Below are 57,671 nucleotides of genomic sequence, written 5' to 3'. Positions count from 1 at the left end.
GGCGTCATTTACTAATTGGCAGGGTATTTTCTGGGTAGCAAGTATTTTTCTGGCGATTTTAGCTATCACTTTATGGCGCTGTTTACCTACTTATAAAAGTGAAACAGACTTAAATTATTTTCAATTGCTAGGTTCTATTTTCAAATTATTTGCAACAACTCCTGTCTTAAGAACTCGCTCATTAGTTGGTGCACTTATTTTTGCTCACTTTGGTTTATTGTGGACCTCAATGGCTTTTTTATTGGCTTCTGATCCTTTTAATTATTCTGACGCTGTTATTGGTTTATTTGGTCTTGTGGGTGCCGCAGGTGCATTAATGGCGGGTAAAGCTGGCGTATTAGTGGATAAAGGAAAAGGCAAGAAAACCACCACTGTAGGATTAATCATCCTCTTTCTTTCTTGGGGTTTTATCATTATTGCGCCTTATTATCACTGGATTGGACTCATCAGCTTTATTATTGGCGTTGTCCTGCTAGACTTAGCTGTTCAGGGTGTTCATGTCACCAATCAGAGCACCATATACCGTATTTTACCTGATGCTAGAAACCGCCTAACTGCCGCTTATATGACAAGCTATTTTATTGGTGGTGCATTAGGATCTTTACTATCAGGCTATGCTTATCATCAATATGGATGGACTGGTGTTTCCATCGCTGGATTAGTCATCGGCGTTATCGGTCTTATTGTTTGGTTTTTAGGTTATAAAAATGATCCAATAATCCACGCTGAATAATTTTTAGACCCAAGGATGGGTTACATTATTTCTTCAATCCCACTCTAATCAGAATAAAATGTGAATGTTTTAACAGCGTGATTACTATTAATGTATATCATCATCCCATTCTTTATTAAGAAAATTATATCAATCTCACCAATAAAGCACTATATAGATAATTTCACTTCGGTATTATCCACATAACAACCATTGGTAGTGATAATAAATTTATTACGTGTTTTATCGTAAAAAATGATCCCTTTTTTCGCAAATAGACTACTATTCATTGTCAGATAAGTGATAAATTGATTTTATTAACTTATTGCAAAGAGATAAGTACCTATCCTTTTTTTTGTGTTATCATTCAAAAAATTTATGAATCAGGTAACATAATCAAAAAAACATAGTGACTATAAATAATAAAAATTGCTAAATTGTGTGTTTAATATACCATTTAACATGTTGATAACAGCATTATCCTAATTTTCGAAACTAACAAGGTGTCTAAAAATGGAAAGCTCATTTACGCCAACAGAAGAATTACTAAACACTCGCGCTACACAACAGAAATCGCTTAACAAAGATATTCCTTATCAAGAAATTTTGTTAACTCGCCTTTCTATGCATGTTCAAAGCAAACTTCTTGAAAGTCGTAATAATATGTTGAAGTCTCAGGGTATTAACGAGACATTATTTATGGCACTAATGATTTTAGATACGACAGAAAATCGTAGTATTCAACCATCAGAATTAAGTGCAGCTTTAGGCTCTTCAAGAACAAACGCAACACGTATTGCTGATGAGCTTGAAAAGCAAGGTTGGATTGAACGTCGTGAAAGTCATAATGACCGCCGTTGTTTACATCTCCATTTAACTGATGCAGGTGAAGAGTTTTTAAATAGCTTATTACCACCGCAACATCAGTGTTTAAAACAAATCTGGTCTGTATTAGATCAATCAGAACAAAGACAGCTTGAAACGCTAATGCGTAAGTTATTATTACAATTAGATACTTTGGCTGAAAAAGGTTGTGAATAAGTAGCATAATAAATAGTTTTATTGATCTAATCCTATTTACGCCATAAATCGGCAAACATACTTACCCATTAGCATTTATAATTTACCTTCACGCTAATAATTATTCTAAGATTGACTTTATAATTATGTTTCCAGTTTTAATACTGGAAACATATCTAATGATGTTTTTCTGGTTTTATGGAGATCTTCTAAATGAGTGTTAATGAGGAAACTACCCCCCCTCAGGCTCCCATTCGCAATAAAAAACGAACTCGCCGAAACGTTCTACTGTTGCTAACTATCCTATTTATTGTTGCTGGTGCAGCTTACACAGCTTATTGGTTTATGGTGTTAAGACATCATGAAACAACAGATAACGCTTATGTGACTGGCAATCAAATCATGGTGATGCCACAGATTTCTGGTTCTGTTACCACTGTTTATGTGGATAACACCGATTTTGTAAAAGCAGGTGAACCCTTAGTTTTATTAGATTCAAGTGATGAAAAACTCGCATTAGAAAAAGCAAAAACAGCATTAGCTAATAGTGTTCGTCAAATGCATCAGCAAATCATCAATGGTCGTCAATTAAAAGCAAACATCGTTTTACGCGAAACTGAGCTCACTAAATTACAAAATGATCTTCGCCGCCGTGAAGTTTTAGGTGAACGCAATGTCATTGGTAAAGAAGAACTTCAACACGCCAGAGAAGCTGTTTCTACCGCAAGAGCGGCTTTAGAAGTTGCAAGAGAGCAATATAATGCTAATCAAGCCATTATCTTAAATACACCAATTGCAAAACAACCTTCTGTCTTACAAGCATCAACTGATGTTCGTAATGCATGGCTTGCCTTAGAACGTACTAAAATTTTAAGCCCAACAGATGGCTATGTTTCACGTCGTAGCGTTCAAGTTGGTGCACAAGTCTCACCGGGTAAACCTTTAATGGCCGTTGTTCCTGTAACAGGTATGTGGATTGATGCCAACTTTAAAGAAACCCAACTCGCGAATATGCGAATTGGTCAACCTGCAAAGATAACAACTGACTTTTACGGTAAAAAGGTCATTTATCACGGCACCGTGTTAGGTTTAGATATGGGAACAGGTAGTGCTTTCTCATTATTACCTGCGCAAAATGCCAGTGGTAACTGGATAAAAGTGGTTCAACGCTTACCCGTTCGTATTTCATTAGATGAAAAAGAGTTAGCAGAAAAACCTCTGCGTATTGGTCTTTCTTCTGAAGTGACTGTCGATACGATTAACCTTGATGGAAAAGTATTATCACACAGCGAACGCCAAGCACCTGCTTATCATACTGATGCTTTAACAATTGATATGTCAGAGATTAATAAACTGATCAATGAAATCATTGAACAAAATGCAGGACAATAAAGGCGAGGTGTAAAGGTGATCAAAGAGCCATTACAAGGAGGAAGACTTGCCTTAATGACCATCGCCCTTGCGTTGGCAACCTTTATGCAAGTTCTCGATTCTACAATCGCTAACGTAGCCATTCCAACTATTGCAGGAAACTTAGGTGCCTCTAACTCACAGGGGACTTGGGTTATTACCTCATTTGGTGTGGCTAATGCTATTTCTATCCCAATTACAGGTTGGTTAGCAAAACGCATTGGTGAAGTTCGACTCTTTATGTGGTCAACAGCGCTTTTTGCGTTAACGTCCTGGCTTTGTGGTATTTCACAAAGCCTTGAAATGCTTATTTTCTTTCGTGTGCTTCAAGGTTTAGTTGCAGGACCACTAATTCCTTTATCACAAAGTTTGTTATTGAATAACTATCCACCTGCCAAACGAAATATGGCGCTTGCGCTATGGTCAGTAACCATTGTTGTAGCACCTATTTTAGGACCGATTTTGGGTGGCTACATCAGCGATAACTATCATTGGGGATGGATATTCTTTATTAACGTTCCATTTGGTGTGTTGATTATTATGTGTATATCAAACACCTTAGCTGGACGCGAAACAAAAACTGAAATTAAACCAATAGATACTATCGGCCTTGTTTTACTTGTCGTGGGTATTGGTGCGTTACAAATCATGCTCGATCAGGGTAAAGAGCTCGATTGGTTTAATTCGACAGAAATTATAGTCCTCACTATTGTTGCCGTAGTTGCGCTTAGCTTCTTAATTGTTTGGGAGTTAACGGACGATCATCCAGTGATAGACCTTTCTCTCTTTAAGAGTCGAAACTTTACCATTGGTTGTGTCACGCTCAGCCTCGCTTATATGATCTATTTTGGCACCATTGTTTTACTACCACTGCTTTTACAAGAAGTCTTTGGTTATACAGCAACATGGGCTGGATTAGCATCAGCGTCAGTAGGTTTATTACCTTTAATTATCACACCGATTATAGGTAAGTTTGGTGGTAAAGTGGATTTACGCTATATCATCAGCTTTAGCTTTATTATGTTTTCTGTGTGTTTTTATTGGCGAGCTTATACCTTCGAGCCAGGAATGGATTTTGCCACTGTGGCATGGCCTCAATTCTGGCAAGGTTTAGCGGTTGCGTGTTTCTTTATGCCATTAACGACAATGACATTATCTGGATTACCCCCAGAAAAAATGGCATCAGCCTCAAGTCTTTCAAACTTTTTAAGAACATTGGCAGGGGCAATTGGTGCATCGTTAACCACAACAATTTGGACACAAAGAGAATCACTTCACCATGAAACCTTTGTAGAAAAAATTAATCCACTCGATCCTGATTCGCAAATGGCGTACCAACAAATGAATGATCTTGGTTTTTCAAATGAACAAGCGTCTGCATATTTAGCGAAAACTATTACAGAACAAGGATTAATTATTTCAGCCAATGAGATTTTTTGGTTAGCAGCCGGTATTTTCCTTATCATGATGATCGTGGTTTGGTTTGCTAAACCGCCTTTCTCACCAGGAAAATAATACAATTAGCATAGAGCGTATAAATAAAAATCCCGCTTAAATCACAATGATTAAGCGGGATTTTTACTATTCTTAAAAAATAAAGTGTTCTTTAAAAAATAAAGTATTCTTTAAAACAATAAAGCGATTAGCCTTGGTGCTGACGCCACCATTCTGCTAATAACACACCAGAAGCCACAGAGACGTTTAAGCTTTCAACGTGACCAGTACCACCGATGTAAATGCTCATATCACCTTGATTTAAAGTACTTTCACTTAAGCCATCTTTCTCTTGACCTAAGATAAGAACCATTTTTGCCGGTAATTGTGCTTTTGATAATGGCACACTGCCTTTATGGCTTGATGTTGCCACCAGCGTATAACCCGCTTTTTTAAATTTATCTAAAGTTTCAGCAAAATTATCAGCATCAATACCTTGGATATATTCTGCACCACCTTCTGCGGTACGAACAGCAGCACCAGATTCTAATACAGCAGAATCAGGAGAAATAACCCCTTTCACACCAAAGTGCGCACAGCTACGCATAATTGCACCTACGTTATGTGGATTACCCACATCTTCAAGTGCTAATACGCAATCATGTTCAGGTGCATCTTTCAGATAAGTTTCTGCGTCATGACCCATACGTTTTTTAATTAAGAAGCACACGCCACCGTGGTGATCGGTACGAGCGGCTTTCACCATCTCTTCTTCTTCAACAACGTGATAAGCTTTACGGTTTGCTGCCATCCATTTCAATGCATCACGAAAACGTGGTGTCACATCTTGTAAAAACCAAGCACGAACAATCGCATCAGGACGATTTTTAAACATTGCTTGGCAGGCATTTTCACCATAAATACGCGTTTCTTCTAAACGCTGGCGACGTAGCTGTTCAGGATCGATTTGGCTCTTCCCTGTAATGCCATCGTGCTCTTTAATTGCCTCTTCACCAGCAGGGCGAGAAACCATTTTCCATGGAGAAAAACTTCCGCCTTCGCTATCGCGAGAAGGTTTTGATTCATTACGTGATGCGCCACGCCCTGAAGGCTTACCTGCACCGCGGTCATCACGACGAGAAAATTTGTTATCACCACGTCTGTTATCGCGATTTTTATCATCGCGGTTGTCACCACGTCTATTATCACGATTTTTGTCGTCACGGTTGTCACCGCGTTTGTTATCACGGCTATCACCACGACCATTTTCAGGACGGCGGGATGGTTTTTTAGGTTTATTATCGGCATTGTCCTCACTACGGACATACATCACTTTTACTTTGCCGTTTTTACCTTCATAAGAATCGTTCATTTGTCTCTCCAACTGCAATAGGGGCGCAGATTACATGATAGTTTAGCAACTGTCACCGAGAGAATCACGCACAGGAATCGATAAACTAATCAGGATCAATTGATAATTAACTTCATCTCATAGATAGCTAATATATCAGTATGATTTTTATGATAAAAACACACTGAATAGTTTGTTTGTTTTGAACATGATAATATTCGATTCTTTTTTATGAGTATTGGTCAATCTGTTATGCATGACAATGCAGTCTCTCGACTTCGTCAATATCGACTTTCGATTTCAACTCGCCCTTTTAAAGCGCGTGGTTTTCGTACAAAACGTTGCTCTTTTTGCTTATTACCTGAAAAACAGTGCCTTTGTGACACGATTATCAATCAACCAGCAAAAAGCCAATTTTGTTTATTGATGTATGATACTGAAGTGATGAAGCCAAGTAATACAGGAAAATTAATTGCCGATGTATTACCAGATACGCAGGCATTTTTATGGTCTAGAACCGAGCCTGAACAGGCTTTGCTTGATCTAATCAATACACCTGATAGACAAGCTTATGTTGTCTTCCCTGAAAGCTATGCATCAAATGAACGTGTTGTATACAACCAACTTCCAACCAATAGCAAACCGCCTTTGTTTATCCTCCTCGATGGTACTTGGAGTGAAGCTCGCAAGATGTTTCGCAAAAGCCCTTATCTCGATTCATTGCCTCTTTTTTCTTTAAATGAAGCAATTAAATGTGAGTATGTGCTTCGCCAAGCAGCAAGAGAAGACCAACATTGTACCGCAGAAGTTGCGGCTTCTATTTTAGAAAATGTCGGCGATATTCAAGCCTCACAACAACTTTTTTCTCATTTTAGTTACTTTCGTCAACAATATTTACTTGGAAAACCAGACCGGAGTCAGGCAAAAGAAGATCAAATCAGCTACATTGAATAGCAGTTGATAATGAAACTCTGGAGTGGATATGAGCCAACGAGGTCTTGAAGCACTATTACGTCCTAAATCTATTGCGGTGATTGGTGCCTCTGAAAAATTAGGTCGAGCAGGAACCACCATGATGAAAAATTTGCTCAGTGGTGGATTTAATGGTCCAGTGTTTCCGATTAATCCCGCTCGTGGCTCTGTCTCTGGTGTTTTTACTTATCCCTCTATTGATAAATTACCTCAAGTACCTGATCTCGCGATTATTTGTACACACCATCGTCGCAACCTTGAACTACTGAAACAATTAGGTGAGTCTGGCTGCAAAGCCGTAATTGTACTTTCTGCACAACCTGAACAATTTCAGCCAATAAAATTACTTTGCCAGCAATATCACATCCGTTTACTTGGCCCAAATAGTTTGGGGCTTTTAGCACCATGGCAAGGTTTAAATGCCAGCTTTTCACCTCTTCCAGTTAAAAAAGGAAAGCTCGCTTTTATTTCGCAATCAGCGGCTGTCGCCAATACGATTTTAGATTGGGCTTATTATCGCAATATTGGCTTTTCCTATTTTATTGCGTTAGGTGACAATCAAGATATCCAAGTCGATGATTTATTGGATTTTCTAGCAAGAGACAGTAAAACCAGTGCAATTTTATTGCATCTTGAGCATATAAAAGATGCTCGGCGTTTTATGTCAGCATCTCGTAGTGCTTCGCGCAACAAACCGATTCTGGTGATAAAAAGTGGTCGTACCCAAAAAGCTCAACTGCTATTGGGAGATACACCGAGTTATGACGTAGCCTATGATGCAGCTTTTCAACGTGCAGGTTTATTACGAGTACAAGATACCCATGAAATGTTTTCTGCCGTTGAAACACTTAGCTATATGACGCCTTTAAAAGGCGAAAGATTGATGATTATAAGTAATGGCTCGGCACCTGCTGCAATGGCCGTTGATGAGCTATTTTTGCATTCAGGAAAGCTTGCACAACTTACGGATGAAACAAAACAAAAGCTACAAAGTATTATTCAAGAAGAAAATGCCATTCGTAATCCGCTAAATTTAGGTGATGATACAACGGTTGATCGTTATATTTTGGCATTGAATTGTTTGTTAGATAGCCATGATCATGATGCATTACTTCTTATTCACACACCTAGTGCCATAGCCCCTAGCATTGAAACGGCACAACAAGTCATAGAAGCCATCAATAAACACCCTCGACGTAAATGGCTTACCGTTTTCACTAACTGGGGCGGAGAATATTCATCTCAACAATCGCGTAAATTATTTAGTGAAGCTGGAATTCCAACCTATCGAACACCTGAAGGTGCTGTCACCGCATTTATGCATATGGTGGAATATCGTCGAAATCAGAAACAGCTAAAAGAAACACCAGCATTGCCTTTAGATGTCAAAATGAATACGCAACAAGCGCACCATTGCATTGAAGAGGCATTAAAAAATAAGCAATATCGATTAGACACACACCAAGTTCAGCCAATTATGGAAGCTTACGGTTTTAATACACTTCCTACTTGGATTGCTCATAATGCACAAGAAGCTGTCAATATTGCTGAAAAGATTGGTTATCCTGTTGCACTAAAATTGCGTTCTCCTGATATCCCTCATAAGTCCGAAGTACAAGGTGTTATGCTTTATCTTCGAGACAGCACAGAAGTATCATCAGCAGCACATGCCATTATAGAGCGCGTTACAGAACTCTACCCTCAAGCACAAATTCAGGGTTTATTGGTACAAAGTATGGCAAATCGCGCTGGCTCTCAAGAACTACGCGTCGCCATAGAGCAAGATCCTATTTTTGGCCCATTAATTGTGTTGGGTGAAGGGGGGGTTGAGTGGCAAATAGAAACTAAAGCCGCAGTTGCTTTGCCACCTCTAAATATGGCGCTTGCCCGTTATCTGGTTATTAATGCGATAAAAAGCGGAAAGATACAACCAAGAAGCGCTTTACAGCCTCTAAATATATTAAGTCTAAGTCATTTTTTGGTGCAGGTTTCTCACTTACTTTTAGATTGTCCACAAATTGTCAGATTAGATATTCATCCCCTATTAGCTTCAGGTAATGATTTTACATTACTCGATGTCGCGATGGAGTTAGCGCCACTACAAGGCGATCCTCATCAGAGACTCTCTATTCGCCCTTATCCCAATGAATTAGAAGAAACCTTTTTCCTAAGAGATAACAATCCTTGCTTTATCCGCCCTATTTTGCCGGAAGATGAACCGTTACTGAAAACGTTTATAAACCAAGTAACAAAAGAAGATCTTTATTATCGCTATTTTAGTGAGATCAGTGAGTTTACACATGACGATCTCGCGAATATGACGCAAATTGACTACGATCGAGAAATGGCTTTTGTCGCGATCCGAAATCGAGAAGAAAGGTCTGAAATCATTGGTGTTGCCCGTGCAATGGCAGATCCCGATAATCAGCATGCAGAATTTGCTATTCTTGTGCGTTCTGATTTAAAAGGAAATACTCTAGGTCATCAACTTATGACTAAACTTATCAACTATACTAGAGAACATGGCATTAAACGTTTAACCGCGATTACAATGCCTGAAAATCGCAACATGATAAGTTTAGCGAAAAAACTGGGATTTTCTGTTGAAGTACAATTTGATGAAGGAATAGTCAATCTTGATTTACAGCTTGGACCTTCAAAAGATAACCCAACGCTATAATCATTAGAGAAAGTTTCTTTATGTGATTGTTCACGCATCCTTTGATAAATTAGCTATATATGATGATTTTATGCGTACATCCCATATAACTAATGTTATGATCAGAAGATCGGTTAAAGAAAATCTACATGGACGATGGCTCCATCTGCCATCATAAACAAGAGAATTAAGCACTGTGATGTTGTCTAAACTAAAACTTGCTAAGCATCAACAACACCTTGCACAACTGCCTAAATTAGCTCAGTCAGTTGCTGATGTTGAAACGCTTTATCAGACGTCCGCGTTTCGCAGCACCTTATTGAAATATATTGCTCAAGCAAAGAAAGAGATCTTTATTACAGCTCTTTACCTAGAGCACGATGAGGCTGGTGAAGAGATCCTTGATGCGCTTTACACCGCAAAACAACAACGTCCTGAATTATCCATTACCGTTATTGTTGACTGGCACCGTGCTCAACGTGGGCGTATTGGTGTCTCTGCTGATGCAACAAATGCAGATTGGTACTACCATGTTGCACAGCAACACCCTGATATCGAGATCCCTATTTACGGTATTCCCGTAAACACTCGCGAAGCATTAGGTGTATTACACCTTAAAGGCTTTATCTTTGATGATACGATTATCTATAGTGGTGCAAGTATTAATAATGTTTATTTGCACAAGCTTGATAAGTATCGTTATGACAGATATCACATTATCCAAAATAGCGAATTAGCTTCCACAATGAAGCAATTTATCGTGTCTGATCTTTTGCAATCAGAAGCGATTCAACGACTGGATATTAAAGATAGAGTTCGTTGTGCCGAAATTAAAAACTGTATTCGCCAATTTCGTTTCAATTTACGCACTCGTGATGGCTATGATATTAAAGCCAATGCTTCTAATAACGAGCTGGCAGTAACACCTTTAATGGGTTTAGGTAAGAAAAATATCTTAAATAAGACAATTTCTCACCTTATGGCTTCTACTGAAGAAAAACTTGTTATTTGTACACCTTATTTTAATTTACCTGCGATCCTTGTACGCCAAATCAGTCATTTATTAAGAAATGGCAAGCAAGTCGAAATTATTATTGGTGATAAAACAGCAAATGACTTCTATATTCCACCAGAAGAGCCATTTAAAATTATTGGTGCTTTGCCTTATCTCTATGAAATGAACTTGCGTAAATTTACCCAACGTTTCCAACGATTTATTGATAGCAACCAATTAACCGTAAGACTTTGGAAAGATAGCGATAATACATATCACTTAAAAGGTATGTGGGTAGATGATAGCTGGCAATTAATTACGGGTAATAATCTTAATCCACGTGCATGGGGATTAGATTTAGAAAATGCCATATTAATTCATGATCCTAAACATGAATTACATGAGCAACGACACAAAGAGTTAGAGTGTATTCGCCAACATACTATTGTCGTGAAACACTACCAAGATCTAGAAAGTATTAAGCTTTATCCTCTAAAAGTGAAGAAATTAATTAAACGCTTACGACGTATTCGTGTTGATAGATTAATCAGCCGCATACTTTAATTGATACTTCATTTGATAAGCCTTGCTAAATTACAGCAAGGCTTTTTTGTTTAAAAAATTGTTTAATAAAATTCTTTTCTCAAATCATCCCTTATCTTTAATAATCTTCTATATTAAAAACATTGTTATCAGTGAAAAGGCTTTTATTTTTATGAAACTAAAGCTCAAATGTCGTTCTCTGATTATTTTATTATCAATAATAACTTTAAATGGTTGCCAGTCATTTCATTTTGCAAATGATAATTGGAAAGGCAAAGATAAAGCTCAGCATTTCTTATTTTCAATGGCAGCATCTGCAGGTGCAAATGCATATGCAGATCATCAAAATTATGGTCATAGAGAGGGATTATTAATAGGGCTATCGTTTTCGATTAGCTTAGGTGCAGCAAAAGAGCTTTATGATAGTCGTCCAGAAGGTACTGGTTGGAGCTGGCATGATTTTGCTTACGATGTTGCAGGAGCAGCGGCGGGTTCATTACTTTATCAGCAATTAAAATAGTTTTTTATTCAGAGTACTTAAAACCCCAAACGCAAAAAAGCCAACCCAGTGGGTTGGCTTTCTCGTCTTATTTAATGCCTGGCAGTTCCCTACTCTCACATGGGGAGACCCCACACTACCATCGGCGCTACAACGTTTCACTTCTGAGTTCGGCATGGATTCAGGTGGGTCCGCTGCGCTATGGCCGCCAAGCAAATTCGGTTTTATTACCCGTTACATCGATTTCTCGTCATAACCAGCAATATTCAATCTTAAACAAGCCTACTTCATCTACTGTTTGTCTCTCAGACAAAACACCTTCGGTGTTGTCAGGTTAAGCCTCACGGTTCATTAGTACTGGTTAGCTCAACGTATCGCTACGCTTACACACCCAGCCTATCAACGTCTTAGTCTTAAACGTTCCTTTAGGTCACTCAAGGTGACAGGGAAGACTCATCTCGAGGCAAGTTTCCCGCTTAGATGCTTTCAGCGGTTATCTCTTCCGCACTTAGCTACCGGGCAATGCCATTGGCATGACAACCCGAACACCAGTGGTGCGTTCACTCCGGTCCTCTCGTACTAGGAGCAACCCCTCTCAATCTTCCAACGCCCACGGCAGATAGGGACCGAACTGTCTCACGACGTTCTAAACCCAGCTCGCGTACCACTTTAAATGGCGAACAGCCATACCCTTGGGACCTACTTCAGCCCCAGGATGTGATGAGCCGACATCGAGGTGCCAAACACCGCCGTCGATATGAACTCTTGGGCGGTATCAGCCTGTTATCCCCGGAGTACCTTTTATCCGTTGAGCGATGGCCCTTCCATTCAGAACCACCGGATCACTAAGACCTACTTTCGTACCTGCTCGAGCCGTCACTCTCACAGTCAAGCTGGCTTATGCCTTTGCACTAACCGCATGATGTCCGACCATGCTTAGCCAACCTTCGTGCTCCTCCGTTACTCTTTAGGAGGAGACCGCCCCAGTCAAACTACCCACCAGACACGGTCCCCGATCCAGATTATGGACCTAGGTTAGAACATCAAACGTTAAAGGGTGGTATTTCAAGGTTGACTCCATGCAGACTGGCGTCCACACTTCATAGTCTCCCACCTATCCTACACATCAAGGCTCAATGTTCAGTGTCAAGCTATAGTAAAGGTTCACGGGGTCTTTCCGTCTTGCCGCGGGTACACTGCATCTTCACAGCGAGTTCAATTTCACTGAGTCTCGGGTGGAGACAGCCTGGCCATCATTACGCCATTCGTGCAGGTCGGAACTTACCCGACAAGGAATTTCGCTACCTTAGGACCGTTATAGTTACGGCCGCCGTTTACTGGGGCTTCGATCAAGAGCTTCTCCTTACGGATAACCCCATCAATTAACCTTCCAGCACCGGGCAGGCGTCACACCGTATACGTCCACTTTCGTGTTTGCACAGTGCTGTGTTTTTAATAAACAGTTGCAGCCAGCTGGTATCTTCGACTGGCTTCGGCTCCGTCCGCAAGGGACTTCACTTACCGCCAGCGTGCCTTCTCCCGAAGTTACGGCACCATTTTGCCTAGTTCCTTCACCCGAGTTCTCTCAAGCGCCTGAGTATTCTCTACCTGACCACCTGTGTCGGTTTGGGGTACGATTGTTGGTAACCTGAAGCTTAGAGGCTTTTCCTGGAAGCAGGGCATCAATTGCTTCACCACCTTAGTGGCTCGTCATCACACCTCAGCATTAAGTGACCGGATTTGCCTAATCACTCTGCCTACATGCTTGAACCGGGACGACCGTCGCCCGGACAACCTAGCCTTCTCCGTTCCCCCATCGCAGTTACCACCAGTACGGGAATATTAACCCGTTTCCCATCGACTACGCTTTTCAGCCTCGCCTTAGGGGTCGACTCACCCTGCCCCGATTAACGTTGGACAGGAACCCTTGGTCTTCCGGCGTGCGGGTTTTTCACCCGCATTATCGTTACTTATGTCAGCATTCGCACTTCTGATACCTCCAGCATACCTCACAGTACACCTTCGCAGGCTTACAGAACGCTCCCCTACCCAACAACACATAGTGTCGCTGCCGCAGCTTCGGTGCATGGTTTAGCCCCGTTACATCTTCCGCGCGGGCCGACTCGACCAGTGAGCTATTACGCTTTCTTTAAATGATGGCTGCTTCTAAGCCAACATCCTGGCTGTCTGAGCCTTCCCACTTCGTTTCCCACTTAACCATGACTTTGGGACCTTAGCTGGCGGTCTGGGTTGTTTCCCTCTTCACGACGGACGTTAGCACCCGCCGTGTGTCTCCCGTGATAACATTCTTCGGTATTCGCAGTTTGCATCGAGTTGGTAAGTCGGGATGACCCCCTAGTCGAAACAGTGCTCTACCCCCGAAGATGAGTTCACGAGGCGCTACCTAAATAGCTTTCGGGGAGAACCAGCTATCTCCCGGTTTGATTGGCCTTTCACCCCCATCCACAAGTCATCCGCTAATTTTTCAACATTAGTCGGTTCGGTCCTCCAGTTAGTGTTACCCAACCTTCAACCTGCCCATGGATAGATCACCGGGTTTCGGGTCTATACCCTGCAACTCATTCGCCCAGTTAAGACTCGGTTTCCCTACGGCTCCCCTATACGGTTAACCTTGCTACAGAATATAAGTCGCTGACCCATTATACAAAAGGTACGCAGTCACCCCATAAAGAGGCTCCTACTGCTTGTACGTACACGGTTTCAGGTTCTTTTTCACTCCCCTCGCCGGGGTTCTTTTCGCCTTTCCCTCACGGTACTGGTTCACTATCGGTCAATCAGGAGTATTTAGCCTTGGAGGATGGTCCCCCCATATTCAGACAGGATAACACGTGTCCCGCCCTACTCGTCGAGTTCACAATAACAGCATCTTCGGATACGGGGCTATCACCCTTTACTGCCGGACTTTCCAGACCGTTCTCCTGATGCTGCTATTGATTAAGACTCTGGGCTGTTCCCCGTTCGCTCGCCGCTACTAGGGGAATCTCGGTTGATTTCTTTTCCTCGGGGTACTGAGATGTTTCAGTTCTCCCGGTTCGCTTCATGACGCTATGTATTCACGTCATGATAATATCCATTGGATATTGGGTTTCCCCATTCGGAAATCGTCGGGTATAACGGTTCATATCACCTTACCGACGCTTATCGCAGATTAGCACGTCCTTCATCGCCTCTGATTGCCTAGGCATCCACCGTGTACGCTTATTCGCTTAACCTCACAACCCGAAGATGTTTCTCTCGAAGACCAATGTCTTGAGTTCACACTTCAAGGTCTGAGATTTTGAGAGACTCATCAATATACCTCGGTGATATATTGATTTGTTTTCAATTTTTCAGCTTGTTCCAGATTGTTAAAGAGCAAAATAATTCGCAGTATACTATTGCTAATATACTCTGAATTATTATTTTATATTCAAGAGATTATGGTGGAGCTAAGCGGGATCGAACCGCTGACCTCCTGCGTGCAAGGCAGGCGCTCTCCCAGCTGAGCTATAGCCCCATAATGCATTCTTTAATACCGTTTTTGTTTCTCAGGTTTCTTTATTATTGGAAAGTTTCCTTTAATTAAGAATTGAGCCAATCGCAGTGAGACAAGGCGTGGAGTCACGAAGTTTACAATAAGTAAACGAGTGAATTCACAACGCAGTATCAATACGATTTGGTAGGCCTGAGTGGACTTGAACCACCGACCTCACCCTTATCAGGGGTGCGCTCTAACCACCTGAGCTACAAGCCTATACCGGTATTTCTGCTCGTTCTTCATCAGACAATCTGTGTGAGCACTGCACATAACACGTATCTCTTAGGTAAGGAGGTGATCCAACCGCAGGTTCCCCTACGGTTACCTTGTTACGACTTCACCCCAGTCATGAATCACAAAGTGGTAAGCGCCCTCCCGAAGGTTAAGCTACCTACTTCTTTTGCAACCCACTCCCATGGTGTGACGGGCGGTGTGTACAAGGCCCGGGAACGTATTCACCGTAGCATTCTGATCTACGATTACTAGCGATTCCGACTTCATGGAGTCGAGTTGCAGACTCCAATCCGGACTACGACAGACTTTATGAGTTCCGCTTGCTCTCGCGAGGTCGCTTCTCTTTGTATCTGCCATTGTAGCACGTGTGTAGCCCTACTCGTAAGGGCCATGATGACTTGACGTCATCCCCACCTTCCTCCGGTTTATCACCGGCAGTCTCCTTTGAGTTCCCGCCATCACGCGCTGGCAACAAAGGATAAGGGTTGCGCTCGTTGCGGGACTTAACCCAACATTTCACAACACGAGCTGACGACAGCCATGCAGCACCTGTCTCAGAGTTCCCGAAGGCACTCCTCTATCTCTAAAGGATTCTCTGGATGTCAAGAGTAGGTAAGGTTCTTCGCGTTGCATCGAATTAAACCACATGCTCCACCGCTTGTGCGGGCCCCCGTCAATTCATTTGAGTTTTAACCTTGCGGCCGTACTCCCCAGGCGGTCGATTTAACGCGTTAGCTCCAGAAGCCACGGTTCAAGACCACAACCTCTAAATCGACATCGTTTACAGCGTGGACTACCAGGGTATCTAATCCTGTTTGCTCCCCACGCTTTCGCACCTGAGCGTCAGTCTTTGTCCAGGGGGCCGCCTTCGCCACCGGTATTCCTCCACATCTCTACGCATTTCACCGCTACACGTGGAATTCTACCCCCCTCTACAAGACTCTAGCCAACCAGTTTCAGATGCAATTCCCAAGTTAAGCTCGGGGCTTTCACATCTGACTTAATTGACCGCCTGCGTGCGCTTTACGCCCAGTAATTCCGATTAACGCTTGCACCCTCCGTATTACCGCGGCTGCTGGCACGGAGTTAGCCGGTGCTTCTTCTGCGGGTAACGTCAATTGCTAAGAGTATTAATCTTAACACCTTCCTCCCCGCTGAAAGTACTTTACAACCCTAAGGCCTTCTTCATACACGCGGCATGGCTGCATCAGGCTTGCGCCCATTGTGCAATATTCCCCACTGCTGCCTCCCGTAGGAGTCTGGGCCGTGTCTCAGTCCCAGTGTGGCTGATCATCCTCTCAGACCAGCTAGAGATCGTCGCCTAGGTGAGCCATTACCTCACCTACTAGCTAATCCCATATGGGTTCATCCGATAGCGCAAGGTCCGAAGAGCCCCTGCTTTGGTCCGTAGACGTCATGCGGTATTAGCCACCGTTTCCAGTAGTTATCCCCCTCTATCGGGCAGATCCCCATACATTACTCACCCGTCCGCCGCTCGTCAGCAAGAAAGCAAGCTTTCCCCTGTTACCGCTCGACTTGCATGTGTTAGGCCTGCCGCCAGCGTTCAATCTGAGCCATGATCAAACTCTTCAATTAAAAGTGTTTGATGCTCAAAGAAATCGAAAACTTAGCTATTCATAAATGAATTTACTTTTGTTGTTCACTCTTCAAGACTTGATACATCTAATATTTTAGAAGATATCGTCTCTGCGAGTGCCCACACAGATTGTCTGATAATTTGTTAAAGAGCAGTGCAACTATCGCTGCCGTTTCCGGTCTTCTGCGTTGTTGCGAGGAGGTGCATTCTACATCTTCCTCATTCAGTGTCAAGCGTTTATTTTCAAGGCTTTTCACTTTTTTTCTTTGTTCTCTTGGCTAACTCACTTAGCGTGGTTTGCCGTGACAACGAGGGCGCATTATAGGGAGTTTTCTGAGTGTGACAAGTATTATTTTAAAAAAACTTTCCGACAGCGCACTTAATAATCAAATTGGTGTTTTTGGTGTAAATAATAGACAATCTCTGTCTAAAAAAGTTTCAAATATAAAAAAATACTATTTGTAGATTATCTTTATTCTCCCCCATTAAGACATAAACCATAAAAAAAGAGGCTTATATAAGCCTCTTTTTCAATTTATTGGCATCTCTTCTTTATCATAATCAATACAGAAAAGGCTCTATTACTGTTTTGCAATTATCTTATTGTCATCTAAATCTAAGATAATCTCTTTACCCGGTAATAATTTGCCAGACAAGATATCTTGAGCTAATGGGTTTTCAACCTCTTGCTGGATAGCTCGTTTCAATGGTCGAGCACCATAAATTGGGTCGAATCCAACTTCGCTCAATTTCTCTAATGCAGCGCCTGTGATCGTAACGTGATAACCACGCTCTTCTAAACGCTGGTATAAACGACGCAACTGAATTTGTGCAATCGCTGCAATGTTTTCTTTACCTAATGGGTGGAATACCACAACTTCATCAATACGGTTGATAAACTCTGGTCTGAAATGATGGCCAACAACATCCATCACAATGTTCTTCATTTCAGGGTAATCAATTGTCCCGAAACGTTCTTGAATTAAATCAGACCCTAAGTTCGATGTCATAATCACAACTGTATTACGAAAATCGACGGTTCTGCCTTGTCCATCTGTTAAACGACCATCATCCAATACTTGTAATAAGATATTGAATACATCTGGGTGCGCTTTTTCAACTTCATCTAATAAGATAACTGAATAAGGACGACGGCGAACGGCTTCTGTTAAATATCCACCTTCTTCGTAACCAACATATCCTGGAGGCGCACCCACTAAACGAGAAACGGAGTGTTTTTCCATAAATTCAGACATATCGATACGAACCATTGCATCATCACTATCAAACAAGAAGTTCGCTAGTGCTTTACACAATTCAGTCTTACCAACCCCCGTTGGTCCTAAGAATAAGAACGAACCAATTGGGCGGTTAGGATCAGATAATCCAGCACGACTACGACGGATAGCATTAGATACTGCACTTACAGCTTCAGCCTGACCAATTACACGTCTATGTAATTCTTGTTCCATTCTTAGCAGTTTTTCACGTTCCCCTTCTAGCATTCTAGATACAGGAATACCTGTCCAACGCGCTAAGATCTCAGCAATTTCAGCATCAGTGACTTTATTACGTAACAGCTTCATATGCTTATCTTCAGCTTTATTAGCTTCAGCAAGCTGTTTTTCTAGTGTCGGAATTTGCCCATATTGGATTTCTGACATTTTCGCCAAATCACCACTACGGCGAGCTTGCTCTAATGCGATACGCGCTTGCTCTAATTCAGACTTAATATGCTGAGTACCTGTAAGCTCTGCTTTTTCTGCTTTCCACTCTTCTTCTAAAACAGAATATTCTTTCTCTTTTTCAGCAAGTTCTTCATTTAGCATTTCTAAACGTTTTTTACTTGCGTCATCAGACTCTTTTTGCAGTGCCTGTTGTTCAAGCTTAAGCTGAATAATACGTCTATCAAGTCTATCTAATGCCTCTGGTTTTGAATCCATTTGCATACGTAGGCTTGCACCCGCTTCATCAATCAAGTCAATCGCTTTATCTGGCAGCATACGGTCAGAAATATAGCGATGAGATAAAGTCGCCGCGGCAACAATCGCGGGATCAGTAATTTGAACATGATGATGGAGTTCATAACGTTCTTTCAGGCCACGCAAAATAGCGATCGTGTCTTCTACTGTTGGCTCTGCCACATACACTTTTTGGAAACGACGTTCTAATGCCGCATCTTTTTCAATATATTGACGATATTCATCAAGTGTTGTTGCACCTACGCAGTGTAATTCACCACGAGCCAATGCAGGTTTTAACATATTACCTGCATCCATAGCACCGTCGGCTTTACCTGCGCCAACCATTGTGTGCAATTCATCAATAAACAGAATGACGCTACCTTCCTGTTTAGATAAATCATTTAAAACGGCTTTTAAACGTTCTTCAAATTCACCACGATATTTAGCACCAGCTAATAACGAGCCCATATCCAAAGAAAGTACACGTTTATTTTTTAAACCTTCAGGAACTTCACCATTAACAATACGTTGAGCTAAACCTTCAACTATTGCCGTTTTACCTACACCCGGTTCACCAATAAGTACCGGGTTATTTTTAGTACGGCGTTGTAGAACTTGAATGGTTCTTCTTATTTCTTCATCACGACCAATGACAGGATCGAGTTTGCCTTGTTCTGCTCTTTCCGTTAAATCCACAGTATATTTTTTCAATGCCTGACGTTGGTCTTCTGCATTTTGATCGTTCACTGTTTCTCCACCACGTATTTTTTCAATCGCTATCTCAAGACTTGCTTTATTCGCTCCAGCTGCTTTTAGCATGTCAGCAACTTGACCACCGGTTTCCATAGCAGCTAAAAGAAAGAGCTCTGATGAAATAAATTCATCACCTTTTTTCTGTGCCAATTTATCGCACAAGTTAAGGTGCTTAATTAAATCATTTGAGGGATGAACCTCTCCACCAGCACCTTCGACTTTAGGTAATCGAGACAAAGCATCATTAATTCGCTCATTAAATTGCGATGCATTAACACCTACAGATGTTAATAGAGGGCGAATTGAGCCACCTTGTTGATTAAATAACGCACTCAGTAAATGTATGGGTTCTATAAATTGATTATCGTTCCCAAGTGCCAATGACTGGGCGTCTGCGAGAGCTTGCTGGAATTTATTGGTTAATTTATCCAGACGCATAACACCTCCAAGTAAAATTTAAAGTAAAATTCGTAACTGGAGAATAGATGAGGTCATTTTGACAATATTCAAGCTCAAAATAAAAATTTTGAGCAAAAATATTTATCAATATTTGAGATAAGTGAGAAAAAATGCTGAGAGGAAGTTTATTTAATCCAGATTAATGATGCCATTCGCCCTGTTGTATGCTCTCGTCTATAAGAGAAAAAGCGTGATGGATCAGTTACAGTACAAAAATCACCACCATAAATCTGAGTTACTCCACTTTCCTGTAAGATTATTCTCGCTAACATATAAATATTAGCTAAGTATTTACCATTATGGGGAATAAATGCAGGCTCAAAGGCAATATTTTTTTCGATAAATGCCAACCGAACTTCTGCACCGACCTCAAAAGCGGTTGGTCCAATTGCGGGTCCTAACCATGCCATAATTTGATCTTTAGGTGCTTTAAAATGCGCAAGTGTATTTTGTAATACACCGTGGCAAAGCCCTCGCCATCCACCATGAGCTGCGCCAACTTCTGTTCCATCAACCGTTGTAAAAAGGACAGGCAAACAATCTGCCGTCATAATTGCGCAAACTTTTTTCTCAGTAGAGGTGTAAAGGGCATCACCTTGTAATTCATTATTTTTCTCAGTATTTAGTGTAACAACATGAGTGCCATGAACTTGCTCAAGCCATAATGGCATTTCAGGCAATTGAGCTTGTTGACAAAGTCTGCGTCTATTTTCTTCGACATCAGACAATTTATCACCAACATGAGTACCTAAGTTGAGGCTATTATAAGGTGGCAGACTAATCCCCCCTTCTCTCAAGGTACTGCAAGACCCAATATTTTCAGGTTGTGGCCAATCTGGAAAAATTAATGAAGTCATTTACCAATCCATTTCATCTTTAAACTGTTCAACGTCAGCTTTTAGCACATCGATAAGCTTAACCATATCATCAGGTAATGGTGCATGCCATTCCATTTCAATACCCGTTATTGGATGATAAAGGCGTAGCATCGTTGCGTGCAGAGCTTGTCTATCAAATAAACGTAACGTTTCACGTAATTCATCTGAAGCCCCTTTTAAAGGACGAGGTCTTCCTGCATAAAGCTGGTCACCAATTAACGCATGGTGAATATGAGCCATATGAACACGAATTTGGTGAGTACGACCAGTTTCTAAACGCAAACGCAAACGTGTATGAGCACGGAAATGCTCCATAACACGATAATGTGTTACTGCTGGTTTACCCATTGGGTGCACAGCCATATGAGTACGTTTAGTTGGATGTCGAGAAATAGGTTCATTCACTAATCCACCTGCCGTCATTCTTCCTGTTGCAACCGCTTCATACTCACGGGTGATTTCACGACGTTGTAAAGCTTCTACTAAATGCGTTTGTGCAGGAACTGTTTTTGCAACAACCATTAAACCTGTTGTATCTTTATCCAATCGGTGGACAATACCCGCACGAGGTACATTAGCAATCTCTGGATAGCGATAAAGTAATGCGTTTAGTACGGTGCCATCTGGGTTACCCGCACCAGGATGTACAACGAGATCTCTTGGTTTATTGATAACTAAAATATCATCATCTTCATAGACGATATTTAACGGAATATTCTGAGGCTCCCAGCGAACTTCCTCTTCAATTAAGGCATCGACTTCAATTTTTTCACCGCCAAGCATTTTTTCTTTTGGCTTATTGATGATTTTATCGTTAACCTGCACTCTATTGTCTAAGATCCACTCTTTTATACGAGATCTTGAATAATCAGGGAACATTTCGGCCAAAGCCTGATCTAAGCGTTGACCCAGCTGTGAATCTGCGACTGTAGCATTAAGTCGTATTTGTTGAGACATAAATAATTTTCTATTAATTAAGTTAGTGTTTTGACGGCACAGCCGTTTCATTTAAAATGAGTTATAGTGTAACCGATTTCAGGGGAGCTTCACGGAGAGACTCCCCAAACCTATTCAGAGGATAATCAATACGTGATGAGACGCATTAAATACCTGGTGGCAGCGGCCACTGTAAGCCTGTTACTTGCTGGCTGTTCGAGTTCAGACAAAGACGCTACTGCCGATATGTCGCCTTCTGAGCTTTACTCAACCAGTCAGGAAAAATTGCTAGATGGCAATTATGGAGCGGCTATCAAACAATTAGAGTCTCTCGATAATCGCTATCCTTTTGGCCCTTACTCGCAACAAGTTCAACTCGATCTGATTTATGCTTATTATAAATCAGCAGAACTACCAATGGCGATTTCTGCAATCGACCGTTTTATGCGATTAAATCCAACCCATCCTAATATCGACTATGTTCTTTATATGCGTGGCTTAACAGCTCAAGCATTAGATGATAGTGCATTACAAGGATTCTTTGGTATTGATCGTTCAGACCGTGATCCTCAACATGCAATCGTGGCATTTAAAGATTTTAGTCAATTAGTTCGTTACTATCCAGACAGTCTTTATGTCGCCGATGCAACCAAACGCCTAGTCTTTCTTAAAAACCGTTTAGCGAAGTATGAGCTTTCTGTTGCGAAATTCTATACTAAACGAGGGGCTTATGTCGCGGTTATTAATAGAGTAGAGCAAATGATGCGTGATTATCCTGATACACAAGCCACTCGTGATGCGCTTGTTTACATGGAAAACGCTTATAAAGAATTAGGTCTGACACTAGAAGCTGAAAAAGTGGCTTCATTGATTGCAGCAAATCCAGCCTAACTAAAACATTACCATCAAAAACAGCAGCTTATCGCTGCTGTTTTTTTATTCTTTTCTAGCTAAATTGTCTTTACTTTTCATCAGCCCAACCTTCCTAATATGACTGAATAAATGCAACTTAACAAGCGGTCTTTTTCAGCTATTTATCATTTGTCACGTTTCTATTACTAGTTACACATACATCTAACAAAAAGTGATTTTGATCATGTTTTAAATTGTGTATCACGATATTCTGAAGTTATCGAAGACGGAGTAATAAAGAGGTAACTATATGATTATAAATATTACTAGCAAACAAATGGAAATTACCCCAGCACTACGTGAACACATTGAAAGCCGTCTAACTAAACTCAATAAATGGCAGGTGAATTTAATCAATCCTCATATTATTCTTACGAAAGATCCTAAAGGTTTTAGTGTTGATGCCAGCATTCATACACCAAATGGGCAACTGGTCGCTAATGCACAACACGCCGATATGTATGTTGCAATTAATGACTTACTGGCAAAACTTGAACGCCAATTAAACAAAGTTCAGCATAAAAACGAATCTCGTCGGGCTGATAACAGCCTGAAAGAAGAGAATTTACTTGTCGATGAAATGTAAATAGTAAAGCAAGATTAAAAATTAGAATAAATCACTGACTCAAAACGCCTCTGCGCATCCTCGTGATGCGCTTTTTATTGTATTTTTCTTGACTCCTTTCACATCATCATGTTTGATAGCTATATGTTAAATAATTTACCAATCAATATAATGAACAAACATTCACATTTGCCTTTCTTCTTTTTCTTTCTACTCTTTCATTAAGAGGCTTTGTCATTTCAGAAAGAAAAATAAGAACGACAATAGCCTCCAACTGGAGGCTTTTTTATTTATGATGGTATGACATAACGGTATAGGGCTTAAACATGGAAAAACTCGATTTATTAGCAATCAGAGATAAAATCACAACGTTAGATTCAGAATTACTAACGTTGTTAGCAAACAGACGCCAATTATCTGCTGATGTCGCTCAATTTAAATTGAATACACATCGCCCTATTAGAGATAAAAATCGTGAGCGTGAATTACTTGATTTATTAATTGAGAAAGGAAAAAACGTTGGGCTAGATGGTTTTTATATTAGTCGTATTTTTCAAATGATCATTGAAGACTCTGTATTAACGCAACAAGCCATCCTACAACAACATCTTAATGCAACACCTAATGAGTCAGCTAGAATTGCTTATTTAGGGCCTAAAGGCTCTTATTCACATATTGCCGCTCGTCAATATGCAGCTCGCCATTTTGATACCTTCGTTGATTGTACTTGTCAGAAATTTGACGACATTTTTACACTTGTCGATACCGGTCAAGCTGATTACGGTTTACTGCCGATTGAAAATACCAGTTCTGGTGCAATTAATGATGTTTACGATTTACTGCAAACAACATCAATCTCTATTGTTGGGGAAATTCGTATCCCTATTAATCATGCACTTTTAACAAGTGTTGATAGCAGTCCAGAAGAATTGAAAACTATTTATAGTCATCCTCAACCCTTCCAACAATGTAGTCATTATTTAAATCAGTATCCAAACTGGAAAATTGAATATTGCGAAAGTACAGCGGCTGCAATGGAAAAAGTGGCTCTTGCACAATCAGCACACGTTGCAGCTATTGGTAGTGAAGCCGGTGGCTCTCTTTATGGTTTAAAACCCTTAGCCAATAATTTAGCAAACCAGCAAATAAACGTAACTCGCTTTATTGTTATTGCACGAAAAGCAATTGATGTTTCAGACCAAGTTCCTGCTAAAACAACCTTCTTAATGGCGACAGGGCAACAAGCAGGTGCATTAGTTGATGCCTTAATGATTTTAAAAAAATACGACATTATTATGACAAAACTCGAGTCGCGTCCTATTAATGGCACTCCTTGGGAAGAGATGTTTTATATTGATGTTCAAGCAAATTTACGTGATATCAATATGCAAAAAGCCTTACACGATTTATCGCAAACAACACGCTCACTAAAAATATTAGGCTGTTACCCTTCAGAAAATGTTGTTCCTGTTGAAGTGAAATAACCTCATGCAAAGATAAAAGCCAGATAGCGTATAACTATCTGGCTTTTTTTGTGTTCTTATTTAACGTTAATTATAAGAAACCATACATCGCAGCAAATACCCAACCAAAGACACAGGAAACGGTTACACCAATTAATCCCGGTAGAATAAAGCTGTGGTTAATAACAAAACGCCCTATTCGAGTTGTACCAGAACGGTCAAATTGAATTGCCGCTAAGTCACTAGGATAAGTTGGCAGAATATAATAACCATAACAAGCTGGTGCCGATGCAATGATATATGCAGGATCAACACCAATACCCAATGCTAAAGGAACAATCGCAGCCAAAGCCGCCGCTTGAGAGTTAACAAACTTAGATACTAATAATAAGACAACTGCATAAGCCCAAGGATATTCTCGTACTAATTGCCCTAATGCCGCTTCTATTTCTTTCATATGCGCAGAGAACATGGTCTCTGCCATCCAAGCAATACCATACACGGCAACAATTGCTATCATCCCTGAACGGAATACTTCATTTTTAGAAATAAGAGAAGGGTTAGTTTTACAGATAATAATAATTGATGCGCCGGCTAATAACATAAACATCTGAATAACGAGCACCATAGATAATGGCTTACCATTAAATACAGGACGTATTTCAGAGAAAGCACCTAATATTGCAACAACAGCAATTGCACCTAAGAATATCCACATTGCTACCCAGTTTTTCATTGGGAGCTTTTTATCTAGAAGTGTAGCTGTATCACCATAAACATAATCATGGTTTTCGGGCACTGAAACAAATTCTTGGAAACGTTGGTCTTTATCTAAGTCTTTTCCTCTAAACCAGCTAAAGATACCAATGGCTAAAATACCAATAAAAGTTGAAGGAATGGTAATTGCTAATAAATCTAAAAACTCAAGGTGTTTACCATTAAAAGTTACATCACCGAGCATTGCGACTAATGTAACAACGGCAACGGAAACAGGGCTGGCAATAATCCCCATTTGAGAGCCAATTGTACTTGCCGCCATTGGTCTTTCAGGGCGAATATTATTTTTAATCGACACATCATAAATAATTGGCAATATGGTATAAACAACGTGTCCAGTACCACATAATATTGTAAGAGTACAAGTTACGAGTGGTGCAACAATAGAAATATATTTGGGATTTTTACGTAATAACTTTTCTGCTATTTGCAACATAACATCTAACCCACCAGATGCTTGTAATGTTGCTGATGCAGAAACAACGGCAATAATAACTAGCATTACATCAACAGGTGGTTTTCCCGGAGGAAGTTTAAAAATAAAAACTAAAATAACCAGACCTACACCACCTAATAGACCTAATGCAATTCCCCCTTTCCTAGCCCCATAAAATAGACACACTAATATAATGGCGAGTTGTATTAAAAAATCCATAAATTACCCCTTGAAAAACACGTCGGAATATAAATAAAAAATAATACAATTGAGTTTTTAGCACTTCTTGCAAAAAAAAGAGTTTATAAAATATAATTTACGATAATTGTTATATCCATTTTTTTGATCATTGTTATAGTTTTTATAATGCCTTTTAATTTCATTCAGTTTTAAGATCTCATCAACAAATAACTTTTAATAAAAAGACAATATCGAACATTAATTATTCTTTAATTAAACCCAACAATAACAATTAAATAACAATAAATATAAGATAGATTAGTCTTTTAATAAAATTAGATATTTATCCCATTGTTTTTAAATGTATATTTATATTTCTCTATTTTTATTTTCTGAATAAAAATAGGTGATTTATATCTATTATTAAATTTTTGAAATGATAGGGAGATTATATGAATACTTTTATCATACTGATTTTAAGTCTATTTTTTACTAATAACGTAGATGAAGTTCAATCACAAGAGAGCTATTACGCTTATTCATTAACGTCTCAATCGGATTTGAGTCGTTGCACAGTAAGCCCTTGTCCTGACCCCAAAGACTATTGAGTTATAGCATATTGTTTGAATAGGAATTTTTATGAATAAAAAATATATATTAATACTCTCATTTTTCTTCGCTAGTTATGCAAGCGCTCATTTTTATGAAGAAGCAAAAGAAAATAGAGCATCAATAAATGAGTATTCTCAAAATAATAGCAATACGTCTGATCCTAGTGGTTGTGTTTGGCCACCTTGTGATGATGAGTGGTGATAAGCTAAACATAAAATAATTAATAAAATAAAAAGGCCGAACAATTTATTTATTGCTCGGCCTTTTATATAACAAATAATTTAACTAGATTCGGCTATCATTCGCTTTTTGTAATAATACACCACTCTCTTTCATAAATTGAGAAGCATAATCACCAAACCAATCACTCACGTTATTAAATGAATGGATAAACTCACTCTTTGCATTTATATCTAATAGATCGATAGCTTGACCTAATGAGTGATGATATCTACGAATTAATTCAATATTCTCTTTCGATGACAAAATAATATCAGCATAAAGTTGTGGATCTTGAGCAAATAAGCGCCCTATCATTGCTAATTCTAAGCGATAAATAGGAGATGAGAGTCGCAGTAAACTGGCTAAATCAACTTTTTCTTTTGCTAAATGCTGACCATAAGCAAAAGTAGTAAAATGTCGAAGAGCTTGAATAAAACTCATGTTTTTATCATGCTCTTCTGGCGCAATAGCCTCAATTCTTGCTCCCCATACCAATAACTGCTCTAACAACCATTCAAATGCAGTATGGTTTCGTCCCTCACAGTACGCCACAACCTGTTTTGCTAAGCTAGGTACATCAGGGCCAAACATTGGATGAAGACCTAAAACGGGTCCACTATGCGCTTTTAACATCGCCTCTAAAGGCGCCTTTTTAATAGAAGCGAGATCGACAAGTAAACAGTTTTCAGGTAATGCAGGAAGTTTTTCAATAACCTCAACAGTTAAATGAATAGGTACACTGATAATCACCATCCCTGCATTATCAAAAATAGCAGGCGATTTGGTTTGCCATTCATCCGCTTCTAAGCTTTCGACTTGATAGCCAGAGAGTGTAAACAAACGAGAAAATAGTTTACCCATTTTCCCATTTCCTCCCACAATAACGATTTTACCAAGTTGAGGGTTGAGAGTTTTAAATCCTTTATCGTTCTCTTTAGTATAGGATTCTCGCATCACTCGGCGTAATACATCTTCAATTAAATCTGGGGAAATTCCCATCTTTTGTGCATCGTTACGACGAGAAGCAAGCATGGAGGCTTCTCTATCAGGTGCATAAATCGGTAAGCCGTGGCGGTTTTTAACTTCACCCACTTCAGCTACCAGTTGCATTCTTTTTGCGAGTAAAGAAAGCAGTGATTTATCTACCTGATCAATTTGCTCACGCAAACCTTGTAATTCTTCAGCCATCTATGCTTGCCTCTTTTTTCTTTATGATTATCTAACTTAACTAACTTTTTTTAACTGTGCTTCACGCTGAGCCAAAATCGGAGAAAGTTGAGCATGTAAATTTCTTAACACTGACTCCGTTGTTTCCCAACTAATACATGCATCTGTTACTGAGACGCCGTATTTCATTTCACTACGAGATTGCTCTGAAGATTGATTGCCTTCATTAATATGACTTTCTAACATAATACCAGTGATAGATTCATTACCTTTAGTGATTTGCTCAATCACAGAATCAACCACTGCCGTTTGACGACGGAAATCTTTGTTAGAATTACCGTGGCTACAATCAATCATTAATGATGGTTTTAATCCTGCTTTCACCATCTGAGCTTCGCATTGAGCAACATCTTCTTCATGGTAGTTTGGTGTTTTACCACCACGTAAAATTACATGGCCATCAGGGTTACCTTGTGTTTGTAATAAGCAAACTTGTCCTGATTGATTAATTCCCATAAAACGATGTGGCATAGAAGCCGCTTTCATTGCGTTAATTGCGGTATCTAAATTACCATCTGTTCCGTTTTTAAATCCAACTGGCATTGAAAGCCCTGATGCCATTTCACGGTGAGTCTGAGACTCTGTTGTTCTAGCACCAATTGCAGACCAACTAAACAAATCACCTAAGTATTGTGGATTGTTAGGATCTAACGCTTCGGTTGCCAGAGGCAGACCTAATTGTACAAGTTCGGTCAGTAGCTTACGGGCAATATGTAACCCTTTTTCCATTTCAAAGCTACCATCCATAAATGGATCGCTAATTAAGCCTTTCCAACCAACAGTTGTACGAGGTTTTTCAAAGTAGACACGCATCACAATGTACAGACTATCACTTAATTCAGACGCTAAGACTTTCAGGCGTTTTGCGTAATCTAACGCAACATCGACATCATGAATGGAACAAGGCCCACATACCACGAGTAAGCGAGGATCACGGCGTTGGACAATTTCAGAAATTGTTTGACGTGACTGAGCAATGGCATGCAGATCATTGCGACTCAATGGGTATTTTTGTTTTAACTCTTCAGGAGTAATTAAAACCAGCTCTTCGCTGATATTCACATTATTGAGTGCGTCTTTTTGCATGATCATAATCTTTACCTTTTTTATATCTGTCATTGTGATTTTTTGTGTGTCTGAAAGATAAGATAACACGCAATGTAAAGAAATCAATCCATATTTTTAATAATTTTGACGTTATTGTAATTCAATCTTTACACTCATGATGTTTGTTATAAATAAACAATAAATAACAATTGGTTATAAATAATGAATGAGATAAAAATAACGTGATGAAGATTAAATTAAAACGCAAGTATGTAAATTTAAATTTACACTTTATCTTTTAATGAATCTCGACATAAGAAGAATAGATTAAGATAGGAATTAAGAAATAAAAGAGAGAAAAAATTAATAAATAATATTTTCAACATGAAGGGATATAAAAAAAGGTCAGCAAATGCTGACCTTTTAACAATAACTTTCGGATGTGCGAAAGCGTATTATTTAGCGTTAAGACGCTCTTTGATACGAGCAGCCTTACCTGAACGCTCACGCAGGTAGTACAGTTTAGCTTGACGAACCGCACCACGACGTTTAACAGTGATGCTATCTACGACTGGAGAGTGAGTTTGGAATACACGCTCAACACCTTCGCCATTAGAAATTTTACGAACAGTGAATGCAGAGTGCAGACCGCGGTTACGAATAGCGATAACCACGCCCTCGAATGCCTGCAGACGTTTTTTAGAACCTTCAACAACCCATACTTTAACTTCTAAAGTGTCACCAGGACGGAATGAAGGAACATCTTGCTTCATCTGTTCTTGTTCGATTTGTTTAATAATATTGCTCATAATAACTCTCTTACCCTAGGTAAACTGATATTAATGACATCTTGTGTCAGACTTACTCTGCTGTTCCTGACAGATGTTCCTGTTGGAACTCTGTTAACAGCACTCTTTGCTCGTCAGTCAGAGCTAGGCTTTCCAGAAGCTCAGGTCTTCTTAGCCAGGTTCGACCCAGTGATTGTTTCATGCGCCAGCGATTAATATGAGCATGGTTGCCTGACAGTAAAACTGCCGGAACTTCCATACCATCTAAAACCTCTGGGCGAGTATAGTGAGGATGATCCAGTAAACCTTCAGCAAAAGAATCTTCTTTCGCAGAGGCTGCGTGTCCGAGAACACCCGGTACAAAGCGCGCTACTGCATCTATCATTATCATGGCAGGTAATTCCCCACCACTTAATACGTAATCACCTACAGACCACTCTTCATCGATTTCAGTCTGAATGACACGCTCGTCTATACCTTCATACCGACCACAAACTAGAATTAGCTTCTCATTTGTTGCCAGTTCACAAACTCCTTGTTGATCGAGTTTGCGTCCCTGAGGTGATAAATAAATCACCTTTGCTCCATCACCTGCCGCAGCTTTCGCTTGATGAATGGCTTCCCTTAAAGGTTGAACCATCATCAACATACCGGGACCACCGCCATAAGGACGATCATCAACGGTATTGTGTCTGTCGTATGTAAAATCTCGGGGATTCCAACATTCTACATTGAGCAGACCATGCTTCACTGCCCGACCAGTCACCCCGTACTCGGTTATAGAGCGGAACATTTCTGGAAATAGGCTAATTACCCCAATCCACATTTTTGTGTCCCACTATTGAGAACCGTTAACCGGATAATCTAAAAACCAGGATCCCAATCAACGATAATTTTTTTCGCTGAGAGATCGACTTTCTTGATAACCTGCCCATCAAGAAACGGAACTAACCGTTCCCCGATACCGAACGCATCTTTCAGATTCGCTTTAATCACCATGACATCATTTGAGCCCGTTTCCATCATGTCTGTAACGACACCCAGATCGTAGCCTTTATCCGTTTCTACATGGCAACCCATCAGGTCTTTCCAGTAATATTCACCTTCAAGTTCTGGAAGTTGCGAAGCATTCACAGTAATTTCAAAATTAGTCAGGAAATTGGCCGCATCTCTGTCATCAATACCTTTTAGCTTGACGATAATATCTTGGTTGTGATGTTTCCAACTTTCAATTTCAATGGTTTCCCACTGTCCATGACGCTGAATAAACCACGGTTGATATTCAAAAATGTTTTCGGCGTGTTCGGTGGAGGAAAAAACTCTGAGCCAACCACGGATCCCGTAAGGTGAGCCCAACTTACCCATAACAATAGGTTCTACAGGCTCTTTTAAGGTTTTTTGTTCGCTCATTGTTACCACCGCGACAGATTAAGCGCTTTTCTTCGCTGATTTGATCAGGCCAGCAACACGTTCTGAAACTGTTGCGCCTTGAGCAACCCAGTGTTCAACACGGTCTACGTCTAAACGTAATTCTTCTGCATTACCGGTTGCCAGTGGGTTATAAAAGCCTACACGCTCAATGAAACGACCATCACGCGCATTGCGGCTATCGGTTACTACTACTTGGTAAAACGGACGCTTTTTTGCGCCGCCACGAGCTAAACGAATTGTTACCATAACATCCTCATTAGTTAATAAAACAACCAGACGCCATCGAGGAACGGAGTCCGGTTGTCATATAAAAAGCCCGAAAAGTTTACTCACTTTGGCGAAAAAAGCAATCCAAAGCACGTTTTTTTTCAGGCTTTTTGATTTTATCGGCCTGGGAATCCAGGTGGCATCATACCTTTCATGCTACGCATCATCTTAGCCATGCCACCTTTTTTCATTTTTTTCATCATACGTTGCATATCATCAAACTGTTTTAACAAACGGTTGACGTCTTGCACTTGTGTTCCTGAACCCGCTGCAATACGGCGTTTTCTGGAACCTTTGATGATTTCCGGTTTTTGACGTTCTTTTTTAGTCATGGAATTAATAATTGCTTCCATTTTCACTAAAATTGAATCATCCATTTGTGATTTTACTGCATCTGGCACCTGAGACATACCCGGCATTTTGCTTAACATACTCGCCATGCCGCCCATGTTCTTCATTTGCTTTAATTGATCTAAGAAATCATTTAGATCAAAGCCATCACCTTTTTTAAGTTTTGTCGCTAGCTTTTCAGCTTGAGCTCTATCAACTTTGCTTTCAATGTCTTCAATCAAAGACAGAACATCACCCATGCCTAAAATACGAGAGGCAATACGATCTGGGTGGAAAGGTTCTAAGGCTTCTGTTTTTTCCCCAACACCGAGGAATTTAATTGGCTTACCAGTGATATGGCGAATTGATAATGCCGCACCACCGCGTGCATCACCATCAACTTTGGTTAATACAACCCCTGTTAATGGCAGTGCTTCATTAAATGCTTTTGCTGTATTTGCTGCATCTTGACCCGTCATGGCGTCAACAACAAACAGGGTTTCAACTGGATTAATGGCTTTATGGAGAAGTTGGATCTCTTCCATCATGCCTTCATCTACGTGTAAACGACCGGCTGTATCCACCAGCAATACATCATAGAATTGAAGTTGTGCATGTTTTAATGCATTACTTGCAATTGTGACTGGATTTTCTTGAACAGTCGAAGGGAAGAAATCAATGCCAACCGTTTCGGCTAACGTTTCAAGCTGTTTAATCGCTGCTGGGCGATAAACGTCAGCAGAAACAACAAGAACTTTTTTCTTCTTTTTCTCTTTTAAGAATTTACCTAATTTTGCGACACTGGTCGTTTTACCGGCACCTTGTAAACCTGCCATTAACACAACAGCTGGCGGTTGTGCTGATAGATCAAGGTCAGTATTCACTTCCCCCATCGCATTGACGAGTTCATTTTGAACAATCTTCACAAACTCCTGACCCGGTGTCAGGCTTTTGTTAACTTCATGCCCTACTGCGCTCTCTTTGACGCGCGCAATAAAATCACGAACCACAGGTAAGGCAACGTCGGCTTCTAATAAAGCCATACGCACTTCACGCAGTGTCTCTTTAATGTTTTCTTCGGTCAGTCTTCCTCGACCGCTTATATTGCGCAATGTGCGCGATAGTCTGTCACTTAAATTCTCAAACATTATCTTAGCTCAGTGTTAAAGTTGGGCTTATCGGTCATGTATGCCACCGATTATATCACGATGACTCGCGGATCTCTGCATAGAGATTTAAGCTTAATGACTTCAATAGTTGGAGCCGTATGCTCCTAGCGCTATACTAGGAAGTTATTCAAACAATATATGTAAGCGAAACTATGCCCGTTATATCAATCTCTATCGTCGCTGTCTGCGCTTATTTACTCAGTCTGGTGCTGTTTTTGCCCGGTCTGTTACGAAAAGAGCAGAATGGATACCGCGGATTAGCTCTACTATTTGCGGTAATTGCACTTGTTGCACATGCCATTTCATTAAAATTTTTAATTTTCCGTCCTCACAGCGGACAAAATCTTTCACTCACCAATCTAGGTGCGATTGTTAGTCTGATGGTCTGCGTTATTATGACGATTGTGGCTTCTCGTGGCCGAGCATGGTTCTTACTGCCTATTGTTTATTGTTTCGCAATAGTCAATCTTGTTATTGCAGCACTTATGCCGGGCGAATTTGTTACACATCTTGAAAGTAGCACATCACTCTTTATTCATATTGGGCTGGCTTTATTAAGCTATGCCACACTGTTAATTGCCGCTTTATATGCGTTACAACTTAGTTGGCTCGACTATCAACTAAAAAATAAGAAACTAAAATTCTCACCTCAAATGCCACCATTAATGTCAATTGAGCGTAAAATGTTTCATATCACACAAGTGGGTGTGGTATTACTGACACTGACCTTATGTACAGGTTTGGTGTATATGGATAATATTTTTGGTAAAGAAAATATCCATAAATCTATTTTCTCTATCATTGCTTGGTTTGTTTACATCATTTTATTATGGGGACATTTTCGAGAAGGATGGAGAGGAAAGAAAGTCATTATCTTTAATTTGATTGGCGCTATTATTTTAACATTAGCTTTTTTTGGTAATCGTTTATTACAAGAGTTAGTGCTTAATTAATTTTCTATTTTAGGGTAGCAAAAGGATCTCAATTTTGGAGCATGTGTCAACAACTACGCTCATTATCATACTTGTATGTATGATTATTGCCTCAGCTTATTTTTCTGGGACTGAAACCAGTATGATGACGATTAATCGCTATCGTCTTCGTCATGCTGCAAAACAAGGAAATCGCTCTGCAAAACGTGTAGAAAAATTATTACAACGTCCTGACAGATTGATTAGTTTAGTATTGATTGGCAATAATCTGATTAATATTGTTGCATCTGCACTAGCTACCATTGTTGGTATGCGTTTATACGGTGATGCAGGTGTAGCAATAGCCACTGGTGTGCTGACCTTTATTATCCTTATTTTTGCTGAAGTGCTTCCAAAATCAATTGCGGCACTTTATCCAGAGCACGTTGCTTATCCAAGTAGTGTTATTCTCTCTCCTTTGCAAAAATTGATGCTGCCTATTGTTTGGTTTTTTAATAAAATCACATTAATACTGATGCGTATTTTTGGTATTAAGTCCCCAGTAATACAGGGAAATGCGGTATCAAAAGAAGAGTTAAGAACTATCGTTAATGAATCTAAATCAAAGCTTTCACAAAGAAATCAGAATATGTTGCTGTCGATTTTGGATTTAGAAAAAGTAACAATTGGCGATATTATGGTGCCAAGAAATGAGATTTTTGGTATCGATGTCAATGACGAATGGAAATCTATCGTAAGACAGTTAACTCATTCTCCTCACGGTCGAATTGTGCTTTATCGTGATACGCTTGACGATGCAATTGGCATGTTACGTGTACGAGAAGCTTATCGCTTAATGACTGAGAAAAAAGAGTTTACCAAACAAATTCTGATGAAAGCTGCCGATAAAATCTACTTTATCCCAGAAAGCACACCGTTAAACCTACAACTCGTCAACTTCCAACGTAATAACGAAAAAGCAGGTGTTGTGGTTGATGAATATGGTGAAATTCAAGGTTTAGTAACCGTTGAAGATATTCTTGAAGAGATCGTAGGTGACTTTACTACCTCGATGTCCCCTTCTTTAGCAGAAGAAGTTATTCCTCAAAAAGATGGTTCATTATTAGTTGATGGCACAACAAATATTCGAGATATCAATAAAGCTTTTGGCTGGCATTTACCTGAAGATGAAGCTCGAACAATCAATGGTGTCATTATTGAAGAGCTAGGTGATTTACCTGTTGTCGGTAATAAAATAAAAGTGAGTGACTACGAATTTGAAATCCTTGAAGTTCAGGATAACGTCATCAAAAAGGCGTTAATTCGCCACCTTTCAATCCCACATCATTAGTGAATATAAAATAAGCGCCCTCTAAGGCGCTTATTTTTTGCAGTTTACCCTAGTTCAAACCGTAATTTGCTATTACGAAAATCAAACTCTCTGGCTGGTTTCATATAGAAAGGTTCTATTGCTTGCTCTTGTATTAGTTTTGTAGGCTTTAATTGTTGATAATCAGAATAGAAACCATGATTTTTGACCCACATAACTAAGTTTAATGCAGGCTGATAAGAATAATCAGCGCCATACTCTTCACGCCTACAAATAAAACATGCCGTCTCTCCTTTATTCAAAGTAAGAGAAAGGGACTTGCGCGGAAAATTAGTAATAAGCGCCCCCTCATCGTTTATCGCTTCAATATTAAAATGATGAGGTGCTAAGCTACGAATATTTTCATATTTTAGCTGCGAATTCTCGCCGCTATAACTGTTTGTTTTAATTTCATCTTGTTGAAAATACCAACGATATTGCTCTTCATCTTTTTCTTTATAAAGATAATCACCACATATTTTCATTATGGTGTTTGTTTGTGGTTTAGTGATCTTAGCAAATAATTCAGGATTGAGTTCTGACGAGAGCAGTAACGAATCAGGCTTGATAATAAGCTCTGGTTCGCACTGAGTGCGTTTAACATACTTTTTGTGAACTCGTTCTAAGTAACGATATTCAAGTGCTTTAGAACGCCCCTGATAGAAAAAGGCATCTTTAGGAAATTGAGTTCGTAATGTGCCTTTACCTACAAAATAAAATTCTCGAACAAAAAACTCTAACACTAATTTAGGTGATGAGAATTTGTGATTTTCCATAACAGAAGTGTACTCCGTGTATTAAGCATAAATTTAATCCATTACTGTGCTAACAATATAAGAAGATAAGAAAATAAAACAATGGAGTAGAGAAAAGAAAAATAATGAGGAGATAAAAACAAAAAAGAGACAATAAATCAGAGTGCGAATTTCCTGATCTATTATCCCCTAACGTCATAAATTAGCTATCGCTTAGATATGCAGCTCTTTTAAAGTCTCTTCAGGCAGGGCTAATTCATCGTTATGATTAATGCCAATGCTATGAGATAAAATATCGCGTGCAATATCTTGAGCTTCTGTCAGTGAATGCATTTCATAGGTACCACATTGGTACACGTTCAGCTCTGGGATATGGTTTTGATCTTTTACTTTCAAAACATCTTCCATTGCTGCTTTCCAGGCATTAGCTACACGTTGCTCTTCAGGTTGTCCAATTAAGCTCATGTAGAAGCCTGTACGGCATCCCATTGGAGAAATATCGATTATCTCAACACCATTACCATTAAGATGGTTACGCATAAATCCAGCGAACAGATGTTCTAATGTATGAATTCCTTTCTCAGGCATGGCTTTTTTATTTGGCACAGTAAAACGTAAATCAAATACCGTGATGGTATCACCTGATGGCGTTTTCATTGTTTTAGCAACGCGTACAGCAGGTGCTGACATACGTGTATGGTCAACAGTAAAGCTATCCAATAAAGGCATAAAAAACCTCCTAAGAAAAATTTAAATATTTTTAAGAAAAAATGAAACTTTCTACGAGTAGCACGGTCTTAGTAATGAATACGCGCAAATTGTTATCATCCCTATTTCTCTATAGAATTTTTTAGCCACACAAATCTTAGTGTGGCTTTTTTCTATCTAAGTTTAGGAAGCCACGTTATCGGTGTTTGTCCCCGCATGGATCTTCAAATACTCATCAAAAGAAATGGTATCACTCTTTTCTAACTCTTCTTGACGTTTTATGGATGAAATTCTCTCATGATCAAAAGCTTCATCAGTTAACGTTTCATAAGGTGTTTTAATTAATTCTTGGTAATATTCTTCAGCTAAAGATAAACCGAAACCACCAATACCTTGTGTTTTAATTTTGTCTAAAAGTCTGCCAGAGAAGGTTAATTCAGGATTATCGAACATTTCCTCTAAATTAACGCAAACTTCCATATATTTAGTGCCTGAACAGCAATCAAGAACATTAGCAACACGTTCTAAATCAGCAAATAAGGCTTTACCAACTTGCGCTAGTGGCTCTTTTCTTTCGCCACAACCCATTCCAATAACTTGACCTGGCTTACGCCCTTCTAGAATAACGTTATTCCAATTTGAACGGCAGCACGCTAATTCAGAGGCACTCATCTCTGGGGCATCCGCTAATACACACCAGATCAGGAATAAATCAAGGAAGCGAATTTGTGTTTCATCAACACCAATTGGCGTAAATGGATTGATATCAAGTGAGCGAACTTCGATATATTCAATACCACCACGTAATAACGCATCAGAAGGTGATTCATCACCTTTAACTACACGCTTAGGACGAATAGGTGCATAGAGTTCATTTTCAATCTGCAACACATTGGTGTTTAACTGAATATACTCACCGTCTTTCTTAACACCTAATTTAGCAAACTCTTCAGAAGGCTTATGAATCGCTTTTTTCAGCCCTTTGACATACGTTTCAAGATGATTAAAGGTGATATCTAAATCGCTTTGAGATTTATTGGTATACCCTAAATCACTTAAACGTAATGAAGTTGCATAAGGTAAATACTTCGCCCCTTTAGGCGTGCTTTCAAATGGTAAGTTTGTTTCTCTTCCTTTTAAGAAAGATCCACAAATTGCCGGTGATGCACCAAAGAAGAATGGAATGATCCAGCCAAAGCGATAGTAGTTACGAATAAGACGTAAGTAACCGTCAGAAATCGCCTCTTTCCCACTCTCTTCGTCTTTTACATTTGCCCATGCTTGCCAAAACTCGATAGGCAGTGAGAAGTTGTAATGCACACCTGAAATAGTTTGCATTAACGCGCCATAACGATTTTTAAGCCCTTCACGGTAGAGTGTTTTAAAACGCCCAACATTAGAGGTGCCAAATTGAGCCAGCGTAATCTTATCTTCTGCTTCAATAAAGCAAGGCATACTCATAGGCCACATACGTTCATTATCTAAGTGACGTGCTGTGTAGCGATGTAAATCACCTAAAAAATGCAAGGTATGTGCAATGCTATCATCAACAGGTGTAATAAACTCTAATAGAGACTCAGCAAAATCAGTCGTGATCCATTTATGAGTTAATGATTTACCTAATGAAATAGGATGCTCTGTTGATGCTAAATTGCCTTCTGGCGTAACTCTTAAGGTTTCACGCTCTATACCACGGTGGATTCCACATAAAACTTTAGGGTGTGCTTCCAACCAAGAAAGCGCTTTTGATACGTCCGGGATCAAAGGTGACCTCCCGCGTTGATTGATGTTAGTAAATAGATAGGAGTTACTTTATCGCAAAGTCACTAAATTGTCGCTGATTAGATGATGTTAGCATTGTTAGTTGATGCTAAACAAAGACGTTATATGATGAGAAATAAGAGAATGCAGAAAAGCAAAAAGCCCCGCAATAGCGAGGCTTTGAAGATGGTGCATCCTGGAGGATTCGAACCTCCGACCGCTCGGTTCGTAGCCGAGTACTCTATCCAGCTGAGCTAAGGATGCGTCGTCGTTATTTTTCTAGCTGCTCATATTGCAATTGGCAATCTGAGTAATGAGATGGTGCATCCTGGAGGATTCGAACCTCCGACCGCTCGGTTCGTAGCCGAGTACTCTATCCAGCTGAGCTAAGGATGCGTCGTCGTTATTTTTCTAGCTGCTCATATTGCAATTGGCAATCTGAGTAATGAGATGGTGCATCCTGGAGGATTCGAACCTCCGACCGCTCGGTTCGTAGCCGAGTACTCTATCCAGCTGAGCTAAGGATGCGCCGTTTTAATACTTTACGCTTTTAATGCAAATTATTCACCATTTGCACCAAAATAAAAACCCCATACATTAATCATGGGGTTGGAATATGGTGCATCCTGGAGGATTCGAACCTCCGACCGCTCGGTTCGTAGCCGAGTACTCTATCCAGCTGAGCTAAGGATGCAAATCTAAATGGCGGTGAGAGAGGGATTCGAACCCTCGATGCAGCTTTTGACCGCATACTCCCTTAGCAGGGGAGCGCCTTCAGCCTCTCGGCCATCTCACCATATTTAGAACCACTCGAAGAAGTTCTTACTGAACATCTCGTCTCTGTGTGGCGCACATATTACTTTCTCAGCCTAAGAAGTCAAACAATTTTTCTCAACTTTTTACGAATATACGTTTGTTTGAACACTTCACAAACAAACTGATGCGTTTATCATCAAGATTGGCTAAAAAAGTTCTAAACACAATGATATCGCTGATGAAAAATCATTCAAGTATTTTATTCTCTTAGTAAATAAATTTATTCATACAGCAAATAATTGTGAAGCGAATGATTAGAGGTAAAAAGACTTTCAATTCTGTCAATCAGAATAAACGGATAGTGTAATAATAAATACAGCTCAAGGAGAGCAAAGATAGGAACAAAGAAGGGAATCAAAAGTCTTATAAAGAGAAAAGCGCCCAAACCCGGCAAAAGTGTGGACGCTTACGAATGAATTGTAACTAACTAAAAATAGGAATTAGTTTAGTAGTTATCAGTAGGCTGAGTTTTCTCGGCCTGAATTCGTTGATAGATCTCTTCACGATGGACAGATACTTCTTTGGGTGCGTTTACGCCAATCCGTACCTGATTACCTTTAACCCCTAAAACGGTTACGGTCACGTCATCGCCTATCATAAGCGTTTCACCAACTCGACGAGTTAGAATAAGCATTCTTTGCTCCTTGAAAATTTACAAGAGTCGGGTCTCTAGAATTTCCCGGCCATTATCCATCATACATTGTCAATTCGTATAATCATTATTTATCACAAGTAACTCATACTTCATAACAAAATATAAATTTAGTGATTGATTATTTAACGGATTACCAATATCTCTATAAGGCGTTATCCCTATACAAACAGGGATAGCGCCTTTTTTCAGGTTGCTATCGCTTACAGATGCGATTCAACCCACTCGTCAACACTTGCCAAAGCTGCTGGTAAGGCTTCAACGTCAGTACCACCAGCTTGAGCCATATCAGGGCGACCGCCACCTTTACCGCCAATTTGCTGTGCTACAAAACTAATTAGCTCACCAGCTTTAACTTTAGCAGTTAAATCTTTAGTGACCCCAACAATTAAGCTCACTTTACCATCAGAAATAGTAGAAAGCACAATAATTGCAGAACCTAATTGATTTTTTAAATCATCAACCATTGTTCTTAACATTTTTGGCTCAACACCATTAAGCTCACGAACTAAAAGTTTGATACCTTTCACGTTTTTAGCTTGACCACCTAAAGAGGAACTCTCTTGAGCAGCTTGCTGATCTTTTAGTTGTTGAAGTTCTTTTTCTAATAAACGATGTTTTTCTTGGACTGTTTTGATTCTTTCGACCAAGTTTGTACCATCGCTTTTTAGAACTTGTGCAACAAGAGAGATAAGATCTGATTGTTCATGAATACTCTCAATTGCTGCAATACCAGTAATCGCCTCAATACGACGAATACCAGCTGCCGTACCTGACTCACTGACAATGCGGAATAAACCAATATCACCCGTTCTAGAAGCGTGAGTACCGCCGCAAAGCTCAGTAGAGAAGTCACCCATGGTTAAAACACGAACTCGTTCGTCGTATTTTTCACCAAAGAGTGCCATCGCACCTTTTTCTTTTGCATCTTCAAGATCCATTAACTCAGTGACAACTGGTGAGTTAAGACGGATTTGCGCATTTACAATATCTTCAATTTGTCGTAATTGTTCTGGTTTAACCGCTTCAAAATGAGAAAAGTCAAAACGCAGATACTTATCGTTAACTAAAGAACCTTTTTGAGTAACATGCGTACCCAGAACTTGGCGCAATGCTGCGTGCAATAAGTGTGTAGCAGAGTGATTTAAACGAATAGCATCACGACGAGCAATATCGATTGTGGCATTGATTTTATGGTTAACAATAAATGACCCTATGTTAACTTTACCAATATGACCAATAGCTTTACCGTATTTTTGCGTATCTGTGACTTCAAACAGGCTATCTTTACCTGTTAGAACACCTTTATCACCAACCTGACCACCAGACTCTGCATAAAATGCGGTTTTATTTAAGAAGATAATACCTTCTTCACCTGCTTTTAATTCAGTGACTGATTGCCCGTTATGGAAAATAGCGGTAATTGTGCCCTGCTGTTCATCATGATCATAACCAGAGAACTCACTGCGGCTATCCACTTTAATTAAACTATTATAGTCAGTACCGAAACCGCTGGATTCACGAGCACGTTTACGTTGCTCTTCCATTGCGATTTCAAAGCCTTTTTCATCAACTTTGATATTTCTTTCACGACAAACATCAGCGGTTAAATCGATAGGGAAACCATAAGTATCATAAAGGCGGAAAGCAGTTTCACCAGGAAGAACGTCATCTGTTAATTGAGCAAGCTCTTCATCTAATAGTTGAAGACCACGTTCTAATGTACGAGCAAACTGCTCTTCTTCCGTTTTTAATACTTTTTCAACGATAGCTTGTTGACGTTTTAACTCTTCACCCGCTTCTGCCATAACTTCAATTAATGGAGCTACTAACTTATAGAAGAAGGTATCTTTTGCGCCAAGCATATAACCATGACGTACTGCACGACGAATAATACGACGCAATACATAGCCACGGCCTTCGTTAGAAGGAATAACACCGTCGCAAATAAGGAATGAACAAGAACGAATATGATCTGCAATAACGCGTAATGATTTATTACTTAAATCTGATGCATTAGTTACTTTAGCAACTGATTCAATTAACAAGCGGAATAAATCAATGTCATAGTTAGAGTTTACATGCTGTAAAACAGCTGTAATACGCTCTAATCCCATACCAGTATCTACAGAAGGCTTTGGTAATGGGTCCATTGTACCGTCTGACTTACGGTTAAATTGCATGAAGACGATGTTCCAGATCTCAATATAGCGATCGCCGTCTTCTTCTGGTGATCCTGGAGGTCCGCCCCAAATGTGGTCACCATGATCATAAAATATTTCTGTACAAGGTCCACAAGGGCCTGTATCCCCCATTTGCCAGAAGTTATCTGATGCAAATGGTGCGCCTTTGTTATCACCAATACGGATGATTCTTTCTGCTGGAATACCAATTTCTTTATTCCAAATATCATAAGCTTCATCATCTGTGGCATATACTGTTACCCAAAGTCTTTCTTTAGGTAAGTTGAACCACTCTTTGCTTGTTAATAATTCCCAAGCAAAATTGATTGCATCATGTTTGAAATAGTCACCAAAACTGAAATTACCTAGCATTTCAAAAAAGGTATGGTGACGAGCGGTATAACCCACATTTTCTAAATCGTTATGTTTACCACCAGCGCGCACACAGCGTTGCGCGGTTGTCGCTCGGGAATAAGGTCTATTATCCAATCCAAGAAATACATCTTTGAATTGGTTCATCCCTGCGTTTGTAAACAGCAATGTTGGATCGTTATTTGGAACCAAAGAACTGCTAGGTACTATTTGATGTCCTTTAGTATGAAAAAAGTCGAGAAACGCCTGACGGATCTCAGCGGTGCTTTTGCTCATAATTATCCCGAAATCAAGCTGGAAAAACAGAAATTAGAAATCTAGTTAGAGGAGGTTTATTGTTACCTCTACTTAGCCAACGAATACATAAGTAGGGATAAGATAGAATTTCTTCTGTCAGAAGTAAAACCCCCGATAAACTTATTCGTGTTGACATTGTAAATCGTCTAGTTTTTTTCTGAAAGTGGGATTGTTATCTGAGAATGGGACTTTTCTCTATTTAAGAGCAATTATCTTGGAAAATGTTAACAACTGAAAGTATTTTCATTTTGTAATTATTAAAAAGTATTTGTTATTACTGATCTTTTATGGAATTACTCTCTATACGTTTCTTTTCTACAAATAATCTCTTTTTCTCATGGCAATTAGTTATAAACACATAAGCACCATTACTTAAATAAGATATTAAGAGCACGATAACTTACTAAAATAAAAGCGCTTATCAGTATAAAATTCACCTTACATCTCAACAAACCTTTAAATACAATTTAAATTAGATCCAAATATCTTGAAGATATTTATCTTTATATGTCAATTATTTACTATCTGGTGCAACCAGATTATCGTAATGATTCTTATTTAGATTAATTATTAATAAGAATATATCACCAAAATTTCACTATATAAAATTTCATACAACTACAAAAAATAGATTAGTAAAAAATATCGTTATATTAAATAAAGTAGTGTTAAAGGCTATTTTTCATAGGAAGAAAACAAAATAAGACTAATTTGAACCCTATTTTGAATAAAAAATACGACATATAGCAAAAAGGAAGCCTTTTTAGAGCTTCCTTTTTTAAGTGAGTTAAATCACATTAATTGACTAGTGTCTTACAACTACGATAATCGTAATATGTTTCAATACGCATTCAATTTAGCAATTTAGGCATTGGCAAAAGAATTATTCTTCTGTTTCTTCAATATCTGCCGCATCATCGCTATCGTTAGTAAAATCAGCTGCGCTAGTAAATTCGCCAGCATGATTTAATAACATTTCACGTAATTTAGTATTTAACTCATCGTACATTTCAGGGTGTTCTTTTAGGTAAGTTGTTGCATTGGCTTTACCTTGACCAATTTTCTCACCATTGTAGCTGTACCATGCACCCGCTTTCTCTACCAATTTATGTTTAACACCTAAATCGATCAGTTCGCCAAAGGTGTTGATACCTTCGCCATACATAATTTGGAATTCAGCTTGTTTAAATGGTGCTGCAATTTTATTTTTCACCACTTTAACGCGAGTTTCACTACCAACAACTTCATCACCGTTTTTAACAGAACCGATACGACGAATATCTAAACGAACAGATGCGTAGAATTTAAGTGCATTACCGCCTGTTGTGGTTTCTGGGTTACCAAACATAACACCAATTTTCATACGAATTTGGTTGATGAAAATAAGCAATGTGTTGGAGTTTTTCAGGTTACCCGCTAATTTACGCATAGCTTGGCTCATCATACGAGCCGCTAAACCAACGTGTGAATCACCAATTTCGCCTTCAATTTCTGCTTTTGGTGTTAAAGCGGCAACGGAGTCAACAACGATAACATCAACAGCACCAGAACGAGATAATGCATCACAAATTTCTAAGGCTTGCTCACCTGTATCAGGCTGAGAACACAGCAAGTTATCAATATCTACACCCAGTTTTTTAGCATAGATAGGATCTAAAGCGTGCTCAGCATCGATAAATGCACAAATTTTGCCTTCACGTTGAGCAGCAGCAATAACTTGCAGAGTTAACGTCGTTTTACCAGAAGATTCTGGGCCATAGATTTCAACAATACGACCGCGTGGTAAACCACCTGCGCCCAAAGCAACGTCTAATGATAAAGAACCCGTAGAGATGGTTTCAACGTTCATGGAACGATCTTCGCCCAGACGCATGATAGACCCTTTACCAAATTGCTTTTCAATTTGACCAAGTGCTGCGGCCAATGCTTTTTGTTTGTTTTCATCAATAGCCATGTTATCTCCCTCTGGGCAGTGAAGCATAAATATGGGTCACTACCATTAAAACGTATATGATTTTGCTTGTTGAAATTTATTATACTGTATAATCATACAGTATCAAGTTAATTATTAATAATTTCTTTAAGGATTGATTTTAAAGAAAAAATAACAGAACCAGCTCTTACTTGTTCTCGTGAACCAGTGAATATACAGTGTTTTGCTGTAGTTTGAATACCTGTTGGTGTTTTCATTGCAAAGCCGAACCAAACTAAACCAACAGGTTTTTCTTCACTCCCACCACCAGGGCCTGCAATACCGCTAACAGATACTGCAAAATCTGCATTAGCTGTTATCAGTGCCCCTTTAGCCATTTGAAGAACAACTTCTTCACTCACCGCGCCGTATTTAAGCAAAGTTTGCTCATCAACACCTATCATTTCATGCTTTGCTTCATTGCTATATGTTACAAAGCCACGATGATAATATTCAGAACTTCCTGCGATATCCGTGATAATTTTCGCAATCCATCCGCCAGTGCAAGATTCAGCCGTTGTTATCGTACTCTTCTTTTCAATTAACGCTTTACCCACCTCAATACTTAGGTGGGTCATTTCATCGTAATTTATCATTAAGGTTCATCTAACCTCTATTCTAAATCTCACTGTTTAAGATTTTTTTCTGGTGCAATCCCATAACCATAAACCACCAATTGCTAAGGCAAAAATAGCACCAAAGCCTATCCCAATAGCAACGACAGAGACACCTATACTCGTAACCAGTGAGAATAATCCAAGCATTAATAGCATTGCCGTATTTTCACCTAAGTTTTGTACAGCGATAGCATTGCCAGCACCCACACTGTGCTTTCCTTTGTCTTGTAATAATGCATTCAAAGGAACGACAAAGAAGCCACCAAAAACACCGATGATGATAAGGATTAGATAGGATGGAATAATTGAAGTTTGCAATGAGAAGTAAACAACACCAAGACCAATTAAAATACCGGCAGGCATACAGCGACGTACTGTTTTTAGTGTCACAAATTTAGCAGCTAATCCAGCACCGACCACGATCCCGATAGCAACCATCGCATTTAATACAGTAGGTGTTGTATTATCAGTCATACCTAAAGCAATAGGTACCCATTGAACCAGTAAGAAACGCAATGTGACTCCCGCGCCCCAAAACATGCTGGTTCCCACTAAAGAAAAGCGACTTTCTTTATCAGCCCATAAAGTACGTGTAGCTTCAAGAAACTGAATAAACATTTTTTTAATGTTCCAACCACGACCAATTTGAGCTGCTGATAATTTAGGTATACCAAAGTTAACAAATACCGCTAAGGCATACATTGCCGCGCAAACACCTAATGCAAAAACAATGTTCCAATCTGAGAGCAAACCACCAATGACTGATCCCAATAAAATAGCAGCAATGGTAGATGCTTCCATTAAGCCATTTGCTTTAACTAAACGCTCGCCATCTGTTAATTCACCCAAAATGCCATATTTAGCAGGAGAATAAACAGCTGCGCCAATGCCGACTAAGGCATAACCAAGGAAAGGGTCTGAGCCTACACAAATAAGAAATGCACCTACGAATTTTAAAAGGTTGCCACTGAGCATAACCCTACCTTTAGGATTACGATCAGCAAACTGTCCTACAAAAGGTGCTAAGAGAATAAAAGCCAGCACAAAGACCATTTGTAAAACAGGCTGGCTCCACTCTGGGTAAAGCGCCGATTTAAACTGAGCAAGGATCGCAAACAATAATGCATTGTCAGCAAAAGCAGAAAGAAATTGCGATATCAATACCGCTTTCATTCCTCTACTCATTAAAGGAGGCTGGCTAATATTCTCTGACATTAGTTATTTTCCTGTTCAGCAAGTTTTTTCAATGAGACAAAATCCGTTTTCCCACTTCCTAAAACAGGAATTTCTTTGATAAAACGAATATCCTTTGGTACAGCAATTTCAGCAACACCTTCCGATTTTGCCAATGCTGACAGCGTACTACGATCTAATTGTTTATCTGTTGTGAACAGGACTAATGATTCGCCTCTGCGTTTATCACTTATTGTCACAACAGCGTGCTCACCTTTAGATGCTTTACGTGCAAGTTGCTCAACACCCTCAAGAGAAACCATTTCACCCGCAATTTTTGCAAAGCGTTTTACACGCCCTTTAATAGTACAAAAACCTTCACTATCAATAGCAACGATATCACCAGTGTCGTACCAACCTTCTTCGTCAATACCTTCAGCATTGGTTGCGACAGGGACTTCCAATTTTTCAGGTGATTCAACGCGTAAATATCCCATCATTACGTTAGGACCACGTAGTTGTAGTCTACCGCCTTCGGCAATACCATTCATTGGAATTAAACGCCCTTCCATACCGGGTAACAAACGCCCCACTGTATGAGCTTTGGCACTCATAGGCACGTTGATTGAAACAACAGGTGCGCATTCTGTTACACCATAACCTTCTAAAATACGAATACCGAATTTCTCTTGCCATAAAACACGAGTCGATTCAGAAAGCTTTTCAGCTCCAGCAACCACATATCTGACTCTGGCAAAATCATAAGGGTGGGCAAATTTTCCGTAGTTTCCTAAAAAAGTTGATGTACCAAACAACACCGTACAGTTTTGGTCATAGACCAATTCAGGCACAACTCGATAGTGTAACGGGCTTGGATAAAGAAAAACGCGTGCCCCCAAGCAAATTGGAGTCAATAAGCAAGCGGTTAAACCAAATGCATGGAATAACGGCAATGCTGACATAAATTTGTCTTTCGGTGAAAAGTCAGCAATAGCGCGAATTTGATCAACGTTGGCCAATAAGCTTGAATGGCTGTGAACAACACCTTTAGGCGTTCCTTCAGAGCCTGATGTAAATAGAATAACAGCAGCATCAGTTGCATCTTGCGGTAACATCGCTTTATGTGGCGTAACTAGGTGTTTGAGGACCCAGCGTTTATCTTCACTGGTAACAGTATCTTTTAGATCCTCAAGATAAATCCAATTCGCTTCTGGGGTTTGCTCAGGAATATGTAATAAATTCCCTTTTTCTAAAAATTGACGTGATGTAAAAATGGTTTTGATTGATGCGGCTTTCATCGCATTTTGTACACCTAAACTACCCGCCGTATAGTTAAGCATTGCCACAACACGTTGACGCATTGTTGCACCTAATAGTGCAGCCGCAGTGACGGTTGTATTTGGAAGCAGTAAACCGATACGCTCTTTGGGCTCTGTATAGCGCTCAATTAATCGGCTGATCCCTAACGTTTTTTTCAGTAACCCTTGATAAGAATCTTCTTTTAGATTGATATCAGAAATTAGCGGACTAAATCGACCATATTGAGACATTGCCTGTAAAAATGCTTCATACAGCGTGATATTAGGGCGCGTTTGCATGATGGCTTCCATCATTATGTCACGCATGGCTTCACCCGCTAATCGGCGACGTTCAGAAGACTTTTCAGCTTTTGGCATCGGTAAATCAACAGCAGGAAGTACCTTGATGGTGATTTTAGGAAAGAATTGAGATTTTACTCGTAAGCTTTTACGTACTCGTGAAAAATAGCTGAATTCAGCTCCTTCAATTCTAACAGGAACAACTTTAGCGCCTGATTTTGCGGCAATAAAAGCAGCACCTTCATAAATTTTCATCAAACCATTTGTTACTGTGATCCTTCCTTCTGGGAAAATCACAACAGGACGACCTTTATCTACTTCTTTAACTAACTGACGAACAGCCATTGGGTTGGCGGGATCTAAAGGTACGATATCGGCATAACGACCTAACCATCTTGTCGTTTTTGCAGAAGCAACAGAGGTATAAACAGCAAACACAGGATTAATAGGCAGGAATAAACGTAATAATATACCGTCAATAAAAGAAGTATGATTTGGTGTAATTATACATTTTTCATATTGTGAAAACTGATTAACAAGTCCTTCAATTCTTATTCTAAATAAGAATTTAAATAGTGTTTTAAAAAACGCTATCAACATCATATCCATATCTCATTTTGCTATAATTAGCCTTACTATAAATAGGATGTGATGAAAATAAAATAGATGTTCCCTGTTTTATCCTTTATATCAGACGACTTCTTAATTATTTCGTGAATTTTGCGAGAATTGCCTCAATAATCTCATTAATAGGTAATCCAGCATCCACAATAATATCAGCACATTGCAAATATAAAGGTTCACGTTTAACCAAAACGTCATTCATTTCTGAAACTAACGTTTTCCCCGTCAAACTTGGTCTTTGTGCTTCATTCGGATCTTGGGACAAACGCTCAACTAAAGTTTCAAGAGATGCCTGTAAATAAATAGTAACACCTGAAGATTTCATATAAGCACGATTTTGAACTGCCAAAATCATACCGCCACCCGTTGAGATAACTTGATTAGGTTGGCTAACTTGGATGAGCGCTTCTGATTCAGTTTGTCGAAAAAAATCCCAACCTTTCTCTTGAACCATAGAAGATATAGTTTGTTGATATTTTTGAGTTATCCAATCATCCGTATCAATGAATCTATAATTTAACGCGAGGGAAAGTGCTTTACCTACTGTTGTTTTGCCTGCACCTCTAGGTCCGATAAGGTAAATTGTACTATCCATAAAATGCACTATCTCCATAGTGTGTTCCCTTTTAGGGGTGTAATTAAAAATTTACATGCTGTAAAGTATAAAATATCATACCTGATGTAACAAAAAAATAAAGCCACACTTTAGAAAAGTATGGCTTATTTATTCATATTAACAATTAGCTACGAATTGTATTATCGCCGTAGCCAATCCATTTATAGGTCGTTAGAGCATCTAATCCCATCGGGCCTCTAGCATGTAATTTCTGTGTACTAACAGCAACTTCGGCACCTAAACCGAATTGTCCACCATCAGTAAAACGCGTACTTGCATTAACATACACCGCAGCCGAATCAACTTGGCGAACAAAGCGATCAGCATTAGCAATAGATTGCGTTAAAATAGCGTCAGAGTGTGCAGTTCCATAACAGCGAATATGACTAATTGCTTCAGTTAAACCACTTACCACTTCTACATTTAAATCAAGTGATAACCATTCATCGCAATAATCTGCATCTTTCACATCAACAACAGTAGCTCCGCCTTTTTTCAGCCCTGCCAATGCCTTTTCACTTGAATGCAAAGTCACTTTTTGAGCTGCCATAGCATCGCTTAACTGTGGTAAAAATAGATCTGCAATATTCTCGTGTACTAAAAGCGTTTCTAAAGAATTACACGCGCTTGGACGTTGTACCTTTGCATTTACGATAACCGTTAATGCTTTTTCTAAATCTGCACTCTCATCCACAAAAGTATGGCAAACACCGATACCACCAGTAATAACTGGAATGGTTGATTGTTCACGGCAAAGTTTATGCAACCCAGCGCCACCTCGTGGAATAAGCATATCAATATACTCATCCATTTTTAGCATTTTAGCGACTAATTCACGATCAGGCTTATCAATTGCCTGAATAGCGCCAGCTGGAATACCACATTTTTTTAATGCTTGTTGAATAACAGCAACAACCGCTTGGTTAGTGTGATGAGTTTCTTTTCCACCACGAAGAATAGCCGCATTACCTGTTTTCAAACATAAAGAAGCAACATCAATCGTAACATTAGGGCGAGCTTCATAAATAACACCCACAACACCCAATGGCACTCGGCGACGCTCTAAACGTAAACCGCTATCTAGCATACGGCCATCAATAACTTTACCAACAGGATCTTCTAAACGACATACTTGTCGAACATCATCGGCGATCGCTTTTAAACGTGCTGAATTAAGTAATAAACGATCAAGCATAGCGGCATTGATATTGGCTTCACGAGCCGCTTGCATATCTTTTTCATTTGCTGCAAGAATTGACGCTTCTTGTTGTTCTAATAAATCAGCCATAACTAATAATGCCTGATTTTTTTGCTCTGTTGATAGTTGAGCTAAATGCCAAGATGCCTCTCTTGCAGATTTACCCATTTGTTCTAACATCAGAAGGCTCCTTAGCTAACAATCATATCATCACGATGCACAGCAACACTGCCATACTCGTAACCTAAAATTTGACTAATTTCTTGTGAATGGTGCCCTGCAATTAAACGCAATGCATCACTATTATAGTGCGCAACACCATGAGCGAGATCTTTACCTTGTAAACTTTGAATGCGAATAACACATCCACGAGAGAAATCGCCTTTAATCTCTTTGATACCTTTTGGTAAAAGGGAGCTACCTTTTTCTTTAATTGCGTTTTCAGCCCCTTCATCAACTACTATTACACCAGCAATTGGCGCACCAAAGATCCACCGTTTACGCGCTTCTAATGGACTTTGTAAACCATGAAATAATGTTCCAACAGGTTCATCATTGATCACTTTGGCAATAACTTCAGGTTGTACGCCTGCGGCGATGACAACATCAATACCCGCGCGTCCTGCAACGGTTGCTGCTTGCAATTTTGTTGCCATACCACCCGTGCCTAGACCAGATACGCTATCACCCGCCATTTGGCGTAACTCATCATTGATATCAAAAACTTCAGGGATCAGTTTAGCATCTGGATTACTACGAGGATCAGCCGTGTAAAGCCCTTCAATATCCGTTAGTAATAACAGCTTATCAGCACCACCTAAAATAGCGGCTAATGCTGACAAGTTATCGTTATCACCCACTTTAATTTCTGCAGTGGCAACAGCATCATTTTCATTGATAACGGGAATAATATGGTTATCTAACAGCGCATGTAATGTATCCCGCGCATTCAGGAAACGTTCTCTATCTTCAATATCAGCACGTGTTAATAGCATTTGACCAATATGAATACCGTAGATAGCAAATAACTGTTTCCATACTTGAATTAAGGCACTTTGCCCCACAGCCGCAAGCAACTGCTTTGACGCAATAGTTGCGGGCAAATCAGGATAATTCAAATACTCACGTCCTGCTGCAATTGCACCAGAAGTAACAATAATAATCCGGTGCCCTTTTTCGTGTTGTTTAGCGCATTGGCGAACCAGCTCAACAATATGAGACTGATCCAGACGTCGTGAACCACCAGTAAGTACACTCGTCCCTAATTTAACAACCAGCGTTTGGCTGCTACTCATAACATTTACCATTCTTGTTGATTATTTAAAAAGATAATACACAGTTTTATCAGGAGAGAAGCGTTATGCCAACTGACATAACGCAAAATCTATGAAAAGTTGCCCTAACACAAAATTAGGGCTGAATGGGAAGAGGAAATTTGTTCATTTTTTCATCGGGGATGAGTGTCATCTCTAATTCACTCACAGCTAGTTGAAGAAATTCATGAAAACGAATAAGTGTTTCATTGATTGACTCAACAACATCATTCTTACTTATGTTCTGATGGAGCCAATCGCCATTTTTATCGAATAGCCCAATTTGATAATGATAAATAAGCTGTTCATTATTACGTTCTAATTCCATCCACCAGCCCCAAAACTCTCGTTTTTCCGGCGCGACTTTTTTATTTACACAAACTGCTAAACAGTCAAAAAAGAACTGGCTCTCTTGGCATTGTTGCTCTCGGATATAAGGTCCGATTTGAGCAAAACGCTTTAATAACTTACCTCGGGTAGGGTTCAAAGATGAAGTCATAAATTCAGTCTCCTTAGAAACTCTACTGTTATATAATCTAATATAATTAGCAAGTTATTGTTCAAAATTAATTATATTAATTTATCATAGATCCAATCTGCACTTTTTTGTAACGCGAGCTCTAAACCTTCATAAAGCGGTTTATCATTAATAGCAAGAATGTCACCATCCATAGAGGAGCGTGCAATTAATTGCGAATCCTCTTTAGGGCTCATTTCATCCCCTTTCCAATAAACCCCCATCATAGGAACAGGCATACGTCGCCCAATCAAACCTTGGTTTTTCAGAGAATAACTGCTTAACGATAATCGAAGATTATTCTCGTCAATATTCCATAATCCTAAGCGGCTTGCTAACACATCAAGATACATCACAGGAATTTTTTTCTGTAATTCAGCTTGGGTAAAGAAAGTGTGGATCAACGGACCTAAGGCAACAACACCTTTAATCAATTTTGGGTAGATATAAGCTAAACGCACAGCAATATTACCGCCAAAGCGAAACCCCATCACACCAACACGAGTATGATCAATCCAAGGTACTTCAGAAAGTTGCTTTAGAACTTCACCTTGTAAATGGCATGTATCTTCCGTTAGTTTTTGTTTTACTGAATAACCAATTGCGGGCATATCCAGAGTTAACATTGCAATACCTTTAGGGGAAAGATAGTCACGGAAGAAGCTAACATAATCGCTTTGTAAGCCGTCTAATCCGCCGCAAAATAACACGGTAGGATAAGGGCCTCTACAATCTTTGGGTAAATGTAGAAAACCTGTTGTCGTCCCTTTTCCTTCTAATTTAAATGTCAGTTTCTTGACTTCAAAAGAAGAAAATTTCGTCGCATTCTCAAAGGCTTTCATCGATAAAATAACGGCTTGATCCGCTAAAAAATCGCCATTAATAAAGGGATATGCGGCAATACTATAAAGATGTGCGGCTTGTAACCAACAATCTGCTGCGGCATCACCAGACTCTTCACGTAATGCTTTTTGTTGCCAGATCATCGCTTGATGCGACCACTCAAATGACCAACCACCTTTACGATACCCGATAACAGTATCAATAAATTTATCATCACTACGAGGGGCATCCTGTACCGCAATTCGGCTTAACACCTCTTCTATCTCAATAGGAGAAATTCCACGCCAAATCCACAGTAAACGTTGAATAGTTCGATACCAATTTTGTTGGCTCGTACCATTAAGCACGCTATAGGTATTAATATTCGATTTTGGATGGGTATACTGAATTAGCGTTGAGGTTTCAGCGTGTTTTGCTCGTGGCTTAAATAAAGTTTCAGAAAGATTCGTATTGTTTGCCATATCACTCTTCAAATCAGTGGATATCGTATAAAGGGGCTTAAAAGTCTGGCTTTATCATAGCATGAAATTGACTGGAACAATGTGTATCACGACAAGCAATCGCACGAAGACATCATTAAAAGGAAGAGAAAAAAGCTTAAAAACAAAAATCCCCGCCTAAGCGAGGATCTCAATTAAAACAGCAAAGCGAATGCTATCAACTTATTTTTGATCGCAAACAGGTGGAATAAAGGCAACACCCATATCCCAAGGCTGTTCAATCCATGTATTTTGCGGAATATCAACCACAAAATCATCCACTAAAGGACGCCCTTCTGGTTTTGCAAAGATAGTGACGAAATGCGCTTTTGGATACATGTCACGGATAACTTTAGCAGTACCACCAGTATCAACTAAATCGTCAACAACGATAAAGCCTTCACCATCACCTTCTGCTTTTTTTAAGATTTTGAGGTCACGCTGATGATCGTGGTCATAGCTAGAAATGCAGACTGTATCCACATGACGGATACCTAATTCACGAGCAAGTAATGCAGCAGGGACTAATCCCCCACGGCTGACAGCAATAATGCCTGTCCACTGTTCGACTGGTAATAAACGTTGCGCCAATTGACGGGCATGTATTTGCAACATATCCCACGTTACAACATATTTTTCGCTCATAATATTGTGATCCTAGCTACTTGAATTTCGAGAGAAGCTTTTTTGCGGAAAAAAAGGTTGCGCGAGATTATAGTGATTTGAGCGCCTAAAAACCAGAGAAAACGTGAAAACAGGTGAGATTATCCTCATTTTTTTCTGTAATGTCTTTTTATGATTAAAAAACGAACTATATAAAAAATGAATGCAAATAGAGATCTAATTTCTTGGATAGAGATGTGAATAGAATGACGCATTCATCAGAAGAAAGTGATATTCTCAACTATATTGGCGTATAACGCTCAGAATAATAAAGCTAACCCTTAAAAAAGCGGTAGGCTATCAATAACACAGATGCTGTTAGAGGAGATCCATCGTGTCTGAACTATCTACTCTATCCCCACAACCACTATGGGATATTTTTGCAAAAATTTGTTCGATTCCACATCCATCACATCATGAAGAAGCCTTAGCTTCCCATATTCTTTCTTGGGCAAGTGAAAAAGGTCTTTTTGCACAGCGCGATGCAGTTGGCAATATTTTAATTCGTAAACCAGCAACTAAAGGCATGGAAGATCGTAAAGCCGTTGTTTTACAAGCACACTTAGATATGGTGCCACAAAAAAACAACGACACCGTTCACGACTTCACCAAAGATCCGATCCAACCTTACATTGATGGTGAGTGGATCAAAGCTAAAGGCACTACATTAGGTGCTGATAATGGCGTAGGTATGGCATCTGCGTTAGCTGTTTTAGCTGACGATACTGTTAAACACGGTCCATTAGAAGTCCTGCTAACCATGACTGAAGAAACAGGCATGGACGGAGCATTTGGTTTACAACCAGGTTGGTTACAAGCTGATATTCTTATCAACACAGACTCTGAAGAAGAAGGCGAAATCTACATGGGTTGTGCGGGTGGTATTGATGTTAAAACCACAGTAAGCCTTTCTTACGATGCAATCCCAGCAGGTCACGTTGTTAAGCAACTGGTTCTGAAAGGATTAAATGGTGGTCACTCTGGTGGTGATATCCATTTAGGTTTAGGTAACGCAAATAAATTATTAGCGCGTTTCTTAGCGGGTCATGCAGAAGAATTATCACTGAAATTAATTGATTTTCACGGTGGTACACTGCGTAATGCTATTCCTCGTGAAGCAAACATTGTTTTTGCAATTCCAGCGGATAAAGCAAGCCAACTAGACGCAGTAAAAGCGAAATTTGAAGCTCTGTTAAAAACTGAATTAGCTATTGCTGAAAAAAATCTGAAAGTTGAATTAATTGATACAACAACAGATAAAAAAGTTTTCACCGCAGATTGCCAAGAGCGCTTAATCAACCTACTTAATGCTATGCCAAATGGCGTTATTCGTATGAGTGACGACGTTGAAGGTGTTGTTGAAACTTCATTAAACGTAGGTGTTGTTAGCATTGTTGACGATAAAGTAGAAATCCTGTGCTTAATTCGTTCTCTGATTGATAGCGGTAAAACCTATGTTGTTAGTATGCTGACAGCATTAGCAAAACTGGCTAAAGCAGACATCGAAACCAAAGGCGGTTACCCAGGTTGGAAACCAGATGCAGACTCTCCTGTTATGCATTTAGTTCGTGACACTTACCAACAACTGTTTGATAAAGTGCCAAACATCATGGTTATCCACGCGGGTCTTGAGTGTGGTCTGTTCAAAAAACCTTACCCAGATATGGATATGGTTTCTATTGGGCCAACAATCCGTGGTGCTCACTCACCAGACGAGCGCGTTCACGTTAAGAGCGTCGGTCAATACTGGCAATTATTAACTGCAATTTTAAAAGCGATCCCTGCTAAATAATTTTGCTTTAATGTTAATAATGAAACCCGCTTAATTGGCGGGTTTTTTGTGCCTAAAGCTATCACCAAGAAATAAATTATCCCCTCAAATCACACACTATTTCCCTTAAAGATCATAATTTATTCCTCATATAGCCAATTCCACAATCACTTATTCCATTATGGAATAAAAAATAAATCTTAATAAATTAAATATATAGAATGCTAATCATTATCATTAGCATTAATGTTTTCAGAGTGATATTTTCATGGCTTCCGCATTTAAAGTTAAAAAATAAAAAACTAAAGGGTTCTATTGTGTCTAATAAAAATTGCGTTGCTAGCGTCTTTCTCGCCTTACCTCTAAGTTTACTCTCTGTTCAAATTCATGCGGCCGTCAATCAAAATATACCTGAAAAGATAATTGTTACGGCATCTCCATCGCAAGATCCCCAAGCGCCTGTTTCCGGTTTTGTGGCAACAAAAACGCTATCAACAAATAAAACACCGAGTGAAATTGAAAAAACACCGCAATCCATTAGTGTGATCACGCGTGATCAAATGGACGCTCAAGATGTCAGTTCAGTTTCTCAAGCATTACGTTATACGCCCGGCGTTTTCACAGAATATCGTGGAAGTTCTAATCGTAATGATGAGGTTTTTATTCGTGGATACAGTTATGCCCCTCGTTTTCTTGACGGTCTAAGTTATGGAATGGGCGCTTCATCATCAACTGGTGCAATTGATCCTTGGTTATTAGAGCGCGTTGAAGTTGTTAGAGGGCCAGCATCCGTGCTTTATGGTCAAGTCAATCCGGGTGGCCTTGTTGCAATGACAAGTAAAAGACCAACAGCAACCCCTATCCGCCATATTCAAGTACGAGCAGGCAATGATAAATTAGCGGAAACTGCTTTTGATTTTTCAGGTGCATTAAGTGATGACAATCGTGTGCTTTACCGCCTAAACGGTGTTGCAAAAACACAACACACGCAAATAAAAAACTATAAAGAAGAACGTTTTGCACTTGCTCCTGCTATTACTTTCTTACCTAATGAACAGACTCGCTTAACACTATTAAGCTTTAT

The 57,671-nt window shown here is 39.5% G+C and carries 44 protein-coding genes, 7 tRNA genes, 3 rRNA genes and 1 other annotated feature (2 of these 55 only partly in view); of the genes, 17 read left to right on the top strand and 37 right to left on the bottom strand.

Annotated features, from left to right (window positions below; translation table 11 throughout):
* The 4 genes from EHE21_RS05025 to emrB form a co-directional block, all read left to right on the top strand.
* On the top strand, nucleotides 1-733 hold the 3' portion of the coding sequence (locus EHE21_RS05025; RefSeq protein ID WP_194952015.1) for an MFS transporter. Its footprint begins 476 nt before the window's first position; 733 of the gene's 1,209 nt are visible here — the last part of the coding sequence; the start codon falls outside the window, past its left edge; it ends in the stop codon at nucleotides 731-733.
* Nucleotides 734-1,225: 492 nt separating this feature from the next.
* Nucleotides 1,226-1,753, top strand: a complete 528-nt coding sequence (mprA, locus tag EHE21_RS05020; RefSeq protein ID WP_023581117.1) for a transcriptional repressor MprA — start codon at nucleotides 1,226-1,228, stop codon at nucleotides 1,751-1,753.
* 192 nt (nucleotides 1,754-1,945) lie between these two features.
* The gene (gene emrA, locus EHE21_RS05015) at nucleotides 1,946-3,124 is read left to right on the top strand and encodes a multidrug efflux MFS transporter periplasmic adaptor subunit EmrA (protein WP_102949398.1); all 1,179 of its coding nucleotides are present in this window, start codon (nucleotides 1,946-1,948) and stop codon (nucleotides 3,122-3,124) included.
* Nucleotides 3,125-3,139: 15 nt separating this feature from the next.
* Entirely contained in the window at nucleotides 3,140-4,657 is a 1,518-nt protein-coding gene (gene emrB / locus EHE21_RS05010; RefSeq protein ID WP_088493474.1) for a multidrug efflux MFS transporter permease subunit EmrB, read from the top strand.
* Nucleotides 4,658-4,784: 127 nt separating this feature from the next.
* Here emrB and EHE21_RS05005 read toward each other — a convergent pair whose 3' ends face one another.
* A complete protein-coding gene (locus tag EHE21_RS05005; RefSeq protein WP_194952014.1) occupies nucleotides 4,785-5,948 on the bottom strand; it encodes a tRNA/rRNA methyltransferase in 1,164 nt (387 codons plus the stop codon).
* A gap of 231 nt (nucleotides 5,949-6,179) precedes the next feature.
* On the opposite strand from EHE21_RS05005, the gene EHE21_RS05000 reads away from it, so the two are divergent.
* From EHE21_RS05000 to EHE21_RS04985, 4 genes are all read left to right on the top strand, one after another.
* The gene (locus EHE21_RS05000; RefSeq protein ID WP_088495955.1) at nucleotides 6,180-6,881 is read left to right on the top strand and encodes a tRNA-uridine aminocarboxypropyltransferase; all 702 of its coding nucleotides are present in this window, start codon (nucleotides 6,180-6,182) and stop codon (nucleotides 6,879-6,881) included.
* A gap of 28 nt (nucleotides 6,882-6,909) precedes the next feature.
* A complete protein-coding gene (locus EHE21_RS04995; protein WP_194952013.1) occupies nucleotides 6,910-9,579 on the top strand; it encodes a bifunctional acetate--CoA ligase family protein/GNAT family N-acetyltransferase in 2,670 nt (889 codons plus the stop codon).
* Between the two features lie 178 nt (nucleotides 9,580-9,757).
* Nucleotides 9,758-11,116, top strand: coding sequence for a CDP-diacylglycerol--serine O-phosphatidyltransferase (pssA, locus tag EHE21_RS04990; RefSeq protein WP_088493477.1), 1,359 nt, complete (start codon nucleotides 9,758-9,760; stop codon nucleotides 11,114-11,116).
* A gap of 151 nt (nucleotides 11,117-11,267) precedes the next feature.
* Nucleotides 11,268-11,615 carry a YfiM family lipoprotein gene (locus EHE21_RS04985; protein ID WP_194952012.1) on the top strand — a complete coding sequence of 116 codons (348 nt, stop codon included), beginning with the start codon at nucleotides 11,268-11,270 and terminating at the stop codon, nucleotides 11,613-11,615.
* Between the two features lie 76 nt (nucleotides 11,616-11,691).
* Here EHE21_RS04985 and rrf read toward each other — a convergent pair.
* From rrf to rluD, 8 genes are all read right to left on the bottom strand, one after another.
* Nucleotides 11,692-11,807: ribosomal RNA gene (gene rrf, locus EHE21_RS04980) — 5S ribosomal RNA — on the bottom strand.
* A gap of 117 nt (nucleotides 11,808-11,924) precedes the next feature.
* Nucleotides 11,925-14,827, bottom strand: a 23S ribosomal RNA gene (locus EHE21_RS04975).
* A 208-nt stretch (nucleotides 14,828-15,035) separates the two neighbouring features.
* Nucleotides 15,036-15,111, bottom strand: a tRNA-Ala gene (locus EHE21_RS04970).
* 160 nt (nucleotides 15,112-15,271) lie between these two features.
* A tRNA-Ile gene (locus EHE21_RS04965) sits at nucleotides 15,272-15,348 on the bottom strand.
* Nucleotides 15,349-15,419: 71 nt separating this feature from the next.
* Nucleotides 15,420-16,962, bottom strand: a 16S ribosomal RNA gene (locus EHE21_RS04960).
* The 16S, 23S and 5S rRNA genes sit together here with 2 tRNA genes alongside, the layout of an rRNA operon.
* A 582-nt stretch (nucleotides 16,963-17,544) precedes the next feature.
* The gene (clpB, locus tag EHE21_RS04955) at nucleotides 17,545-20,118 is read right to left on the bottom strand and encodes an ATP-dependent chaperone ClpB (protein WP_088493479.1); all 2,574 of its coding nucleotides are present in this window, start codon (nucleotides 20,116-20,118) and stop codon (nucleotides 17,545-17,547) included.
* 146 nt (nucleotides 20,119-20,264) lie between these two features.
* Entirely contained in the window at nucleotides 20,265-20,996 is a 732-nt protein-coding gene (gene yfiH / locus EHE21_RS04950) for a purine nucleoside phosphorylase YfiH (protein ID WP_102949399.1), read from the bottom strand.
* Nucleotides 20,997-21,974 carry a 23S rRNA pseudouridine(1911/1915/1917) synthase RluD gene (rluD, locus tag EHE21_RS04945; protein ID WP_075672439.1) on the bottom strand — a complete coding sequence of 326 codons (978 nt, stop codon included), beginning with the start codon at nucleotides 21,972-21,974 and terminating at the stop codon, nucleotides 20,997-20,999.
* Between the two features lie 135 nt (nucleotides 21,975-22,109).
* Here rluD and bamD point away from each other — a divergent pair, with 135 nt between their 5' ends.
* The 3 genes from bamD to pheA all read left to right on the top strand — a co-directional run bounded on the left by bamD (nucleotide 22,110) and on the right by pheA (nucleotide 24,914).
* Complete coding sequence (gene bamD, locus EHE21_RS04940; RefSeq protein ID WP_088493480.1) at nucleotides 22,110-22,844, top strand: outer membrane protein assembly factor BamD; 735 nt, start codon at nucleotides 22,110-22,112, stop codon at nucleotides 22,842-22,844.
* 271 nt (nucleotides 22,845-23,115) lie between these two features.
* Nucleotides 23,116-23,451 (top strand): ribosome-associated translation inhibitor RaiA, encoded by a 336-nt coding sequence (gene raiA, locus EHE21_RS04935; RefSeq protein WP_075672427.1) that lies wholly within the window; start codon nucleotides 23,116-23,118, stop codon nucleotides 23,449-23,451.
* A gap of 154 nt (nucleotides 23,452-23,605) precedes the next feature.
* Nucleotides 23,606-23,721 (top strand) — a sequence feature (Phe leader region).
* 35 nt (nucleotides 23,722-23,756) lie between these two features.
* Nucleotides 23,757-24,914 carry a bifunctional chorismate mutase/prephenate dehydratase gene (pheA, locus tag EHE21_RS04930; protein WP_194952011.1) on the top strand — a complete coding sequence of 386 codons (1,158 nt, stop codon included), beginning with the start codon at nucleotides 23,757-23,759 and terminating at the stop codon, nucleotides 24,912-24,914.
* Between the two features lie 70 nt (nucleotides 24,915-24,984).
* On the opposite strand, the gene EHE21_RS04925 is transcribed toward pheA, so the two are convergent.
* Nucleotides 24,985-26,325, bottom strand: a complete 1,341-nt coding sequence (locus EHE21_RS04925) for an anaerobic C4-dicarboxylate transporter (protein ID WP_075672423.1) — start codon at nucleotides 26,323-26,325, stop codon at nucleotides 24,985-24,987.
* A gap of 413 nt (nucleotides 26,326-26,738) precedes the next feature.
* Here EHE21_RS04925 and EHE21_RS04920 point away from each other — a divergent pair, with 413 nt between their 5' ends.
* Both EHE21_RS04920 and EHE21_RS04915 read left to right on the top strand, forming a co-directional pair.
* Nucleotides 26,739-26,894, top strand: coding sequence for a hypothetical protein (locus tag EHE21_RS04920; RefSeq protein WP_165125333.1), 156 nt, complete (start codon nucleotides 26,739-26,741; stop codon nucleotides 26,892-26,894).
* Between the two features lie 31 nt (nucleotides 26,895-26,925).
* The gene (locus EHE21_RS04915) at nucleotides 26,926-27,099 is read left to right on the top strand and encodes a hypothetical protein (RefSeq protein WP_193775121.1); all 174 of its coding nucleotides are present in this window, start codon (nucleotides 26,926-26,928) and stop codon (nucleotides 27,097-27,099) included.
* A gap of 84 nt (nucleotides 27,100-27,183) precedes the next feature.
* Here the strand turns inward: EHE21_RS04915 and tyrA are convergent, their stop codons facing one another.
* From tyrA to ffh, 7 genes are all read right to left on the bottom strand, one after another.
* Nucleotides 27,184-28,308: a bifunctional chorismate mutase/prephenate dehydrogenase gene (tyrA, locus tag EHE21_RS04910; RefSeq protein ID WP_194952010.1), complete on the bottom strand. Its 1,125-nt coding sequence runs from the start codon at nucleotides 28,306-28,308 to the stop codon at nucleotides 27,184-27,186.
* A 36-nt stretch (nucleotides 28,309-28,344) separates the two neighbouring features.
* Complete coding sequence (locus EHE21_RS04905; RefSeq protein ID WP_075672419.1) at nucleotides 28,345-29,439, bottom strand: 3-deoxy-7-phosphoheptulonate synthase; 1,095 nt, start codon at nucleotides 29,437-29,439, stop codon at nucleotides 28,345-28,347.
* A gap of 410 nt (nucleotides 29,440-29,849) precedes the next feature.
* Nucleotides 29,850-30,203, bottom strand: coding sequence for a 50S ribosomal protein L19 (gene rplS, locus EHE21_RS04900; RefSeq protein ID WP_023580978.1), 354 nt, complete (start codon nucleotides 30,201-30,203; stop codon nucleotides 29,850-29,852).
* A 52-nt stretch (nucleotides 30,204-30,255) separates the two neighbouring features.
* A complete protein-coding gene (trmD, locus tag EHE21_RS04895) occupies nucleotides 30,256-31,008 on the bottom strand; it encodes a tRNA (guanosine(37)-N1)-methyltransferase TrmD (protein ID WP_109374397.1) in 753 nt (250 codons plus the stop codon).
* Nucleotides 31,009-31,046: 38 nt separating this feature from the next.
* Nucleotides 31,047-31,592: a ribosome maturation factor RimM gene (gene rimM / locus EHE21_RS04890; RefSeq protein ID WP_194952585.1), complete on the bottom strand. Its 546-nt coding sequence runs from the start codon at nucleotides 31,590-31,592 to the stop codon at nucleotides 31,047-31,049.
* An 18-nt stretch (nucleotides 31,593-31,610) separates the two neighbouring features.
* On the bottom strand, nucleotides 31,611-31,859 hold the full coding sequence (gene rpsP, locus EHE21_RS04885; protein WP_004244772.1) for a 30S ribosomal protein S16: 249 nt from the start codon (nucleotides 31,857-31,859) through the stop codon (nucleotides 31,611-31,613).
* A 137-nt stretch (nucleotides 31,860-31,996) separates the two neighbouring features.
* Nucleotides 31,997-33,358 (bottom strand): signal recognition particle protein, encoded by a 1,362-nt coding sequence (gene ffh / locus EHE21_RS04880; protein ID WP_023580979.1) that lies wholly within the window; start codon nucleotides 33,356-33,358, stop codon nucleotides 31,997-31,999.
* A 173-nt stretch (nucleotides 33,359-33,531) separates the two neighbouring features.
* On the opposite strand from ffh, the gene EHE21_RS04875 reads away from it, so the two are divergent.
* Together EHE21_RS04875 and EHE21_RS04870 are read left to right on the top strand one after the other, a co-directional pair.
* Nucleotides 33,532-34,332: a cytochrome C assembly family protein gene (locus EHE21_RS04875; protein ID WP_088493486.1), complete on the top strand. Its 801-nt coding sequence runs from the start codon at nucleotides 33,532-33,534 to the stop codon at nucleotides 34,330-34,332.
* Nucleotides 34,333-34,366: 34 nt separating this feature from the next.
* Nucleotides 34,367-35,641, top strand: coding sequence for an HlyC/CorC family transporter (locus EHE21_RS04870; protein ID WP_088493487.1), 1,275 nt, complete (start codon nucleotides 34,367-34,369; stop codon nucleotides 35,639-35,641).
* Between the two features lie 44 nt (nucleotides 35,642-35,685).
* Here EHE21_RS04870 and EHE21_RS04865 read toward each other — a convergent pair whose 3' ends face one another.
* From EHE21_RS04865 to gpt, 20 genes are all read right to left on the bottom strand, one after another.
* On the bottom strand, nucleotides 35,686-36,435 hold the full coding sequence (locus EHE21_RS04865) for a hypothetical protein (protein ID WP_194952009.1): 750 nt from the start codon (nucleotides 36,433-36,435) through the stop codon (nucleotides 35,686-35,688).
* Between the two features lie 192 nt (nucleotides 36,436-36,627).
* Nucleotides 36,628-37,143: an S-ribosylhomocysteine lyase gene (gene luxS / locus EHE21_RS04860; RefSeq protein ID WP_006534759.1), complete on the bottom strand. Its 516-nt coding sequence runs from the start codon at nucleotides 37,141-37,143 to the stop codon at nucleotides 36,628-36,630.
* Nucleotides 37,144-37,305: 162 nt separating this feature from the next.
* Nucleotides 37,306-38,886 (bottom strand): glutamate--cysteine ligase, encoded by a 1,581-nt coding sequence (gene gshA, locus EHE21_RS04855; protein ID WP_194952008.1) that lies wholly within the window; start codon nucleotides 38,884-38,886, stop codon nucleotides 37,306-37,308.
* 184 nt (nucleotides 38,887-39,070) lie between these two features.
* A tRNA-Arg gene (locus EHE21_RS04850) sits at nucleotides 39,071-39,147 on the bottom strand.
* Nucleotides 39,148-39,202: 55 nt separating this feature from the next.
* Nucleotides 39,203-39,279, bottom strand: a tRNA-Arg gene (locus EHE21_RS04845).
* Nucleotides 39,280-39,334: 55 nt separating this feature from the next.
* Nucleotides 39,335-39,411 (bottom strand) — tRNA-Arg (locus tag EHE21_RS04840).
* Nucleotides 39,412-39,500: 89 nt separating this feature from the next.
* Nucleotides 39,501-39,577: transfer RNA gene (locus tag EHE21_RS04835), tRNA-Arg, on the bottom strand.
* 9 nt (nucleotides 39,578-39,586) lie between these two features.
* A tRNA-Ser gene (locus tag EHE21_RS04830) sits at nucleotides 39,587-39,679 on the bottom strand.
* A 465-nt stretch (nucleotides 39,680-40,144) separates the two neighbouring features.
* Complete coding sequence (gene csrA, locus EHE21_RS04825) at nucleotides 40,145-40,333, bottom strand: carbon storage regulator CsrA (RefSeq protein WP_004244778.1); 189 nt, start codon at nucleotides 40,331-40,333, stop codon at nucleotides 40,145-40,147.
* Between the two features lie 221 nt (nucleotides 40,334-40,554).
* Nucleotides 40,555-43,182 (bottom strand): alanine--tRNA ligase, encoded by a 2,628-nt coding sequence (alaS, locus tag EHE21_RS04820; protein WP_194952007.1) that lies wholly within the window; start codon nucleotides 43,180-43,182, stop codon nucleotides 40,555-40,557.
* Between the two features lie 904 nt (nucleotides 43,183-44,086).
* Complete coding sequence (gene recA, locus EHE21_RS04815) at nucleotides 44,087-45,157, bottom strand: recombinase RecA (RefSeq protein ID WP_194952006.1); 1,071 nt, start codon at nucleotides 45,155-45,157, stop codon at nucleotides 44,087-44,089.
* 107 nt (nucleotides 45,158-45,264) lie between these two features.
* Nucleotides 45,265-45,771, bottom strand: a complete 507-nt coding sequence (pncC, locus tag EHE21_RS04810; protein ID WP_194952005.1) for a nicotinamide-nucleotide amidase — start codon at nucleotides 45,769-45,771, stop codon at nucleotides 45,265-45,267.
* A 36-nt stretch (nucleotides 45,772-45,807) separates the two neighbouring features.
* On the bottom strand, nucleotides 45,808-47,007 hold the full coding sequence (lplT, locus tag EHE21_RS04805; protein WP_194952004.1) for a lysophospholipid transporter LplT: 1,200 nt from the start codon (nucleotides 47,005-47,007) through the stop codon (nucleotides 45,808-45,810).
* Nucleotides 47,007-49,166, bottom strand: coding sequence for a bifunctional acyl-ACP--phospholipid O-acyltransferase/long-chain-fatty-acid--ACP ligase (gene aas, locus EHE21_RS04800; protein ID WP_194952003.1), 2,160 nt, complete (start codon nucleotides 49,164-49,166; stop codon nucleotides 47,007-47,009). The genes lplT and aas overlap by 1 nt, the downstream gene beginning before the upstream one ends.
* Before the next feature lie 103 nt (nucleotides 49,167-49,269).
* Complete coding sequence (gene aroL / locus EHE21_RS04795) at nucleotides 49,270-49,782, bottom strand: shikimate kinase AroL (RefSeq protein WP_194952002.1); 513 nt, start codon at nucleotides 49,780-49,782, stop codon at nucleotides 49,270-49,272.
* 145 nt (nucleotides 49,783-49,927) lie between these two features.
* Nucleotides 49,928-51,181, bottom strand: a complete 1,254-nt coding sequence (locus EHE21_RS04790) for a glutamate-5-semialdehyde dehydrogenase (RefSeq protein WP_194952001.1) — start codon at nucleotides 51,179-51,181, stop codon at nucleotides 49,928-49,930.
* Between the two features lie 11 nt (nucleotides 51,182-51,192).
* Nucleotides 51,193-52,296 (bottom strand): glutamate 5-kinase, encoded by a 1,104-nt coding sequence (proB, locus tag EHE21_RS04785; RefSeq protein WP_036911879.1) that lies wholly within the window; start codon nucleotides 52,294-52,296, stop codon nucleotides 51,193-51,195.
* 115 nt (nucleotides 52,297-52,411) lie between these two features.
* A complete protein-coding gene (gene crl / locus EHE21_RS04780; RefSeq protein ID WP_075672399.1) occupies nucleotides 52,412-52,813 on the bottom strand; it encodes a sigma factor-binding protein Crl in 402 nt (133 codons plus the stop codon).
* Nucleotides 52,814-52,884: 71 nt separating this feature from the next.
* A complete protein-coding gene (frsA, locus tag EHE21_RS04775; protein ID WP_088493497.1) occupies nucleotides 52,885-54,135 on the bottom strand; it encodes an esterase FrsA in 1,251 nt (416 codons plus the stop codon).
* A 201-nt stretch (nucleotides 54,136-54,336) separates the two neighbouring features.
* On the bottom strand, nucleotides 54,337-54,798 hold the full coding sequence (gene gpt / locus EHE21_RS04770) for a xanthine phosphoribosyltransferase (protein WP_023580994.1): 462 nt from the start codon (nucleotides 54,796-54,798) through the stop codon (nucleotides 54,337-54,339).
* Between the two features lie 352 nt (nucleotides 54,799-55,150).
* On the opposite strand from gpt, the gene pepD reads away from it, so the two are divergent.
* Both pepD and EHE21_RS04760 read left to right on the top strand, forming a co-directional pair.
* Complete coding sequence (gene pepD, locus EHE21_RS04765) at nucleotides 55,151-56,608, top strand: beta-Ala-His dipeptidase (protein ID WP_075672395.1); 1,458 nt, start codon at nucleotides 55,151-55,153, stop codon at nucleotides 56,606-56,608.
* A 296-nt stretch (nucleotides 56,609-56,904) separates the two neighbouring features.
* Nucleotides 56,905-57,671, top strand: the beginning of a protein-coding gene (locus EHE21_RS04760) for a TonB-dependent siderophore receptor (protein WP_194952000.1). It continues 1,396 nt past the right edge of the window; 767 of the gene's 2,163 nt are visible here — the first part of the coding sequence; the start codon lies at nucleotides 56,905-56,907; its stop codon lies off the right edge, out of view.

The sequence above is a fragment of the Proteus sp. GOKU genome (genome assembly GCF_015475555.1).
In the GTDB taxonomy this organism is placed as follows: Bacteria; Pseudomonadota; Gammaproteobacteria; order Enterobacterales; family Enterobacteriaceae; genus Proteus; species Proteus mirabilis_B.
This window is presented reverse-complemented; position numbering and strand designations above follow the sequence as displayed.

Bases quoted from the DNA above. Each gene is read 5' to 3' on its own strand.
- EHE21_RS04995 (WP_194952013.1), top strand. From the start codon at position 6,910: ATGAGCCAACGAGGTCTTGAAGCACTATTACGTCCTAAATCTATTGCG.
- EHE21_RS04925 (WP_075672423.1), bottom strand. From the start codon at position 26,325: ATGGATTTTTTAATACAACTCGCCATTATATTAGTGTGTCTATTTTAT.
- yfiH (WP_102949399.1), bottom strand. From the start codon at position 20,996: ATGACTTCATTAATTTTTCCAGATTGGCCACAACCTGAAAATATTGGG.
- aas (WP_194952003.1), bottom strand. From the start codon at position 49,166: ATGATGTTGATAGCGTTTTTTAAAACACTATTTAAATTCTTATTTAGA.
- proB (WP_036911879.1), bottom strand. From the start codon at position 52,296: ATGAGTAGCAGCCAAACGCTGGTTGTTAAATTAGGGACGAGTGTACTT.
- pssA (WP_088493477.1), top strand. From the start codon at position 9,758: ATGTTGTCTAAACTAAAACTTGCTAAGCATCAACAACACCTTGCACAA.
- EHE21_RS04905 (WP_075672419.1), bottom strand. From the start codon at position 29,439: ATGATCATGCAAAAAGACGCACTCAATAATGTGAATATCAGCGAAGAG.
- EHE21_RS04790 (WP_194952001.1), bottom strand. From the start codon at position 51,181: ATGTTAGAACAAATGGGTAAATCTGCAAGAGAGGCATCTTGGCATTTA.
- rluD (WP_075672439.1), bottom strand. From the start codon at position 21,974: ATGTCTCAACAAATACGACTTAATGCTACAGTCGCAGATTCACAGCTG.
- gpt (WP_023580994.1), bottom strand. From the start codon at position 54,798: ATGAGCGAAAAATATGTTGTAACGTGGGATATGTTGCAAATACATGCC.
- EHE21_RS04915 (WP_193775121.1), top strand. From the start codon at position 26,926: ATGAATAAAAAATATATATTAATACTCTCATTTTTCTTCGCTAGTTAT.
- aroL (WP_194952002.1), bottom strand. From the start codon at position 49,782: ATGGATAGTACAATTTACCTTATCGGACCTAGAGGTGCAGGCAAAACA.
- rplS (WP_023580978.1), bottom strand. From the start codon at position 30,203: ATGAGCAATATTATTAAACAAATCGAACAAGAACAGATGAAGCAAGAT.
- pheA (WP_194952011.1), top strand. From the start codon at position 23,757: ATGGAAAAACTCGATTTATTAGCAATCAGAGATAAAATCACAACGTTA.
- raiA (WP_075672427.1), top strand. From the start codon at position 23,116: ATGATTATAAATATTACTAGCAAACAAATGGAAATTACCCCAGCACTA.
- emrA (WP_102949398.1), top strand. From the start codon at position 1,946: ATGAGTGTTAATGAGGAAACTACCCCCCCTCAGGCTCCCATTCGCAAT.
- rpsP (WP_004244772.1), bottom strand. From the start codon at position 31,859: ATGGTAACAATTCGTTTAGCTCGTGGCGGCGCAAAAAAGCGTCCGTTT.
- rimM (WP_194952585.1), bottom strand. From the start codon at position 31,592: ATGAGCGAACAAAAAACCTTAAAAGAGCCTGTAGAACCTATTGTTATG.
- alaS (WP_194952007.1), bottom strand. From the start codon at position 43,182: ATGAGCAAAAGCACCGCTGAGATCCGTCAGGCGTTTCTCGACTTTTTT.
- EHE21_RS04920 (WP_165125333.1), top strand. From the start codon at position 26,739: ATGAATACTTTTATCATACTGATTTTAAGTCTATTTTTTACTAATAAC.
- EHE21_RS05005 (WP_194952014.1), bottom strand. From the start codon at position 5,948: ATGAACGATTCTTATGAAGGTAAAAACGGCAAAGTAAAAGTGATGTAT.
- EHE21_RS04865 (WP_194952009.1), bottom strand. From the start codon at position 36,435: ATGGAAAATCACAAATTCTCATCACCTAAATTAGTGTTAGAGTTTTTT.
- EHE21_RS04875 (WP_088493486.1), top strand. From the start codon at position 33,532: ATGCCCGTTATATCAATCTCTATCGTCGCTGTCTGCGCTTATTTACTC.
- clpB (WP_088493479.1), bottom strand. From the start codon at position 20,118: ATGCGTCTGGATAAATTAACCAATAAATTCCAGCAAGCTCTCGCAGAC.
- recA (WP_194952006.1), bottom strand. From the start codon at position 45,157: ATGGCTATTGATGAAAACAAACAAAAAGCATTGGCCGCAGCACTTGGT.
- tyrA (WP_194952010.1), bottom strand. From the start codon at position 28,308: ATGGCTGAAGAATTACAAGGTTTGCGTGAGCAAATTGATCAGGTAGAT.
- trmD (WP_109374397.1), bottom strand. From the start codon at position 31,008: ATGTGGATTGGGGTAATTAGCCTATTTCCAGAAATGTTCCGCTCTATA.
- pncC (WP_194952005.1), bottom strand. From the start codon at position 45,771: ATGATAAATTACGATGAAATGACCCACCTAAGTATTGAGGTGGGTAAA.
- mprA (WP_023581117.1), top strand. From the start codon at position 1,226: ATGGAAAGCTCATTTACGCCAACAGAAGAATTACTAAACACTCGCGCT.
- luxS (WP_006534759.1), bottom strand. From the start codon at position 37,143: ATGCCTTTATTGGATAGCTTTACTGTTGACCATACACGTATGTCAGCA.
- EHE21_RS04985 (WP_194952012.1), top strand. From the start codon at position 11,268: ATGAAACTAAAGCTCAAATGTCGTTCTCTGATTATTTTATTATCAATA.
- ffh (WP_023580979.1), bottom strand. From the start codon at position 33,358: ATGTTTGAGAATTTAAGTGACAGACTATCGCGCACATTGCGCAATATA.
- bamD (WP_088493480.1), top strand. From the start codon at position 22,110: ATGAGACGCATTAAATACCTGGTGGCAGCGGCCACTGTAAGCCTGTTA.
- csrA (WP_004244778.1), bottom strand. From the start codon at position 40,333: ATGCTTATTCTAACTCGTCGAGTTGGTGAAACGCTTATGATAGGCGAT.
- frsA (WP_088493497.1), bottom strand. From the start codon at position 54,135: ATGGCAAACAATACGAATCTTTCTGAAACTTTATTTAAGCCACGAGCA.
- EHE21_RS05000 (WP_088495955.1), top strand. From the start codon at position 6,180: ATGCATGACAATGCAGTCTCTCGACTTCGTCAATATCGACTTTCGATT.
- lplT (WP_194952004.1), bottom strand. From the start codon at position 47,007: ATGTCAGAGAATATTAGCCAGCCTCCTTTAATGAGTAGAGGAATGAAA.
- crl (WP_075672399.1), bottom strand. From the start codon at position 52,813: ATGACTTCATCTTTGAACCCTACCCGAGGTAAGTTATTAAAGCGTTTT.